Raw genomic sequence first — 54,081 nt, 5'->3', positions numbered from 1 at the left:
GGGCGCGGGCATCGCCGACGACATGAGCAAGGGCCTCGTCGACCGGTTCCGCTCGCTGCCGATGGCCCGCGGCGCGGTCCTCACCGGCCGCACCCTCGCCGACCTCGTCCAGACGGCCCTGACCCTCGTCGTCCTCGCGGCCGTCGGCCTCATGGTCGGCTGGCGCATCAACAACGGCTTCCCGAAGGCCCTCGCCGCCTTCGGCCTGCTGCTGCTCCTCGGGTACGCGTTCTCCTGGATCGGCGCGCTCATCGGCCTCTCGGTCCGCACCCCGGAGGCGGCGACCTCGGGCGGTCTGATCTGGCTCTTCCCGGTGACGTTCGTGTCGAACGCCTTCGTCGACCCGAGCATGATGGCCGACTGGCTCCGCCCGATCGCCGAGTGGAACCCGTTCAGCGCGACCGTCCAGGCCTGCCGCGAGCTGTTCGGCAACCCGGGCGTGGTGCAGTCGGACGCGTGGCCGATGCAGCACTCGGTGTGGGCGTCGATCCTCTGGTCGGCCCTGATCATCGTGGTCTTCCGGACGCTGTCGGTCCGCAAGTACCGCTCGGCGACGCTGTAGGAACGCCGAAGGGCCGGATCCCGGGTTCTCCCGGGATCCGGCCCTTCGTGTGCGCGCGGGGATCGACTCAGCCGGTGTACGGCTTGGCGCTGAGGATCTTCACGGAGGCCTTCTTGCCGTTCGGCAGCTCGTACTCCGCGTCGTCACCGGCCTTCTTGCCGTTGACGCCGACGCCGAGCGGCGACTGCGGCGAGTACGTCTCGATGTCGTCGCTCGCGTACTCGCGGGAGGCGAGCAGGAAGGTCATCGTGTCGTTCTCGTCGCCGTCGAAGGCGATGGTGACGACCATGCCGGGCTCCACGACGCCGTCGTCGGCCGGCGCCTCGCCGACCTTGGCGTGCTGGAGCAGCTGGGTGAGCTGGCGGACGCGGAGCTCCTGCTTGCCCTGCTCCTCCTTGGCCGCGTGGTACCCGCCGTTCTCGCGCAGGTCGCCCTCTTCGCGCGCGGCGGCGATCTTCGTCGCGATCTCGGTACGCGCGGGACCAGACAGGTACTCAAGCTCGTCCTTGAGCTTGTTGTACGCCTCCTGGGTGAGCCAGGTGACGTTGTCGCTGGTCTGGGTCACAGGTGCTCCTCGTAGGTACTGGGAATACAAAGCATCGCCCTACACGGACAGCGGGTGCTCTCCGGGTGGGCGAAACCACGAGCCTAACAATGAGTGGCGGAAAGCGGGAGGACATAAACCATCAAGATGGCGTCTCCCCAGGTCACACCGGTGACCCGCCAGGACTCGTCACCGGCTCCCTACCCACCGCTACGAGGCCGTACACCCCACGAGCTCGGCGCTCGTCGCACGGGCGGTGGTCCGCAGCGAGAAGACGCTGTCGACACGGGCGGCGGGATCGTCGATCCGCACATCCTTGCGAGCGACCTCGGTGCCGTCCTCGGCGCGCGAGCGGAGCGTGCAGACGCCCTTGAGCCCCTCGTCCTTGCGGATCTCCAGGTGCACCTGCACCTCACTGGCGCTCACCACGTCGAACTTGATCATCTCGGCGCTGATCTTGTTGTCGACCACGTAGTACCAGCCGAACCAGCCCATGAGGCACAGCCCCACGACCCCCAGAACGGCTCCGACGATCCGGAGCTTGCGGTCGGCCCGCTCGTCCGCGGAGCGTCCGTAACGCCCCTCGGGCAGCTGCTCGCGCACCGCGTCCATGGTGGTTCCTCTCGAAGCCGGGGGTGGCGGAATTTTCCCTCCCCCGATTCCGTCACTATAGAGACCACCCTCCGCGTCGAATCACTGAGGATCGAGTCTTGACTGACCAGCTGCGACTGATGGCCGTGCACGCCCACCCCGACGACGAGTCGAGCAAGGGTGCGGCCACGATGGCCAAGTACGTGTCCGAGGGGGTGGACGTCATGGTGGTGACGTGCACGGGCGGCGAGCGTGGCTCGGTCCTCAACCCCCGGCTTCAGGGTGACCCCTACATCGAGGCGAACATCCACGAGGTGCGCCGCAAGGAGATGGACGAGGCCCGCGAGATCCTCGGCGTCTCCCAGGAATGGCTGGGCTTCGTCGACTCGGGCCTGCCCGAGGGCGACCCGCTGCCCCCGCTCCCGGAGGGCTGCTTCGCCCTGGAGGACGTGGACACGGCGGCCGGTGCCCTGGTCCGCAAGATCCGCTCCTTCCGTCCGCAGGTCATCACGACCTACGACGAGAACGGCGGCTACCCGCACCCCGACCACATCATGACCCACAAGATCACGATGGTGGCCTTCGAGGGCGCGACCGACGCCGAGAAGTACCCCGAGGCCGAGTTCGGCCCGGTCTGGGAGCCCCAGAAGCTCTACTACAACCAGGGCTTCAACCGCCCCCGCACGGTCGCCCTCCACGAGGCGCTCATCGCCCGCGGCATGGAGTCCCCCTACGGCGAGTGGCTGGAGCGCTGGAAGGAGTTCCAGCGCAAGGAGCGGACGCTGACCACCTACGTCCCCTGCGGCGACTTCTTCGAGATCCGCGACAAGGCCCTGATCGCGCACGCCACGCAGATCGACCCCGACGGCGGCTGGTTCCGGGTCCCGCTGGACATCCAGAGGGAGATCTGGCCGACGGAGGAGTACGAGCTCAGCAAGTCCCTCGTCGCCACCTCCCTCCCCGAGGAAGATCTCTTCGCGGGCATCCGCGAGAATGCATGACATGAGCGCACACCTGGCACTGACCCAGCTTGTCCCCTTCGCCGCCGAAGAGCTGGACAAGAACAAGGTGACCCCCGGCGTCCTCGGCTTCGTCGTCTTCGCGGTCCTGGCCCTCGCGGTCTGGTTCCTGATGAAGTCGATGAACCGCCACATGGGCAGGGTCTCCTTCGAGGAGGCCCCCGACCCGGCGGCGACGGACTCCCCGGTCACCTCCTCCTCCACCAAGTAGCCGGGACCACACCCGCGACGGCCCGTACCCACCCGGTCACGGGCCGTCTGCGGCAGGATGGTCCCCATGGCGAACCGACTGGCCCACGAGACCTCCCCGTACCTCCTGCAGCACGCCGACAACCCGGTCGACTGGTGGCCCTGGTCCGCCGAGGCCTTCGAGGAGGCCAGGCGCCGCGACGTCCCCGTCCTGCTGAGCGTCGGCTATTCGAGCTGCCACTGGTGTCACGTGATGGCCCACGAGTCCTTCGAGGACGAGGCCGTCGCCGCCCTGGTCAACGAGCACTTCGTCGCCGTCAAGGTCGACCGCGAGGAGCGGCCCGACGTCGACGCGGTCTACATGGAGGCCGTGCAGGCGGCGACCGGGCAGGGCGGCTGGCCCATGACCGTCTTCCTCACCCCGGACGCCGCCCCCTTCTACTTCGGCACGTACTTCCCGCCGGAGCCCCGCCACGGCATGCCCTCCTTCCCCGACGTCCTCGAAGGCGTCCGGGACGCCTGGGCCGGGCGGCGTGAGGAGGTCGCCGAGGTGGCCGAGCGGATCGTGAAGGACCTCGCCGGGCGCTCCCTCGCGTACGGCGGCGACGGCACGCCCGGTGAGGAGGAGCTCGCGCAGGCGCTCCTCGGGCTCGTCCGGGAGTACGACGCCACCCGCGGCGGCTTCGGCGGGGCGCCCAAGTTCCCGCCGTCGATGGTCCTGGAGTTCCTGCTCCGCCACCACGCCCGTACGGGAGCCGAGGGCGCCCTCCAGATGGCCGCCGACACCTGCGAGGCCATGGCCCGCGGCGGCATCTACGACCAGCTCGGCGGCGGCTTCGCCCGCTACGCCGTCGACCGGGAGTGGGTCGTGCCCCACTTCGAGAAGATGCTCTACGACAACGCCCTGCTGTGCCGGGTGTACGCGCACCTCTGGCGGGCCACCGGCAGCGACCTCGCCCGCCGGGTCGCCCTGGAGACCGCCGACTTCATGGTCCGCGAACTGCGCACCCCCGAGGGCGGCTTCGCGTCCGCGCTCGACGCGGACAGTGACGACGGCACGGGCAAGCACGTCGAGGGCGCCTACTACGCCTGGACGCCCGAGCAGCTGACGGCCGTCCTCGGCCCCGAGGACGCCGCCCTCGCCGCCGCCCACTACGGCGTCACCGAGGACGGCACCTTCGAGCACGGCAGTTCCGTTCTCCAGCTCCCGCAGAGCGGCGGCGTGGCCGACGCCGAGCGGATCGCCTCGATCGCCGCCCGCCTCCTCGCCGCCCGCGAGGAGCGCGAGCGCCCCGGCCGCGACGACAAGGTCGTCGCCGCCTGGAACGGCCTGGCCATCGCCGCCCTCGCCGAGACCGGAGCGCTCCTCGACCGCCCCGACCTCGTCGAGCGCGCCACCGAGGCCGCCGACCTGCTCGTCCGGGTGCACATGGACGAGACCGCCCGCCTGTCCCGTACGTCCAAGGACGGCCGGGCCGGCACCAACGCGGGGGTCCTGGAGGACTACGCCGACGTCGCCGAGGGCTTCCTCGCCCTCGCCGCCGTCACCGGCGAGGGCGCCTGGCTCGAGTTCGCCGGCTTCCTCCTGGACATCGTCCTCGACCGCTTCACGGCCGAGGGCGGGGCGCTGTACGACACGGCCCACGACGCCGAGACCCTCATCCGGCGCCCGCAGGACCCCACGGACAACGCCACCCCCTCCGGCTGGACCGCCGCCGCCGGAGCACTGCTCTCGTACGCGGCCCACACCGGCTCCGAGGCCCACCGCACCGCCGCCGAGGGTGCCCTCGGCGTGGTCAAGGCCCTCGGCCCCCGCGCCCCCCGCTTCATCGGCTGGGGCCTCGCGGTCGCCGAGGCCCTCCTCGACGGCCCCCGCGAGGTCGCCGTCGTCGGTTCACCCGACGACGAGGCCTTCCGCGAGCTGCGCCGTACGGCCCTGGGGGCCACCGCCCCCGGCGCCGTCCTCGCCTGGGGCGCTCCCGGCGGCGGGGAGTTCCCGCTCCTCGCGGACCGGCCGCTCGTCGCGGGCGGGGCCGCCGCGTACGTCTGCCGTCACTTCGTGTGCGAGGCCCCGGTCACCGAGCCGGCGGCCCTGGCCGGGAAGCTCGGCACGGTCTAGAACGGGTACGGCCCCGCCGCCCCTCGTCGGAGGGATGGCGGGGCCGCACCGTAGCCGAGCGGCGTTGCTCAGCTGTTGCCGGCGCCGTTGCCGGACAGCACGGGGATGTCGCTGAGGATGTGCGACAGCGGCTCGTCACCCTTGGCCTGGGTGGAGTTCTCGGTGCACTGCTGGTTCTGCGGGGAGGACAGGACGTTGATGTCCTGGACCGTGATCGGGATGAGGCCGATCAGCGAACCGGCGTTGACCTTGGCCGGGAGGCCGACACACGGCTTGTTCAGGGAGCCCTGGACGAGCGCGAACTGCGGGCTCATGTCGCCGTGGGTGGCGGAGTTGCCGAACTCCTGGTGGGCGCCGTTGCCGCTGAACGAGGTGGTGCCACCGTCGTCGGCGATCGCGAGCGCCTGCCCGGCACCCGCCGCCGTCGCGCCGAGGACCGACGCAGCCACAGCAGCCGTAGCCAACAGCTTCTTCATGAGATAAGGCCTTTCGGATACTGGCCCGCTGAGTGCCGAGCCGCACTGATCAACTGGTCAACGGTGCGGAAGTTCCGGGAAGTCCACCGGACGGCCTACGGGCAGATGAGCGAAGAACCCTTCGCCGGCTTGTACGCGCCCACGGCGATGGTGCTGGGCGCGACCTCGGAGGCCCTGGGCAGCGGCCGGTCCTCGCGCAGCCGCAGGAAGACCTCGGCGGCCCCCTCCTCGTCCCAGGCGAGGGTGGAGCCGACCCCCGCGATGGTCGGGTTGAAGCCCACGACGGGAACGGTCGCGAACTCCATCCGCTCCGGCGGCAGCTCCCGCAGCCGGTCGGCGAGTTCGAGGAGCTCCTCCGGCGAGATCCCGCGCTCGGCCTCCGCCGTCCCGCGCAGGCTCGCGGCGAACGCCACCAGCCACTCGGGGTCGTCGAAGGGGCCGTCGTGGAGGCGCTGGAGGGTGTTCATGACGAACTTCTGCTGCTTCTGGATCCGGCCGAAGTCCATCTGCCCGTCCGCCTTCCGCGAGCGGACGTACTGGAGCCCCTCGCCGCCCCCGACCCGCCTGGTGGCCCCCGCCGCCAGGTCGAGCCCGGTGGACGGGTCCTTGAGCGGGACCTCCGTGCAGATGGGCACCCCGTCCTCGACGCGGTCGACGGTGTCCATGAACCGCCGGAAGTCGATCTCCAGGTAGCGGTCGACGGACAGTCCGGTCATCGTCTCGACGGTCTCCACCGCGTACGAAGAACCGCCCTCCGCCCAGGCGCTGTTGATCTTCGCGGGGTGCGGGGCGTGCAGCTTCCCGGTCCGCCGGTCGCGGTGCTCGGCGGGGAACTCGGTGAGCGAGTCGCGGGGCAGGGCCACGACGTCGACGCGGTCGTTCGCCGCCGAGACGTGGACGAGCATCATCACGTCCGTGCAGTCGCACGCCTGCCCGCCGAGCCGGAAACGTTCCTTCTCCTCCTCGGTGACGCCCTTCCGGGTGTCGAGCCCGACCAGGAGGATGTTCAGTCCCTTCTCCGGTGCGGGGAGTTCGGCCGGGGCGGCGGCGAGGGCGCCGGGCACGAGGGCGGTGAGCGCGGCGAGCGCCGCCGGCGCGAGCAGCAGTCGCCGGGGCCGCTTCAGCTTCAGGCGCGGGGCATTCATGGCCGCACGCTAATTCCGCTCCTCCGGCGCGAAGCCGCACGACGCGACATGGGCGGAACGAATCACTCTCCTGCGGCGCCTGTGTAATGATGCGTGAATCGCAGCGGAAGGAGCCGAGATGACGCCGGATCCCGGAAAATGGGAGCGGATGGCCTTCATTCCGAAGAGCCGATACGTAAGCGATCCCACCCCCGTCGACCGCACGCCGTTCCCCGTCTATTCCTCGTTGGTGACCCAGTGGGTGCAGGCGGGCCGCACGGTCCCGGGAATGCCCGACCGCGAGTGGGAACGCCTGATGTCCACTCCCGTCTGGCCGTACAGATAACGGAACCGCACGGACAACGGAACGGCGCAGACAACGGAAAGGGGCCGCCTGGCAGGCGGCCCCTTTCATGCTTCCCGGAGGGAAGGGGAACGTCAGTTGTTGCCGACGCCGTTGCCCGACAGAACCGGGATGTCGTCCAGGATGTGCGACAGCGGCTCGTCACCCTTGGCCTGGGTGGAGTTCTCGACGCACTGCTGGTTCTGCGGGGAGGACAGGACGTTGACGTCCTGGACCGTGATCGGGATGAGGCCGATCAGCGAACCGGCGTTGAGCTTGGCCGGCAGGCCGACGCACGGCTTGTTCAGCGAGCCCTGGACCAGCGCGAACTGCGGGCTCATGTTGCCGTACGTGTAGGAGTTGCCGTACTCCTGGTGAGCGTGGTTGCCGCTCTTGGAGGTGGTGCCGCCGTCGTTGGCGATGGCGAGCGCCGGGGTCGCCGCCGCGGCGGAGACGCCGACGATGGAGGCGGCTGCGGCCGCGGTGGCCATGACCTTCTTGATCACGGGAGTTCCCTTCTAGAACCGGCTCCGTGCAGGGAGCTCCCTGATCAACTGCCCCCGGACCTCGGGGTTCCGCCCTGTCACTCCCTTGGCCGAGCGTGCGCGGCAGCGCGAAACGGGCCTCCAGTCGAACGAGTGAAGCGCCGGAACCAAACCCCTGCCACGCAGTTGATCCCGTCGCATCAATCAGGTCGATTGGTGGGAACAGGAACGGAATCACCGTGATCAAGAAGATTATGGCGGCCGCTGCCGTCACGGCCTCTGTTGTCGGCGCTTCCGCCGCCGCGGCCTCTCCGGCGCTCGCCATCGCCGACGACGGCGGCACCACCTCGTTCAGCGGCAACCACGCGTCCCAGTCCTTCGGCAACTCGAAGACCAAGGGTCACATGAGCCCGCAGTTCTCGGCCGTCCAGGGCTCCCTGAACAAGCTCTGCCTCGGTGTTCCCGTCAAGGGCAACCTCGGTTCGCTGATCGGCGCCATCCCGATCACCGCCCAGGACATCAACGTCCTGTCCTCCCCGCAGAACCAGCAGTGCGCGGAGAACTCCACCCAGGCCAAGGGTGACGGTCCGCTGTCGCACATCGTGGAGGACATCCCGGTCCTCTCCGGGAACGGCGCCTTCAACAGCTGAACCGCCGCACTCGCACCAGGGCCGGAGGAATTCCCTTCCTCCGGCCCTGTGTTGTGAGCATTCGCGTGGTGAGCATTCGGGTGAATGGTGATCCCTCGCGGAATTCCCGGTTTCTTTTCCGTGGCGTGTTCGTTGTGCTGGTGTGCAGCGGAGGACGATCTTCCGCCGAGGAAAGGATCCAGGCAAAATGAACTGTAAGAAGGTCGCGGCCGTCGTCGCCGGAATCGTCATGGCCATGGGTGCGGCCTCGCCCGCCTTCGCGGACGCGGACGCGCACGGCGCGGCCATCGGTTCGCCGGGCGTCCTGTCGGGCAACGTCGTCCAGGTCCCGATCCACATCCCGGTCAACGTCTGCGGCAACAGCATCAACGTCATCGGTGCGCTGAACCCCGCCTTCGGCAACACCTGCATCAACGCCTGACACCCGCCGCGCCCGCGTCCACCGGGCGCGCAGGTGACAGGGGGCCGGTCCCGGAGGGTGGACGCTCTCCGGGACCGGCCCTTCGTCATGCCCGGACGGCCGCCGCCCGCTCGCCCGACCGCGGCCGCCCCACGGCCCCGCCCCGCGCACCCGCGCGCAGCCGCTGCCGTACGCCCTTCACCAGCCTGCCCGCCGTGTACTCGGCGCCGAACACGAACCGCATCGACGGCCCGTACGAAGGCGCCGTGAGCAGCCCGGCGAGGAAGAGGCCCGGCCACGAGGACTCGAAGAGGCCGCCGACCTCCGGCGCGCCGACCGTGCCGACCGTCCGCAGCGCCCCGCGCAGCACCGGGTCGAGCACCTCGGCCCGCTCCAGGCTCGGCGTGAAGCCGGTGGCCGCCACGACGTGGTCCGTCTCCAGGACCGAAGGCCCCTCGGGGCCCGTCACCTCCAGGCGCAGCCGCTCGTCCCCGGTCACCGTCGCGTGGGTGATCCGCTGCCCGAGCCGTACGTCCCCGACCGCCGCGAACCGCTCCCGCAGCCACCAGGCGCCCGCCGGGCCGAGCGCCGAGTCGAAGATCCGCTCGCGGGTCGTGGCCGGCAGCCGCCGGAAGATGCCCGGCGTGTCCGCGTACAGCTTGTTGTGCCAGCCGCAGCCGAGACCCGTGTGCGGGGCGCGCACCGACGGCCACAGGCCCCGGTCGAGCGCCGGGGGAAGGGTGTTCCAGTTCAGCCGGTCCGCGCGGGCGACGATCCGTACGGTCGCGGCGCCCCGCTCGACGAGGAGCGCGGCCGTCTCCAGGGCGGCCTGCCCGGCGCCGACGACGGTCACGTCCTGCCCGGCGAAGCGGTCGAGTTCGCCGTGGTGGCTGGAGTGCGTCACGTACCGGCGGGGCAGACCCCGCAGCGGGCCCGGGATCTCCATGAACGGCAGGACGCCGACCGCGAGCGCCACCGTCCGCGCCCGCAGTGTCTCCCCGTCCTCCGTCCGCAGCTCGAAGCCCTCGGCGGCGGGCGCGACCGAGGCGATCAGCCGCGAGTCGAGGCCGGGGACGGTCTGCCGGGCGAACCAGTCGCCGTACGCGGCGAAGAAGTCGACCGGCAGGGGGACGCCGTGCTCGGCGCGCACGCCCCGCGTCTCCGCGTACGCGTCGAGTCCGTACGCCCCCCGGGGGTCGGAGAGGTGGGAGGCCCACGGCTCCGACTTCAGGAACATGCCCGAGGGCATCGCGTGCCAGGACTCCATCGAGCGGCCGAAGGTCCGCAGGTCAAGGCCGTGGGCCGCCGCGTGTGCGGCTACGGACAGACCGTAGGGACCGGCCCCGACGACCACCAGGTCGTCCATGGACTTCGACTTCGCCATCGTGCCTTCCGCCTTCTTCGTGTACTGCGCTGTCATCGGTGCTGTCACCGGTGCTGTCATCGGTGGGGGAGCTGGTCGGAGGAGCCGCGGGCCGGGGCCGGCAGCGTCGCGGGGTGCCGCGCACGGCCGGGTCCGAGCCGCCGGGCGAGCGCGCCGGTGGCCTTCCGCAGGAGGTGCGCGAGCCAGGCGCGGCCCATCGCGAGCGCCGGCGCCGGGTCGTCGGCCGCGAACCAGGCCCGCTCGGTGCGCCGCCGCCCGGGCGCGTCGGACGCGGCCGCGTACCGGCGGCGCGGGGAGGCGAGGAGCGAGAGCGCCGCGTAGTTCTCGACGACGAACCGGCGGCCGTACGCGGGGGAGTGCGGCGGCACGGCGCGACCGGTCAGGTCCAGGTGCGCCGCCCGCACCACGTCCAGGCCCTCGGCGTCGGTGAAGAGCCGGAACTGCGCGCCGGGCCGGGGGTTGAAGTCGAGCAGGTGGTACGCGCCCGTCGACCGGTCGAGCCGGAAGTCCAGGTCGCACACGCCCCGGTAGCCGAGCGCGTCGAGCAGCTCGCGCGCCGCCCGGTCCACCGCGGGGTTCGCCGTCCAGCGCCCCACCGCGGTCAGCCCCGCCCCGTCGGGCCAGGACCGCTCCTTGCGCCCGGTCGCCCCCGTCACGCAGCGGCCCGCGGAGTCCACGTACCCGTGGAAGAACCAGTCGAGGTCCCGCCCCGCGGGCAGGAGTTCCTGGAGGAGCAGCCGGCTGCCGGCCTCCGGCGTCCGGTCGTACAGCTCCCGCGCCTCCGCGAGCGAGCGCACGATCGTCGTGGACCGCAGCCCCCGCCCGGCCGGCAGCAGCCACGGCCTGCTCCACTTCGCGATCACCGGCAGTCCGAGCGACCAGGCCATCGAGGCGGCCTCGTCGGCGTCGCCGGGCAGTTCGGTACGGGGATGGGGGAGGCCCAGGGACGCGCAGGTCGTGGCGAGCGCGGCCTTGTCCGCGACCCGCAGCAACTGCTCCTCGGTCTGCTCGGGCAGCAGGAAACGGGGCGCGAGCTCGGCGCGTCGCCGGGCGAGCGCGAGCGCGCTCACGTCGTCCAGCGGCATGACCAGTACGGAAGGTGACGAAATGTCAGGCGCTGTCATCTCCTCGGCGATCCGCGTGAGCAGATCCGCGAGGTCGGTCGAGCGGTTCGTCGGCGGGCGGGTGTGCACCGCGTGGAGATAGCGCGAACGTGCGACCGGACTGGTGCTCGATTCGACCACGGCGTGCACCGGAATTCCGGCACGCCCGAGCGAACGCGCGGCCCCGAGCGTGCCGTGATGGAAGGGATTCCTGTCGAGCCGCACGAGCACGGTGGGGACGCTGGTGTCGAAACTCTGGCGGCGCGGCACGGTATGTCCTTCATCTCGGGTGCCCCAACTGGGCGATGAAATCCTCTAATGGACTACTGATCAGACCGAAGCCGAGTTCACGGTCGGCTCATTAGGAATACTTTCGGAGCATCGGATTGACAGATCATCAAAAGGCGTAAAGTCGCTAAGGAGTGGCCATGGCAGCTGCGTACCGGAGAACACCGAGAACCTGGCTGGGGGTGTTCACCGCCGCTCTCCTCGCCTCGGGGTCAGTCGTCCTGTCCTCCCCGGCCCACGCCACCGACTCCGTAACGACGCGGGACCCCGCACCGACTCTCTCCAGCGCCATGGGAGCCTTCCTCGACTCGGGCGCGCTCGGGGTCGCCCGCATCGAGCAGCTCCAGCGCTGGCTCGGCGGCCGGGAGCTCCGTGTCGGCCACACCTACCTGCCCGGCGACCTCTGGTCGAACATCGAGGGCCCGCCCGGCTTCCTCGACGCCTGGGCGAACTGGCGCAACGAGAAGACCGACCGGCTCTTCGTCCTCAACGTCCCCATGCTGGAGCGGAACGAGGCCGGCGTCTCCGACTACGAGGTCCGCCGCCAGCTCCAGCTCGGCGCCGCGGGCTACTACGACCACCACTTCACCAAGCTCGCCGAACGGCTCGTCGCGCTCCAGGCCACGGACACCGTCATCGTCCTCGGCTGGGAGATGAACGGGACGACGTACACCCACCGGTGCGCGCCGGACCCCACGGCCTGGAAGAAGTACTGGACGCGCATCGTCACGGCGATGCGCTCCGTCCCCGGCCAGAAGTTCCGCTTCGACTTCAACCCGAGCCGCGGGCGCGACGCCGTGCCGTGGACCGAGTGCTACCCCGGTGACGACGTCGTCGACATCATCGGCATGGACTCGTACGACCAGCCGCCGGGAATGAGTTTCGACCAGCACATCAGCGAGCCCTACGGGCTCCAGAAGCAGGTCGATTTCGCGGCCGAGCACGGAAAGCAGATCTCCTATCCGGAATGGGGGCTCTTCCGTAACGGCGACAACCCCGTCTACATGCGGCGCATGCTGGAGTGGATGAAGCAGCACAAGCCGCTGTACCACACGATCACCGACTACTGTCCGCACGGTGTCTGGCAGTGCGACGACAATCCGAAGTCGTCGCGGGTGTTCAGGGAGATGCTGTTCGGGGTGGAGCCGGAAGTCCCGGAGATCCCCGAAGTCCCGGAGATTCCCGAGGTGCCCGAGATTCCCGAGGTGCCGGAGGTCCCGGAGATCCCCGAAGTCCCGGAGATTCCCGAGGTCCCCGAAGTTCCCGAGGTCCCGGAGATCCCCGAGGTGCCGGGAATCCCGGTCGACCCGACGGTCCCGGTGCCGAAGCCGGAACCGAAGCCCGAGCCCAAGCCGGAACCCAAGCCCGAGCCCAAGCCGGAACCGAAGCCGGAACCGAAGCCCGAGCCGAAGCCGGAACCGAAGCCGGAACCGAAGCCGGAACCGAAGCCGGAACCGAAGCCCGAGCCCAAGCCGGAACCCAAGCCCGAGCCCAAGCCGGAACCGAAGCCGGAACCCAAGCCCGAGCCGAAGCCGGAACCGAAGCCGGAACCGAAGCCGGAACCCAAGCCCGAGCCGAAGCCGGAACCGAAGCCGGAACCGAAGCCGGAACCCAAGCCCGAGCCCGCCAAGCCCGACTGCTGGAACCTGAACCTCGGTTCGTGGGTCGAGAGTTGGATCGGCGGTCCGGTCTGTGTCCCGAAGGGAACCTGGAAGGACGCGGTGAAGGAGGACGTGAAGGACGAGGCCGGTCTCGATCTCGGCCTCGACCTGGACCTCGACTGGAAGAACACCCTGGAGGGCGTCTGGCCCTTCTGACCCCCCGGGCGGCGGCGGAGGTCATCCGCCGCCGCCCCCGGGCGTCCGTCCGGGCAGCCGGGCGAGCGCACGCCCCACCCAGGGACGTTCGCGCGCCTGGGCGGCCGCCCACCGGCGGCCGTCGGCGGCGCCCGCGCGGAGCCAGAGCAGCGGGGCCGTACCGCGCGCGGCCAGCATCAGCCGCTGGTTGCGGACGGTCTCGGGCCGCCAGTGCTGCTTGTACGACTCCGTGCCCCGCAGCATGCTCAGGGTGGCCCGCCCTCCGGCGCTGGTCTCCCGGGCCCCGTGGCGCAGGAGCATCGTGGCCACGTCGACCTTGCGGGCGCGGAGGGCCGGATCGGCGCCGTACAGGTACCCGCCGGCGAGCCGGGGGGACATCAGGGTCAGGTCGGCGGCGACCACGTCCCCGGCGAGCCGGAACTCGGTGACCATCGCGTCCCCGCGCTCCACCATGGGCCGTACGGCCCGCGTGAGGTGCTGCGCGAACCGGCTGCTCGTGTGCTCGGCGGTCACGCCCCGGCCCCGCCACTGGAGCTGGTGGAGCCGGAGGAGGCGGTCCAGGGCGGCCGGGACCTCGTCGCCGGTGACGATCCGCGAGTCGATCCCGAGCGCGTCCATCTTGCGGAGCTTGGCGCGGACCCGCTGGGCCTTCCCCGAGGGGATCCGTTCGAGCAGCCCCTCCATGGGGACCGCCGGCAGCTCCAGGCAGAGTGAGTCGGGCAGGCGGCGGCGCGGGCCGCGCCACTGGGCGAAGACCCGTTCGGTCGCCGCCCCCGGCCGTACCTCCCGCAGGTCGATCACCGCGCCCTGCGCGGCCTGGGCGAGCGCGTGGGCCAGGGCGGGGGCCGCCTCGGGGCACTCGTCGTCGAGGAGGACGTCGGTGAAGTCGGTGATGGCGCCGCCGAGCTGGGTGAGGACGGGCAGCGGTCCGCCCGCCCGCATCAGGGGCGCGGCGGCGACCAGCGCGCCGCCGTCGTCCCGTACGAGCACCACCCGCAGCGCGCCGTCCCGGCCGTACGAGAGCCACCAGGAGTGCAGCCAGGAGTGGGACTGGAAGGGGGTCGCCGAGGAGCAGCGCCCGTACAGCTCCGTCCACTCGGCCGCCAGGCGTCCGAACCGCTCCTCGTCACGGCAGATCTCGGTCCGCAGGTGTCGCGCGCTGCGCAGGTTTCCGGGGTTTCTCGGGGTCACACCGCCTCCGGTTCCGGCTGGTGGGTGGCGGTGGCCGGGGCGGGCACGGCCGCGGAGGCACCCGCGCCGACGGTCGGGGTCTGCCGGGAGTGGCGCGCCTCGCCGCGCGCGGCGGCGGGCCGCTTCGGCCGGACGAGGAGGACGAGTCCGCCGAGCAGCCCGCCCGCACAGCCTCCGACGAGCGCGGAGAGCCCGGCGGACGGGGACACGGGGGCGACCGGCTTGGTGGCGCGGGAGAACTGGACGACCTTGACGCCCGTGCTCCCGGCGACGTGCGTGCTGTTGAGGACGAGCGCGCGGGCCACCCCGTCGGCCATCGAGACCGCCTTCGCGGGCGCCTCCGCCCGGGCGGTGATGGAGATCATCGGCGCGTCGGGCGAGGTCGCGGCCTGCACGCTCCTGCGGAGCGTGTCGGCGGTGACCCCCGCCCACACCTGGGCGTCGCCGGTCACCGCGATGTCGGTGGCGACCCGCCCGTACGCCTGGGCGAAGCCGAGCGCGGCCGCCGGGTCGGACTTTTCGGCCGGGACGACGATGACGTAGCTGATCGCCGCGTACTGCGGGGCCTTGAGCGCCCCGTACCCGCCGCCGAGGACCGCCCCGGCGAGGACGGCGGCGGGGATCACCGCCCAGCGGCCGGGGCGGCGGAGGCGGGCGAGCGGGAGGGAACGGGGTGGGGTGGGCTGCGTGGGACGGGTGCTCATGGGGCGGGCTCTCTCACTTCGCGGGGGAGGGGGTGCCGTGGACGGCCTGGTCGTAGAGGGACATCAGCTGATCCGCGCTGTGCGCGATGTCGTAGCGGCGGGCCGCCGCGGGCTGCGGGAGCCGGACGAGCCGGGCGTCCCTGATGCCGCGCAGCGCGGAGATCAGCTCGGGCACGGACTCGCCGATCCGGCGCGCGCCCGGGGCCGCGTCCGGCGTCAGGTCGTCGATCGCGGGGCAGGCCACGTACAGCACGGGGAGTCCCGCGGCGAGCGCCTCGACGACGGCGAGTCCGAAGGTCTCGTCGGGGGAGGTGGAGACGAAGACGTCCATGGCGGCGAGGAGTTCGGGCAGCGAGGGGCCGAGCGAGGCGACCGTCGGCGGGTCCTCGCAGGCCCCGGCGAGCAGCACCCGGTCGGCGGCCCCGCACTCCTCGGCGACCCGCAGCAGCGCGGCGCGCTGGTCGCCCTCGCCGACGAGGAGCAGCCGCGCCTCCGGGACGGAGGCGACGGCCCGGACGAGCCGGTCGAACCGCTTGCCGGGCGTGAGCCGCCCGACGCCCCCGACGACGTACGCGTCCTCGGGGATGCCGAGCACGCCCCGGGTGAGGCGGCGGGCGCGGGCGTCGAAGGCGAAGCGGTCGGTCTCGATGCCGTTCGGTACGACCCTGATACGGGCCGGGGGCACCCCCCAGTCCGCGAGCCGCCGGGCCACGCTGGGCGACACGGCGACGGTCGACGTGCCGAGCCGCTCGGACGCCAGGTAGAGGGCGCGGGTGCCGGCCGACAGCGGGCGGCCCTCGATCTGGGCCTCGCCGAGCGAGTGCTCGGTGGCGATGACCCGGCGGACCCCGGCGAGCCGGGCCGCGAGCCTGCCGTAGACGCAGGCCCGGTAGAGGTGGGTGTGGACGAGGTCGTACCCGCCCTGCCGGACGAGCCGGGTCAGGCGGGGGAGCGCGCCGAGGTCGCGGTTGCCGGTCATCCCGAGGTGGGTGACGGGGCTGCCGTCGGCCTGGATGCCGGCGGCGACCGCGCCGGGGTTGGTGAGGGTCACGACCTCGTGGCGGCCGGGCAGGTGCCGGAGCAGCAGCCGCAGCTGCTGCTCGGCGCCGCCGATGCCGAGACCGGTGATGACGTGCAGGACCTTCACGGCGCACCGACCACGACGGGTGCGTCCTGCGGCGGGAAGAGGTCCACGGGGTGGCGGCGGCGCAGCGGGTGCAGGACGCGCTTGGCGGTGAGCCGCCAGGAGGTGTCGTCCTCGCCGATGTGGACCCGGGGCAGGGCGTACGCGCCGGTCAGCGGGCCGGGGTTGATCGCGCTCGCGTACTGGTAGCCGGCCTTGCGCACGGCGTGGACGACGCGCCCGTCGACGTCCCCGTACGGGTAGCAGAAGCCGTCCACGGGGTCGCCGGTCAGCTCCTGGAGGAGCTCGCGGCTGCGCCGGGTCTCGGCCGCGAGCTCGGCGTCGTCGGCCTCGGTGAGCCTCACGTGGGTGAGGCCGTGGGAGCCGATCTCCATCCCGGCCTCGGCGATCCGCAGGATGCCGTCCTCGTCGAGGAGCCGCTTGCGCGGCCCCTCCGCGTCCCAGGCGTTCTCGCCGCCGAGCCGTCCCGGCAGGACGTACACGGTGGCGGTGAAGCCGTGGCGGCGGAGCAGCGGCAGCGCCGAGTCGAGGAAGTCGGCGTACCCGTCGTCGAAGGTGAGGCCGACGAGCCCCTTGGCGCGCCCGGCGGCGGTGGCGGCGAGCAGCTCCCGCACGGAGACCCCGCGCAGCCCCCGGTCGCCGAGCCAGTGCAGCTGCCGGGCGAAGCGGACCGGGGAGACGGTCACGCGGTACGGATCGTCAGCGGGGTCCGCGATCGGCGTGATCGAGTGGTACATCGCCACCCACAGGGGAGGCTTCACCCACAGGGGCGGCTTCGGCAGCAGACGGCGCAGCGCGGTGGGGGCGGGCATGGTCGGTCCTTCGGGAGGCGGTGCGGGGCAGGGGCGGAATCTCCGGCGCGTTGGCCGCGCAGGCGATGAAGAGCAGGAAGACGCCGATGACGACGAGGCCGGCGACGGCGACGGCGAGGACGGCGGAGTCGATCGCGACCGAGCAGAGCCACCCGGCGCCGGTGGCCCAGGCCCCGGCGGTGGCGAGCCGCAGGAGGCCCTCGCCGAGCCGGTCGACCCGGACGGGCACGGTCTGCCGGTGCGCGCCGCGCAGCAGCAGGACGGCGGTGCAGGTGATGCCGAGAGCGTTGGCGGCGGCGATGCCGACGGCGCCCCAGTGCTGGGCGCCGGGGATGCCGGCGAGGGTGGTCGTGGCGAGGCCGGCGCCCATGGCGGCGGCCGGGTACCAGAGGGGGCGGGCGGCGGAGAAGTAGCAGCGGACGAGGGCGCCGACCATGGTCTGGCCGAGGAGCCCGAGCGCGTACACCCGCATGACGGCGGCGGTGGCGACCGTGTCCGAACGGTCGAACTCGCCGCGCTGGAAGAGCAGTTCGACGATCTTGGGGGCGGCGGCGATCACCGTCGACGCGCCGACGAGGACGACCACGGCGGCGAGCAGCAGGTCCCGCTCGACCCGGCGGCGGGCCGCCTCTGTCTCGCCCGACGCGAGGAGCCGGGCGACGACGGGGAAGCTGACCGTGCACAGCATCAGGGAGAGGATCATCGGCATCTGCGCGACCTTCTGCGCGTAGTTCAGATGCGAGATCGCCCCCGCGGGCAGCGGCGAGGCGAGGAAACGCTCGATGAGGGTCTGCGACTGGCGGCAGAGCGAGAAGGCCACGACGGGCGCGATGAGCCCGAGGACGAGGATGCGGCCCTCGGCCCCGCCCGCTCCGTCGCCCGGCGCGAGGGCGGTCGGCTCGGCCTTCGGGACCGGCCGCGCGCCCAGCTCGCGGAGCAGCGAGGGGGCCTGGACGAGGACCATCAGGACCCCGCCGACCGCGACCCCGGCCGCCGCCGAGCGCACCCCCCACGGCTCGCGGAGCACGAGGACGGTGCCGATGATGCCGACGTTGTACGCCACGTAGATCGCGGCCGGCGGCAGGAAGCAGCCGTGCGCGCGGAGCGCCGCCGAGCAGTAGCCGACGAGCGCGAACGACAGCACGCAGGTCGCGGTGAGCCGCGTGCAGTCGACGGCGAGCGCCGGGTCCGGCAGGCCGGGGGCGAGGACGTCGACGAGCAGCGGCGCGCCGAGCACGAGGAGGGTGGCGAGGACGGCGACGGTGAGCGTGAGACGGGGGAGCGTGCCGCGCACGAGTGCCCGCACCGGATCCCCGAACAGCGCGCCCGAACGGCGGGCCAGGGCGCGCGAGAACGCCGGTACGAGGATGAGCGCGAGCGCGTCCTCGATGAGCAGGGTCGACGCGAACTCCGGCACCGTCCACGCCACCAGGAACGCGTCCGTCTCGGCACCCGCGCCGAAGTACCCGGCCAGGATCTGGTCCCGGACGAGTCCGAGCAGGGCCCCGAGGGCGGTGAGCACGGCGGTGACGGCGGCGGCCTTCGCGAGGAAGCCGCGGGCCTGGACGCGGTTCTCCGCGCGGTCGGGGGTACGGCCCTGGGCTCGGTCGGTCGTACGGCCCTGGGCGTGACCCGGCGTACGGCCCTGGGCGCGGGCCGGCCCGGCGGCGGTTTGGGCGGGGCCCCGCGCCGCGTCCGCGGCGGCCTCCCCGCGCGCCCGGGGCCGCATCCGCGCCCGTACCCGCGCCTTCGCGTGCGCCCGGCGCCGGGTCGTGCGGGCGGGTCCCGGCAGCGCGGCGGCCCCCGGGGCCCACGGGGAGTCCGTGGGCGCCGGAGGCGCGGTCGGCCAGGGGTCCGTCAGCGGGGCGCCGCACGGCGGCCGGGACGGCGGGCGGGGGGCGTGCGGCTCGGGGGCCCAGGTGGTGTCGGGGCTCCAGGGGGCCTCCGGGGTCCACATGACATCCGGGGCGCGTGTGGCGTCCGGGACTCGCGTGACGTCCGGGGCTCGGGTGACGTCCGGGACTCGCGTGACGTCCGGGGCCAGCAGGGACTCCTGGGCCCGCATGGCCTCCTGGGCCCGCGTGGTGCCCGGGGCCCACGTGTCCGCGGGCTCCGGCCCCCCGGCCCACGGGTCACGCACGCCGCACCTCCGCCAGCGACCACCAGGCCGCGAGCCCGAAGACGACGGACATCAGGACCGTCGAAGGGCCGCCGATGTCCGCGTAGAAGAAGTCGATGAGCTGCCAGGCGAGCAGGCCCGTGGCGACGAGCGCGCACTCCGCGCCGTACCGCCGCCTGCGCAGCGCGCCGACGAGCAGCGCCACCCAGCTGCCCGCGAGGGCGAGAAGCCCGAACAGGCCCTGCTCGCTGAGGACCAGCAGGTACATGTTGTGCGGGGACAGCAGCGGCTGGCGGGCGAACGCGGCGCCCGCGCCCGCGGTGTCGCTGCCCGAGGAGAGCGCGAGCGAGGCGTTCGAGTCGCGGTACGCGGGGAAGCCCTTCAGGCCGACGCCCGTCACCGGCTCCGTGCTCCACATCCGCCCGGCCGCCGCCCACATCGTGTACCGGTCGGTCACCGACTGGTCCGGGGCCGCCGCCACCTGCGTGATGCTGGTGACCCGCTCCTTCACCATCTCCGAGCCGATCCCGAGACCGCCGACGAGGACGACCCCGAGCGCGCCGGCGGCGAGCGCCACCCGCGCCGCCCGGCGAGGCCCCGAGATCAGCAGCTGGATCCCGCAGGCGAGGACGGTCGCGATCCACGCGCCCCGGCTGAACGACAGCACGAGCGGCACGAAGAGGAGCCCCGCGCAGACCAGCGCCGCCGTCCGGGTCCGGCCCGGCGCGCTGCCGAGCGCGATCCCGACGACGATCACCAGCCCGTACGCGACGACGGTGGCCATGCCCATCACGTCCGTCGGCCCGAAGGTGCCGACGGCCCGGATGTCCTCGCCCATGTACGAGGCGCCCGTCTTCGTCAGGTACTGGACCACGCCGACCGCGCCCTGGAGCAGCGCGAGCGCGACGAGACCCCAGGCGACGACGGCGAAGTCCCGCCGGTCGCGGATCATCAGGAGCACGGCCGCCGGGACGAGGACGAAGATCTGCACGTAGCGGGCGACGCCCGGCAGGCTCGCCCCCGGGTCGTTCGAGGTGATCGCGGCCAGGCAGATCCCGAGGACGGGCAGGCCGAGGACGAAGGCCGCCGTCCGGGTCAGTGGCCGGGCACCGCCGCGCACCACCCGCACCAGACAGATCAGGACGAGCAGCCCGGAGGCCGCGTCCGCGATCGTGCCCGTGCCGCCGGTGCCGCCCTGCGTACCGCCGCCGCCCGGGACGAGCAGCAGCGCGATCACCGCGAGGACGGGCGAGAGCGCCCCGGCCCGGCGGACCAGGTCCCGCGCGTCGGGGGGGAGCAGGCCCTCCCGCACGTCGGGAGCGGTCTTCCGGTCCTGTACCGCCGTCGTCACGGCCGTGGCCATCCGTCAGCTCCCCTGGGGTCGCACGAGCCCGGCCGCCGTCCGCAGCAGGATGCAGACGTCCTGCCAGAGCGACCAGTGGTCGATGTAGTGGTTGTCGAAGCGGCAGCGGTCCTCGATCGAGGTGTCGCCGCGCAGTCCGTGCACCTGCGCCAGGCCGGTCAGCCCGACCGGCATCCGGTGGCGGGCCGCGTACCCCGTGTGGATCTTGCTGAACTGGGCGACGAAGTAAGGCCGTTCGGGCCGGGGCCCGACCAGGCTCATGTCCCCGCGCAGCACGTTCCACAGCTGCGGCAGCTCGTCCAGGGACGACTTCCGCAGGAAGTTCCCGGCCGCGCTCATCCGCCGGTCGCCCGCCACGTTCCAGCGCGTCGCCGACTCGTTGTCGTCGGACGGCCGCAGCGTACGGAACTTCAGGAGCGTGAAGTGCCGGCCGTGCTGGCCCACCCGCTCCTGCCGGAACAGGACACCGGGACCGTCCGAGAGCCGCACCGCGAGCGCGCACAGCAGCAGCACCGGCAGCGCGCACGCGAGCGCCGGAGCGGCGAGCGCGATGTCCAGCGCCCGCTTCGCGGTCAGCCCGCGCCGCTCGCCCAGCGGCACGATCCGGTGCCAGGCGTGGCCCCACAGGTGCTCGCCCATCGGCCCGTTCCGCCGCTCGCCGCCGACCCGCCAGGTGGCGCAGCCGTACTGCTGGAAGAGGGTGACCAGGGCCGGGTCGTCGTCGAGGAACACCGCGTCGCGCACGCTGTTCTGGATGACGGCCCGGTGGATCTCCTCCGTCGTGGACAGCACGGGAAGCACCGGCATCCCGGCCTCCCCGCCCTGCCGCGGGGCGCCGCCCTGCTCGGGCACGCCGACGATGCCGACCGGCCGCATCCCGTACTCCGGGTGCTGGACGGCCGCCGAGGCGAACCGGCGCGCGGCCCCCGCCCCGCCGACGACGAGCGCCGAGCGCGGACGCTCCCGCGCCACCCGCCGCCTGCGCGCCAGGACCACCGAACGGACCAGGCAGGCCACGGCGAGATGCGATCCGTACGCGGCGCACAGCCGCAGCGGCCCGATCGCGAGCGCGGGCGTGAACGCGGCGACACCGGCCGCCGCGAGGCACCAGGCGAACCCGGCCCGCGAGGCGAGCGCGGGCAGCTCGTCGAGCGCCCTGACGTGCGCGGCCGGCCGGTAGAGGCCCCCGTGCCCGTCGAGTACGAGGACGAGCGCGGCGACCGGCAGCAGCAGCCGGGCGTCGTGGTGCGCCGCGCTCAGGAAGGAGGCCGCCGCGAGCACGGCGAGGCAGTCGGCCGCGACGAACGGCAGGACGCCGGAGCGCCGCCGCTCGGGACGGCGCCGCACCGCCAGCCGGCCGGACGTGCCGCGGCGCGGCGCGAGGGAGGCGAGCCCGAAGGTCTGGCCCGCCGTGGGCCAGGGGCCCGGCGAGGAGGGAACGCTGGTACTTTCCGTGGTCACTGCGCAATCGGCTCTCTGTGCTCGGCCCCCCGCACGCCGGCAAGCTCGCGGTAGACGTCCGCGACCGCCGCGCCGGTGCGCCGGACATCGAAACTGCTGAGTACGTGGTCGTGGGCCTCGCGGCCCAGACGGTGCCGCAGCTCCGGCCTGCCGAGGAGGCGGCCGAGAGCGGCGGCGAGCGCGGCCGGGTCCTCGGAGGGGACCAGGCACAGGGGCTCGTGGGCGGGCGGCAGGCTCTCGCGTGCCCCGTCCACGTCGGTGACGACGACCGGCCGGCCGGCCGCCATGGCTTCGAGCGGCGCGAGCGCCATGCCCTCCCAGCGGGACGGCAGGACGACCACGTCCGCGGCCCGGTACCAGGGGGCGGTGTCCTCGACGGCGCCGGTGAAACGCACCGAGGGCCCGGCGGCCGCCCGCAGGCGCTCGCCGTCCGGGCCGTCGCCGACCAGGACGAGCCGGGCCGTCGGCACCTCGGCGAGGACGGCCGGCCAGGCGGCGAGCAGCACGTCCTGGCCCTTCTGACGGCAGAGCCGGCCGACGCAGACGACGGTGGGTACGGGATTGCCCGGCGGCCCGTCGGTCGCGAACCGGTCCACGTCCACGCCGTTGCGGACGACGGACCAGCGTCCCGCGACCCCGGCCTCCTCGCCCGTACGGCGCTCGGCCTCGCTCACGCAGAGGATCCGGTCCGCCCATCGGGCGCCGAACCGCTCCCAGCGGCGGGCCAGCGAGGCGGTCGTCCCGGTGACCGCCTCGAAGGACCAGGCATGCGGCTGATACACCGTCGGAATCCGTCCCCGCACGGAGAGTCGGGCGCACAGACCGGCCTTCGCGCTGTGCGCGTGCACGAGTCCGGGACCGACGGCGCGGATCAGCGCCGCCAACTCCCGCGTCTCGCGCACCAACCGGGGACCGGGGTCCCGGCCGGCCCGCCAGTCGTACGTCTCCGCTCCCTCTGCGCGGACGGCGGCGGAGAGCGACGTGTGGGGCGGGCAGGCGACCGCGACCCGGAGACCGGCGGCGCGCTGCGCGCGGACCAGGTCGACGACGACACGGGCGACCCCGCCGTCACCGGGCTGGACCGCGTGCAGGACGGTGAAGGACTGTGGAAGCCGCACGTCAGCGCCGGACGTCGGCCTGGAGGAAGAGCGCGCCGAGCCAGACGGTGTCCTTCGGGCTGCCGATTCGGATGTGGACACGATCGGCCCCCTCGCTCAGTGCCTCCCGCAGGTCGAACACGTCGGAGTCGTATCCAAGAGTGTTCGTACCATCAGGAAAACGCACCGTCTGACCCGCACCGAATTCCGTGATGCTGGAGTTCATGACGTCGTCCGCGGAATTTGCGGAATCGGCGAGTCGAGTGCTCGTCGACTTGCCCGTCTCGACCGCGAGGAAATCACCGTAAGTTCCCCGGTCGCCGTCATAGGCGACCACGCCGAGCTGTCCGCCCGTCCCCTTCGGATAACGCTTTCCGTCGAGGGCGACGCGGAGTTCACCGTTCCCGGGGCCGACCGTTTCGAAACCGTCCCAGACACTCATTCGGCGCAAGGGCTCCGAAGCCTTCTCGTACGCGGCGACGAGCGTCCAGCCGCCCCAGCCGCCGACCTTCGAGGCCCCCATGGCCACATTGACCTGGGCCACGGTCCACTGCCCCGCGCCCGCCGAACGGACCAGCTCGGTGACGTCGGCGGAGGCCTGGAAGGCGTCGGCGCCGTCGGCCGTACGGTGGCCGATGACGCTGTCCGCGAGCAGCGCCTTGTACTGCCCGCCGGGCTCGGCGATCAGGACGCGGCCGTTGTCCTTGGGCGGCTTCTGCTCGCCGACCCGCAGGTTCCCGCCCCAGTACAGGCGGGCCCATGTCACCCGCGCGCCCGCGGGAACGGGCAGCTCGGCACGGCTGGAGTTGTACGTGTTGGGGTCGCTGTCCACGTCGACGTAGGCGATCGAGGCGGAGTCATTCACCGACTCGGTGCCCTTCGCGCCCTTCGCCGAGGTGTTCGCCGCCCGCACGATCCCCCCGTGCTGCTCGGCCTGGTGGCGCGGGGCGAAGGGGACGCGGGCGGCCTCGCGGGGCTGGGGCGGCGCGGCGGCGGAGGCGGCCGGCAGCGCGACGGACAGCGCCGCACACGACAGGGCGCACAACACACCGCGACGCACAGCAGGAAACGCTGAATTCCGCATACAGGTTCTCCGCTTTGACGAGGGGAGGAAGGGAAGACCCGAGAAGACCGGGAGAGGGGAAGGTGTCGTCCGCACGAAATGGGTGAACGCGTGGACGCCCCGGAAGCAACGTTCGGGAACGTTATAACCCCGATGCGGGGCGATAGTAAGCATTAGATGCCTGGAAACGCTAACTCCCGTATCTGCACGGCAGGTTCCTCGTTGAGCGTGTTGCGCCATTCCACGCCCATTCGCTCGAATGGCCCTCCTATGGCCCAAAGATCGGTTGAACGTCACCCGTTCGGGAGAGCAACCGATGAAACTCCGGGGCGTTGTTGAGGGAGCCGGGCCGAACAGTCCGCGCAGTCCGAGTTGGAATTCGATCGAGGAGAGCTTCTCCATGTCCCGTATCGCCAAGGCCGTCGTCCTGACCGTGGGTGCCGCCGCCGCGGTCGCCGGTGCCGCCGGTGCCGCTGCCGCCGACTCCCTCGCCGAGGGCGCTGCCGTGAAGTCCCCCGGTGTCGGCTCCGGCAACGTCGTCCAGGTTCCGGTGCACGTCCCGGTCAACCTCTGCGGCAACACCGTCAGCGTCATCGGCGCGCTGAACCCGGCCTTTGGCAACACCTGCGTCAACGCCTGATCTCGCACGACGGATCAGTCCTTCCGAAGCCGGTGCGCCCATCCCTCCGGGGGTGGGCGCACCGGCTTTTTCCTTGCTGGGACGGGAGCGGTACTCGTTCGGCCGCACCCTCGTGCGCCGCCCGGTGCAACGGCGTACGCCCCTTCGGGGGGCAGGTGGGGAGGGCGGATTCACTCGAACGGAGACGTGGCGCTCAGTAGTTCTGCGGTTGCGGAGGGCTATACCCGCAGGCACGGTGAGAGGGAAGTTGTCCGACGCATAAGAAAAGGAACACATATGCGTCCCCTGGCCACACGCCGTCTCACCGCTCTGGCGATATCCGCCGCCATCACCCTCGGCGCGGCGGGACCCGCCGCCGCCGGCGAACACCACCCGTCCACCACGGCCGACCGGGCCGCCCGCGCGCCGCTCCCCGAGGCCGCCACCCTGCTGCCGCAGGCCGAGGCCCTCGGCGGGCTCGGCTCCGTGACGAGCCCCGTCGTCGAACTCGTCACCACCGCGCTCAAGGCCGACGCGGGTCAGGTCCCCGACGCCGACGCCGACGCGCTCAAGGCGAAGATCGCGGCGGCGGTCGAGAAGGCGAAGGAAACGGCCCCGGCCCCCGTACCGGACACCCCAGCCCCGGACCTCCCCGCTCCGGACCTCCCCGCTCCGGACCTTCCGGCTCCGGACCTTCCGGCCCCGGACCTTCCGGCTCCTGACCTCCCCGCGCCGGACCTCCCGGCCCCGGATCTCCCCGCGCCCGACCTTCCGGCCCCGGACCTTCCGGCCCCGGATCTTCCGGCCCCGGATCTCCCCGCGCCCGAGCTCCCCGTCCCCGCGCCCGCGCTTCCCGTGAAGCCGCCGGTGTCCCTGCCGGTCACCGCCGGCGCGAAGGCGGCGCCCACCGACCTCGTCGACGACGCGCTCGCCACCGTGGAGAAGGCGGTCGCGGGTCTGCTCGCCGCCGTCACCTCGGGTGACGCCACCGCGGTCGTGCCGCAGGTCACCTCGACGCTGACCTCGCTGGTCAACCTCGCCCTCGCCACCGTCCTCGGCAGCGGCCTGCCCGCGCCCGACCTGGCCGGGCTCCCCGCGGTCCCGTCGCTGCCGGCCGCGCCGGACCTGCCCGTCGACGCGCCCGTGAAGCCCCCGGCCGACCTGCCGGTGAAGCCCCCGCTCCCCGTCAGGTAAGTCCGAGCAACGAAGGCCCGTACCGCACCCGGTACGGGCCTTCGCTCGTTGGAGAAGGCGTAGGAACCAGCCATTCCGAAAACCCCAGAGGAAGGATTCTCCCCATGAAGTCCAGCAAGGTCGCCGCGGTCGTCGCCGGTTCGCTCGTGGCGCTCGGCGCCGCCACCCCCGCCATGGCCGCGCAGGGGATGCCCGCGACCAGCCTGAACGGCGGTCTGGAGGCCATCGCCGCCAACGGACTCAAGACCGACATGCTCAGCAGCACGACGCCCGGCTCCCCGGTGCAGACCGCCACGCAGACGGTCGAGCAGCTCAACGAGGTCGGCAAGTCCGGATCCTCCCTGCTCGGCGGTCTTCCCCTCGCCGGTCCGGTCGGCAGCCCGCTCGGCGGCTGATCGTGTGATTTTCTGATCGGCCGCCGTGTGGCCCCCGTTCGCAGCGGGGCCCGGCTCCCTACTCTCTGGGCAATCCCACGCGAACGTCGACGTGGACTGGCCGGCCGGAGCGAGGGGGGATCCTCGCCGGTCTCTCCCTTTCTCCAGAGGAAGAGCCGAATGCGGTCCATCATCAGCAGGAAAGTACTCACCGCCGCGGCAGCGACCGGCATTCTGTCGCTGACCGGCGGATTCGCCGTTGCCGCGAACTCCCCGGCGGGGAACGGTGATTCCCCCGGGCCCGGTACGTCGGGTCATGTCCAGCCCCTGGTGCCGGCGGGGGTCTGCGGCGGGGACGGTTTCGTCGCGTCGGCCGTCGGCGACCTCTGCGCGGAGGCGGAGGAACCCGACGGCTACGGCGACGACGAGCCGCCCACGAATCCGGACGAGCCGCCCACGAATCCGGATGAGCCGCACGAGCCGCCCACCAATCCGGACGAGCCGCACGAGCCTCCTACCAATCCGGATGAGCCGCACGAGCCCCCTACCAATCCGGACGAGCCTCCGACGAATCCCGACGAGCCTCCGACGAACCCGGACGAGCCGCCCACCAACCCGGACGAGCCGCCCACCAACCCGGACGAGCCGCCCACGAACCCCGATGAGCCTCCGACCAATCCGGACGAGCCCGGTGAGTGTGAGGCTCCGGCGCCGGGCCAGCCGCCGCAGCCCGGTTGCGAGCCCGACGAGCCGCCCACGAATCCGGACGAGCCCCCGACCAACCCGGACGAGCCGGGAGAGTGTGAGGCGCCTGCGCCGGGTCAGCCGCCGGAGCCCGGCTGCGAGCCGGACGAGCCTCCGACCAACCCGGACGAGCCTCCGACGAACCCGGACGAGCCGCCCACCAACCCCGACGAGCCTCCGACGAACCCGGATGAGCCGCCCACGAACCCGGACGAGCCTCCGACGAACCCGGACGAGCCCCCCACCAACCCCGACGAGCCCCCCACCAACCCCGACGAGCCCCCCACCAACCCGCCGCACCAGCCGCCGACCGAGCCCGAGCTGCCCGACACCGGCAGTGACCCCGCGCTCATGGGCGCGGCCGCGATCAGTGCCGCGCTGATCATCGGCGGCAGCGTCGTCTACCTGAGGGGCGGTCGCCTCTCGCGCCGCGTTGCCCCCAGAAGCTGACAGCGCGTCAACCAGGGCCCTCGCCTTCACCGGTGAGGGCCCTGCGCGTTGCTGCACACGGGGGTATCCCGCCACGGTTTGGCGCAGAACTCGTTCTTCAGGGCATGACTCTGCGCTCTCACGCCGGCATGGGAATCCTCATGACCGCACTCGCCTCCGCCGCCCTGGCCGCCCCGGCCTCCGCCGTCGAGGCACCGGTGATCGTCCCCCTCCAGGGCCTGGAGCCGGTGCTCCCGATGGACGCCCCGACGGTGGCCACCGGGGTGCCCGTCCCCATGCCCGGCGCGCCCACCGGGTTCACGAAGGGCCTGGGCTCGCTGCCGGACGTCGCCCTGCCCAGCATCCCGCTCACCGGCACCATTCCCGGCACCGTGGTGGACGCGCCGCTGCCCGAGGTGATCAAGGGCAGCGACCTCGGCCGGGCCCTGCTCACCAACCCGCACTCGGAGATGAAGGCGGCCACCCCCGGGGCCGTCGTCGGCAACCCGGTGAAGGCCCCGAGCGGCGACGGGCTCGCCGGGCTGCCGGACCTGGCCAAGCCCCAGCTCGGTCTGCTGACCCCGGTCCTCAGCGGAGCCCTCGACCCGCAGCTCGGTCTGGTGCCGGACGGGAAGTAGGAGCGGCAGGCCCCCCGGGAGGGTGAAGGGACGATTCTTCCCCGCCACCCCCGGGGGCGACGATCGTTGCACCAGAAGGCTTGTCGCATGGCCGCGGCCCGTGGACCCGAGGCCCGTCCCGTCGTATCCGGCGGCGGGCGCCTCCGGTCCGCGGGCCATTCTTTCGGCCCAATGCCCGTGACCGGTCGCTGTGACCGGCGTTGAAGGGGAGTCGGCCGTGATTCCTGCGGTCGTTTCCACGTCCAAGGAGTTCTTGATGTCTCGCATCGCGAAGGCTGCCGCTGTTCTCGCCGGCACGGGTGCCGTGGCCCTCAGCGGAGCCGGCCTGGCCGTCGCCGACTCGGGCGCCGAGGCCGTCGCCGCCCACTCGCCCGGTGTCGCCTCCGGCAACGTCGTCCAGGTCCCGATCCACGTCCCGGTCAACGTCTGCGGCAACACCGTCAACGTGATCGGCCTGCTCAACCCGGCGTTCGGCAACAGCTGCGCCAACGTCGACGCCCCGAAGCACGACGGTGGCTACGGCGGCTGATCGTCCCCGCTGAACGCGTGTGTCCCCCCGGCCCGACGGGCCGGGGGGACACACGCGTGTCGGGTGCTCAGGCGTAGGTGTAGACCCGGCTGTGGTCGAAGAGCTCCGCCGGGGCGATCCCCCACGGGGACATCGGCTCGTGCCGGGCGACGACCTTGCGGTACTGGACGTCCCCGAGCGGCGGCGGCTCCGCCGGCAGGTACGCGGCGCCGGGGTTCTGCCGCTGCCAGCGCGACCAGACCAGGTCGACGAAGGAGTGGTGCAGCCAGAAGACCGGGTCGTTGACCGAGCCGCCGCCGAGCATCATCCCGCCGACCCAGCGGTGGACCCGGTTGTGGATCCGGAACCGCTCGTTGCCCCGCCCGGACGCCCAGCCCTCCAGCCGGTTCCGGAAGCCGGACGCGCTCGTCGAGTTCCAGGGCGCCACGTCGTACACCCGCTCCCGCATCACCTCGTCGAGCTCGACCCGCGTGGGCAGGGCGATCGGGTCGCGGGGGCGGCCGAAGTCCCGTGTCAGGAAGCGGGTCTCGGTCATCGCGTACGTGATGTCCCAGTGCCCCGACGACTGGGCGAAGGGGCCCGTCATGACCTGGAAGTCGGCGCGGCGGCCGTTGCCTCCCATGAAGTCCTCGCCCCAGATCGACGAGGCCGGGCTGTTGTCCCGGGTCCAGTCCCAGTACGGCACCGAGACCGTCGGGTCGACCCGGCGCAGGGCCTGTTCGAAGTCGAGCAGGAACCGGCGGTGCCAGGGCAGGAAGCTCGGCGCCATGTGGGCGGTCCGCAGCCGGCCCTCCCCGTCGGCCGTGTAGTGCTCGATGTGGGTGCGGACGAACTCGTCGTACACGCCGGTCCGTTTGAGTTCCAGGACGGCGGCGACGAACTTCCGGCGCTCGGCGCCGGTCAGGTCGCGCTGGTTCTTACGCGTGTACACCACGCGGACTCCCTCCCGTCGGGTCGGTGTGGTCCCCGTGCGCGGCGGCGAACCGGGACAGGCGGGCCGTCCCCACCTCGTCCACGGCGGCGCGGGTGGCCGCGAGGGGCGTCGGGCTCGACGCGTAGTGGTCGACCGGCGAGACGTACCCGCCGTCGGCGCACCGCATCAGGTGCAGCGGGCGCCCGTCGACGAGGGCCACGGGCCGCCCGTCGGGCCCGCTGAACCCCCGGATGCGGCGGCCCCGGTACAGCTCGTCGAAGGCGTGGACGTCACGGACGGGGTCGGACGCGGCCGGTGGGCGGTGCGCGATGCGGACCAGCGCACCGCCCGTGACGGCGGTGACGGCCAGAGCGAAGAGGGAGCGCAGTGCGGCACGGCGCGGGACGATCATGAGTGATCTCCTCGGGTCGGCGATTGCCCTCAGGGCACAACGAGGGAATCCCGCGTTCGTTGCGGCGAAAACGGCAGCGGCGTGAATGTCGGCCGATCGAGTGAAAGCGGCGCGGGGGATGGGTGGTTGGAGCACTAGCATCCGATTCATGACCACTTCCAACGTCGTTTCCTCGGCGCGCAGCGCCTCTCCGCTGGGAACTCTCACGGTGATCCCGTGGTCCAGCGAACCCACCGCCGAATCGGCGGGCACGCCGTTCCTCATGGCGTACTCGCTCGGCGACGGCCGGGACGGCCCGGAGGCCGGTCAGCAGGCGATGCGGGCGGCGCTGGAGGCCATGAACCTCTCCGTCGGCGACCGGCTGTTCGACCTGGAGAAGGACGCCGGGATCAACGCGACGCTGCTCGTCGAGGGCGGCTCCGTCGTCCTCACCCTGCCCTTCCTGAAGGTGCAGTGCCCGGTGCCGGCCGAGTGGCAGGCCGCCGCCCAGGAGCGCGGGCAGGTCTACCTGATCTGCTCGGTGCGCCCGTGGCCCGTGGCCGTCCCGGGGCAGCCGGTCGACGAGGCGCAGCTGCGCGCCTTCGTCTCCGACGAGGCGATGCTCGCCGAGAGCGCGCACGTCCTGATGCCGGTCCGGCGTCTCCAGGGCTGAGCCCGAGAGCGGAAGAAGGGTCGCGCCATGGCGACGGTGGACGTACGGGGCGGGGTGCCGGGGCAGCGGCGTGAGGAGTCCGCGCGGGCGACCGCGGGGGCGGGGACCGGCGCGAGCCGGGCCTTCGCGTGGATGCTGGTGGTCACCGGGGCGGCGGGTGTGCTCGCCGGCTGGGTGATCACGATCGACAAGTTCAAGCTCCTGGAGGACCCGGGGTTCACGCCCGGGTGCAGCCTGAACCCCGTCGTCTCCTGCGGCAGCATCATGAAGAGCGAGCAGGCGGCCGTCTTCGGCTTCCCGAACCCGATGCTCGGTCTCGTCACGTACGCCGTGGTCGTCGCCGTCGGTGCCGGGCTCCTCGCCGGGGCCCGCTACCGGGGCTGGTTCTGGCTCGGCCTCAACGCCGGGACGCTCTTCGGCGTCGGCTTCTGCACCTGGCTCATGTACCAGTCGCTGTACGAGATCAACGCGCTGTGCCTGTGGTGCTGCCTGGCCTGGACCGCGACGATCGTCATGTTCTGGTACGTGACCGCGCACAACGTCCGGGAGGGGCTGCTGCCCGCGCCGGCCGGGGTGCGGGGCTTCCTCGGCGAGTTCGCCTTCGCCCTGCCCGTCCTGCACGTCGGGATCATCGGGATGCTGATCCTGACCCGCTGGTGGGACTTCTGGACCAGCTGACGTGACCTCTCTCCTCTCCTGGCCGCGGGCCGCACTCACGGTGCTGCTCGCGGCCGTTCTCGTCCTCCTCGTCCCGTACGAGCGGCTGGCGCCCGGCGAGCGGCATGCCGGGAGCCGGGCGCCGGTGGAGCCCGAGCCGCTGCCCGGGGTGCCGTCGGGGTTCTTCACCGGCTCCGACGAGGCCGGGGTGCGGCGGATCGCCCAGGTCGAGGAGTGGCTCGGCGGCGGGACGCTGACCGTCGGGCACACGTACCTGCCCGGCGACCGCTGGTCCAACATCGAGGGGCACACGGCGCTCTTCGGGCCCTGGGCGCGGTGGAAGGCGGAGCGGCCCGGGCGGCTCTTCGTCCTGAACGTGCCGCTCATGGACCGCAACGAGGCGGGGCTGCCGGACGCGGAGGTGCGGGCGGGGCTGCGGCGGGGGGCGGGCGGCGCGTTCGACGCGCACTTCGCGGTCCTCGGGGAGCGGCTCGTCGCGCACGGGCTCGGGGACGCGGTGCTCGTCCTCGGCTGGGAGATGAACGGGACGACGTACAGCCACCGCTGCGGACCGGACCCGACGGCCTGGAAGGCGTACTGGCGGCGGGTGGTGTCGGTGCTCAGGGGGGTGGCGGGGCAGCGGTTCCGGTTCGACTTCACGCCGAGCCGCGGGCTGGACGCCGTCGCGTGGCCGCTCTGCTATCCCGGCGACGACGTCGTCGACATCATCGGGATGGACGCCTACGACCAGCCCGCCGGGGTCTCCTTCGAGGAGCAGGTGACGGAGGAGTACGGGCTCGAACACCACGTGCGGTTCGCGGCGGCGCACGGGAAGCCCGTCTCGTACCCGGAGTGGGGGCTGTTCCGGAACGGGGACAACCCGGTGTACGTGCGGGGGATGCTCGACTGGTTCGCGACGCACCGGCCCGTCTACCAGACGGTGACGGACTACTGCCCGCACGGCGTGTGGGAGTGCGCGGCCAATCCGGAGTCGGCGCGGGTCGTCAGGGGTGCGCTGGGGGCTTCGCCAGGCCGGCCTTGAGGGTGTCGACCGTGCGGTGCAGGAGCGGGAGCAGGCCGTCGGAGGTGCCCTGCTCGGCCCAGTAGAGGGTGGCCTCGCGGAGGGCGCCGAGGACCGCCGCCGTGAAGATCCGTACCTCCAGGTCGTCGGCGTCGCGGCCGGTGCGGTCGGCGAGCGCGCGGGCGAGACGGCGGCCGGTCTCGGCGGTGGTCTCGGTGAAGCGGGCCCGTACCGACGGGGTCTCGACCATGAGGCGGGCGCGGAGCCGGGTCTCCTCGGGCTCGTGGTCGAGGGCGGTGCCGACGGCTTCGAGGACGACGGCGCGGAGCGATTCGAGGGGTTCCTCGCCGGCCGGGCGGGCGCGGAGCCGGGCTTCGAGGGCGTCGTCGTTCTCGTCGGTGAGGACGATGTCCTCCCGGACCGGGAAGTAGCGCACGACGGTGGAGGGGGAGACGTCGGCCTCCGCCGCTATCCGCTCGGTCGTGGCGGCGTCCCAGCCCTCCGCGGCGGCGAGCCGGTAGGTGGCCTTCCGGATCGCCGCGCGGGTCTTGAGCTTCTTGCGTTCGCGGAGGCTGGGGCGGTCGCACATGGCCCTATTGTCCCTGGTCAGCGCCGTCAGGCCTGGTAGGCGACCAGGGAGATGCCGACGTAGTGGACGATGAAGGCGGCCAGCGTCAGCGAGTGGAAGACCTCGTGGAAGCCGAACCAGCGCGGGGACGGGTTCGGGCGCTTGATGCCGTAGATGACCCCGCCCGCGCTGTAGAGCAGTCCGCCGACGACGACGAGGACGAGGACGGCGATGCCGCCCGCGCGCATGAAGTCCGGCAGGAAGAAGACCGCGGCCCAGCCCATCGCGATGTAGCAGGGCGTGTAGAGCCAGCGGGGCGCGCCGACCCAGAAGACGCGGAAGGCGATGCCCGCCGCCGCTGCCGCCCAGACCGCCCACATGAGCGGCTTGGCCGTCGAGTCCGGGAGGAGGAGCAGTGTGAGCGGGGTGTAGGTGCCCGCGATGATCAGGAAGATGTTGGCGTGGTCGAGGCGCCGGAGGATCGCCTCGCCGCGCGGGCCCCAGTCGCCGCGGTGGTAGAGCGCGCTGATGCCGAAGAGCAGGCAGGCCGTGAGGACGTAGACCCCGCAGGCGATCCGGGCGCGGGGGGAGTCGGCGAGGGCGACGAGGACCAGGCCCGCGACGATCACGGCGGGGAACATGCCGGCGTGCAGCCAGCCTCTGAGCCGCGGTTTCGCGGGGAGCGGGCTCGTGGTCGGGATGGCTTCCGGCGTGGCAGCGGTCATGGCACCAAATCGTACCTACGCAGTCGTAGGTACCGGATATGAGTGGCGCTGCTCACGTGTGCACCCCCCTGGACATATGGGCGAATCCGTCGGATGATCAAATGAGTATGGTCGGCACCGGATGAGCAGCTACGAAGCGTCCGGGTCGCGGCCCCCACGGGGCACACATGCGGAACACACCCCTCAACAAGGAGCAATCGTGGCGCGCGACAACGCGGCTCCCCTTCCCACCCAGCACCAGGGGCTCGTCTCCTGGGTGAACGAGATCGCCGAGATCACCCAGCCGGACAACATCGTCTGGTGCGACGGATCCGAGGCCGAGTACGAGCGCCTGTGCGAGGAGCTCGTCGCCAAGGGCACCTTCACCAAGCTCGACGAGGCCAAGCGCCCCAACTCGTACTACGCGGCCTCCGACCCCTCCGACGTCGCGCGCGTCGAGGACCGGACGTACATCTGCTCCGAGAAGGAGGAGGACGCGGGCCCGACCAACCACTGGAAGGCCCCGGCCGAGATGAAGGAGCTCTTCGCGGGCTCCGAGGGCATCTTCCGCGGCTCCATGCGCGGCCGCACCATGTACGTCGTGCCCTTCTGTATGGGCCCCGTCGGCTCCCCGCTCTCCGCCATCGGCGTCGAGATCACGGACTCCGCCTACGTCGCCGTCTCCATGCGCACCATGACCCGCATGGGACAGGCCGTCCTCGACGAGCTCGGCACCGACGGCTTCTTCGTCAAGGCCGTGCACACGCTGGGCGCGCCGCTCGCCGAGGGCGAGGCCGACGTGCCGTGGCCCTGCAACACCACCAAGTACATCTCGCACTTCCCCGAGAGCCGCGAGATCTGGTCGTACGGCTCCGGCTACGGCGGCAACGCCCTGCTCGGCAAGAAGTGCTACGCGCTCCGCATCGCCTCCGTCATGGCGCGCGACGAGGGCTGGCTCGCCGAGCACATGCTCATCCTCAAGCTCACCCCGCCGCAGGGCGAGGCCAAGTACGTCGCCGCCGCCTTCCCGTCGGCCTGCGGCAAGACCAACCTCGCCATGCTGGAGCCCACGATCTCCGGCTGGACGGTCGAGACCATCGGCGACGACATCGCCTGGATGCGCTTCGGCGAGGACGGCCGCCTCTACGCGATCAACCCCGAGGCCGGCTTCTTCGGCGTCGCGCCCGGCACCGGCGAGCACACCAACGCCAACGCCATGAAGACCATGTGGGGCAACTCCGTCTTCACGAACGTCGCCCTCACGGACGACGGCGACGTGTGGTGGGAGGGGATGACCGAGACGGCCCCCGCGCACCTCACGGACTGGAAGGGCAACGACTGGACGCCCGCGTCCGAGACGCCCGCCGCCCACCCCAACGCCCGCTTCACCGTGCCGGCCGGGCAGTGCCCGATCATCGCGCCGGAGTGGGAGGACCCGAAGGGCGTGCCGATCTCGGCGATCCTCTTCGGCGGCCGCCGCGCCTCCGCCGTCCCGCTGGTCACCGAGTCCTTCGACTGGAACCACGGCGTCTTCCTCGGCGCGAACGTCGCCTCCGAGAAGACCGCCGCCGCCGAGGGCAAGGTCGGCGAGCTGCGCCGCGACCCCTTCGCCATGCTGCCGTTCTGCGGCTACAACATGGGCGACTACATGGCCCACTGGGTCAAGGTCGGCGCGACCGCGGACGCCGCGAAGCTCCCGAAGATCTACTACGTGAACTGGTTCCGCAAGAACGACGCGGGCAAGTTCGTGTGGCCCGGCTTCGGCGAGAACAGCCGCGTCCTCAAGTGGATCGTCGAGCGCCTCGACGGCAAGGCCGAGGGCGTCGAGACCCCCATCGGCATCCTGCCGACCCCGGAGTCCCTCGACACCGACGGCCTGGACCTCCCGGCCGAGGACCTGGAGTTCCTCCTCAAGGTCGACCGTGACGTGTGGCGCGAGGAAGCCGCCCTCGTCCCGGACCACCTGAACACCTTCGGCGACCACACGCCGAAGGAGCTGTGGGACGAGTACAACGCCCTCGTGGAGCGCCTCGGCTAGTCCCACCCCGAGACTCGTGGTGGGTTGCCCCGAAACACCGCCCTGACCAGTGGGGTCACGACGGCCCATCACGACGCATCCGGCCCCCGGAACCCCCTCAGGTTCCGGGGGCCGGCGCATGCCCGGGGGCCGTCCCGCCGGCCTTCAGGAGCCGCGCTCCTCGACGTACCGCGTGTGGGTCTCCTGGCGGATCGCCTCCGCGTCGCGCAGCGCCGTCGCGATCGCCGTCGCCTCCTCGTGGAGCGCCGACAGCTGGCGGTCGAGGTGCTCCTCCGGCGGCTCGGACCCGGGGGAGAAGCGGGTCCACCACCGCGTCCGTACGAAGGTGTCGACGGCCTCCGGGACGTCCTGGCGGACCGCGCGGGCCAGGGTGTGGAGGTGGTCGGGGTCGCTCACCCAGCCCGGTTCGAGGAGGGCCTCGACGAGCTCTTCGAGGGCCGTGACGCGCTCGCGGGACGCCGCGGGCAGCTCCACTTCCGTCAGGTACGCGCGCAGGGTCGTGAAGTCGGCCCGCAGTGATTCGAGCTGCTCGCTCGCCGTCGGGAAGCGCGGGGTGCCGGGGCGCTCGGGCGGGGCGATCAGCGCGCCCGCCGCGTACAGCCCGCCGACGACCAGCGGCCAGAGCGTGCCCGCGGCGCCGGTGAGGGCGACGCCGAGACCGGCCAGGCCGCAGACGCAGCCCGTCAGGTTCTTGCGGGACTCGGCGAAGCGGAGGAGGCGGCCGCCGGTCCGGTCACTGGTAGCCACGGATCTCCTCGAAGGCGCCGTCGAGCGAGCCCGTGGTGGCGTCGAAGAGCCTGCCGCCGGTGAGGCTCGCGATGTGGTCGAGCTCGCCGCGGTCGGAGTCCCCGAAGAGGATCGGGAAGACCGGGGTGCGCTGCCGCGCGGCCGGCAGCGCGCGGTAGAAGGTGTCGAAGGCGGAGGCCGGGTCCCCGTCGGTGTTCTGGCCGTCCGTCATCAGGACGACCGAGGTGAAGGTGTCACCGGCGGTCGGCGAGTTCTCCAGGAAGCGGTACGCCTCCTGGAGGCTGGAGTAGACGGCGGTGCCGCCGTCCGCCGTGAGCCTCCGCGCGTCGGCGCGGATCGCGTCGAGGGACGCCGTCGGCGACGCCGGGTCGACCGTGTGCGTACGGATCTCGTCCCGCTTCACCGAGGAGCCGAAGGGCATCAGGGTGACCTCCTCGCGGTCCCGGAAGTCGCCGGTCAGCTCGGCGAGGGCCGCCTTGAGGCGTTCGAGGCGCTCGCCCGCCATGGAGCCCGAGGTGTCGAGGACGTAGACCGTGCGGGAAGGCCTGCGCAAGGTGTTGTCGTACGCGTCGAGCAGGCCGTCGGCGACCGCCCGGCTGCCGGGGAACGGCAGCTCGCGGCGCGGGTCGCGGGTCAGCGCGGAGGCGGGCCGGACGCCCGGGACGACCGGGCGGCGGAGGGTCGTCTCCGTGATGTGCCGCTGGGCCTCGGGGGAGCGGAGGTACGTGGTGAGCCGGCTCGCCGCCTCCTTCGCCTCGGGGCGGGCCGCCGTGAGGAGGGTGAGGGGGTAGTCGGCGGTGACGACGCCGTCGGACGGGCGGATCACCGTCAGGTCCCCGGGTGTGGAGAGGAGCACCGACTCGTAGTTGACGAGGGCGTCGAGGTCGGTGCGGCGGGCGTACGCGTCGGCCAGCCAGCCGGAGGAGCCCGAGGTCAGCTTCTGGCCGGTGAAGAACTCCTTGAGCTTCGGCGTGGCGCGCCGTACGTCGTCCTGGGTCAGGGCGGACTGCGCGCCGGAGAGCCCCGAGGCGATCGAGACGAGCGCGGAGAAGCCGGAGTTGGAGCGCTTCGGGTCCGTCATGCCGTACGTCAGCCGGCCGGCGGCGACGGCCTGGTGCAGCTGCGACCAGGTGACCTTCGCCGGGTCCCAGCCGAGCCGCTTGAGGGCGGCGGGGCGGACGCCGAGGGCCACGGGCGAGGTCATGATCGGGGTCTCGCCGGTGATCCGGGCGGAGGTGTCCGGGCGGAGCCGGAGGTAGTCGTTGGAGGAGAGCCAGACGGCGTCGTAGGACCGCTCGGCCTTCCCCGAGGCGATCTGCTCGACGGCGTCGAGCGTGCCGGCGTAGGTGGGGCGGACGGTGACGCCGGTCGCCTTGCGGGCCGCCTCCAGGACGGGGGTCATGTCGGCCAGCTCGGAGGAGGCGAGGACGCGGAGGGTGCCGGGGGCGTAGTCCTTGCCGTGGGGGTCGGTGGGGCCGGTGGTGTCGGTGGGATCCGTGGGATCGGTAGGGGCGGCCGTGGGGGAGGCGGTGGGGCCCTGGGGGCCGGCCTCGTCGGTGAGTCCGCAGGACGTGGCCGTGCCCGTGAGGAGGAGGGCGAGGGCCAGGGCGGCCAGGGCGCGGAGGGAGCGGGTCACGCGTCGCCCTCCAGCGCGTTCGTGCGGTGGCTGCGCTCCAAGTGGGCGCTCGCCTCCCGCAGTTCGGCCGAAAGGGACTCGACCGTCGCCGCCATCGACTCGGTCGCTTGGACCTTGTACGTGTCGATCGCGTCGAGCGTCCGGTAGATCTGCTGGAACGCCGTCCTGAGCGTCTCCGCGCCCACCGCCGGGTCCGCCGCGATCCGCTGGATCTCGCCGGTCTGGGTGTCCAGCATGGCGGCGTTGCCGCCGATCAGGGTCTCCGTGGTCTCCCGCAGGGCCTTCACCTGCTGGGTGACGTTCGCCTGGTGTTCGAGCGCGGTGGCGAGCATGACGGCGATCCGCAGCGCCGACAGGGTGGTGGTCGCGGCCCGGTCGACGCCCTTGATGAGCTCCTCGTTGTTCCGGCGTACGACGTCCATCGCCATGTACCCCTGGGCGGAGACGGCGAGTTGGGTCAGCAGGTCCTGGCGCTTCTGCCGGACCGGGAAGAGGACTTCGGCGCGGAGCGCGTCCGCCTGTGCCGGGTCGGCGGTGGCCGCGACGCGCTCCTCCACGGCCGCGTCGAGCGCCTCGGTGAGGAGCGCGTACTCCTGGAGCTTGCCCATGGTCTCCCAGAGCCTGGCCCGCTCGGTCTGCAACGCGGCGTTGTCGCGCCGCAGTTCGTCCTGGCCGCCGCGCAGAGCGCCGACGATCCGGTTCAGCGTGTCCTGCGAGGAGGCGTACTTGGCGACGTGGTCGCGGAACCTGTTGCCGCCGGGCAGCTTGGAGAAGAACTTCTTCACGCCCTTGGCGGGCGTCTCGCGGGGGTCCAGGTCCTCGACCGTGCGCCGGAGTTCGACGAGCGAGGAGCCGACCCGGGTCTGGGCGTCGCCGCCGGGGCCGTTGCCGCCGGCGCCCCTGTCGAGGGAGCGGACCGTGCGGTCGAGCATGCGGTTCGACTGCGAGGCCGCGGCGCGGATCTCGCCCGAACCGAGCCCGGCGATCTCGCCGATGCGGCCCGAGAACTCGGGGGAGCGCGGGTCGAGGCCGGCGAGCGACCCGACGTACTCGGCGGCCCGCCGGGCCATCTCCGTGTGGGTCGCCTCGTCCAGCGGGACCACGGCGGCGACCTGCTCGGCGCGGACGGGCGCGACGGGCTCCGGCGGGGTGAGGACGAGGGGCGCGTCGTGCTCGGGGGGAGCGAGGGTGAGGGGCAGGGTCGCGGGTGCGGCCGCTGGTGCGGCCCCGGGGGCGGAGGTGTGCGCGGGCGGGTTCGCGGGCGGGTTCGCGCGCGGGTCCCTCGGTGCGGTGGTCATGCGGTGTCCCCCTGGTCGCGGGCCCGCAGCGCCATCGCGTGCAGCACCTGGCTGGTGGGCACGGGCGCCTGGCGGACGCCGTTCAGTGTCTGGTTGAGGTAGTCGGAATGGCCCTGGGTGGCGGTGGTGAACTCGTCCGCCGCGCCCTGCGGGCGGAAGCCGTGGTGGACCGCGAGCTTGCGCAACTCGGGGTCGGTGGAGAGGAGTTCGCCGAACGCCCGGCCGTTCTCGCTGAGCGGTACGAGGGTGTGGTCGCTGTTCACGGTGGTGTCCGGGTACAGGACGACGAGGTCGCCCATGGGGCGGCCGGCGAGGAGCTGGGCGGCTACCTGGGACTCGTACACGAGGACCAGCGGGTTGCCGACGCCGCTGATGAAGTCCCTGAACGGGGCGTCGGAGCTGGTCTGCTGGGCGCCCTGGACCTGGATCAGCTTGCGCAGCAGCGGCGCGGTGCGGGTCACGGCCGCCTTGTCGCCCGCCACCCGTCCGCCGTCGGCGACGTAGCTCGCGGCGGCCAGGTAGAGCGCGCCGGAGTTGGAGGCGACCGGGTCGGTCGAGGTGATGAAGAGGGTGCCGCTCAGCTCGGCGTGCCCGGCGGAACCCTTCAGCTGCTGCCAGGTCCGGTCGGCGCGGGCGGCGGCCAGATAGGCGTCCATCTTGAGGGTGCCGCTCGTCCCGCGTGGGCCGAGGGCCGCGAGGCCGTTGCCCGCGAGGACCCGGGCGGCGGCGCTGTGGGCGACGACGACGAGAGGCGAGTAGAAGGGGCGGAGGGGGGTGGAGGCCACCTTGTCCGCCGTCCCGCTCTTCGCCCGCGCCTTGGCGCGCAGTTCGTCGGCCGGCCCCTTCGAGGACGGGAAGGCGAAGTCGTAGCCGTCGAGGGGGAGATCCTCCATGTCCCAGGACCCGGAGGTCTCGGCGGTCACGGTGAACCCCTTGGCGGCGAGCGCCTTCACCACGCGCGGATCGGCGAAGAACTCGGCCTTCTCCGACCCGATGACTCCTCGTACCGTGCGCACGGTCTTCGTTGCCGTGCCCGTGCCGGTGTCCTTGTCGCCGCCCGTCACGAGGACGGCGGCCACGCCGCCGAGGAGCAGGACGGCCAGGATGATTCCCAGGATGCGTCTCACGCGGGCAGCGTGCTCGCGGAAACCCACATTCCAGGGGGAGTTGGGTGGACGGCGGGTGAAGTGCCGATCCCGGTAGGGAACCGGAACGGGGGATACCCGAGGGGGAGTTGGGTGGCTCCCGGTCCGCGCGGTTCGTGGCGCGCGGACCGGGGCCGTCAGGGGGCGCCGGCCGCCGTCAGGGAGGGTCCCCCGGCCAGCGCGGCGGTGTGCGCGTCCATGCGCTCGGCGGCGAGGATCGCGGCGGCGGTGTCGGCGCGGGAGGCGGCGACGACGAGGGCGCGGCCCGCGAGGGCGTGCGCCTTCTGGTGCAGGGAGCGCGCCGGTGAGCGGGTCAGGCCGGCGTGGCGCGCGGGCGGGGCGCCGCGCAGCCGGGCCACCTGGCGGGCGATGAGCTCGCCCGCCTCCGTGTCGCCGAGCTCGTCGGTGACGGCGAGCAGGGCGGCGAGGTGGCCGGAGAGCTGGATGTCCAGCTCCTCCTCGCGGGAGCGGTGGGGGTACGAGGTCGGGGCGTCGTCGGCCATCCGGTGGACCGACTTGGTGCGGATCGGTTCGTACATGGGATGGCCTCCTCGGTGCAGTGGAGCCATCCTAGCTTAGATTCGGTCTAAAGTTGAGGGTTGTCCGAACGGTGGGAGTGTCCGCTCCCTCAGTGCTGGCTGTAGCCGTCCAGGAAACGGCCGATCCGCGTCACCGCGTCCGCGAGGTCCGCCGCCGCAGGCAGCGTGACGATCCGGAAGTGGTCCGGCTCGTTCCAGTTGAAGCCCGTCCCGTGCACGACCATGATCTTCTCGGCCCGCAGCAGGTCGAGGACCATCTGCCGGTCGTCCTTGATCTTGTAGACGTTCGGGTCGAGACGCGGGAACAGGTACAGCGCGCCCTTCGGCTTCACGCACGTCACGCCCGGGATCTGCGTCAGCAGCTCGTACGCCGTGTCCCGCTGCTCCAGGAGCCGCCCGCCCGGCAGGACCAGGTCCTCGATCGACTGCCGGCCCTGGAGCGCGGCGGCCACCGCGTGCTGCGCGGGCATGTTCGCGCAGAGGCGCATGTTGGCGAGGATCGTCAGGCCCTCGATGTACGAGGTGGCGTGGTGCTTCGGACCGCAGACCGCGAGCCAGCCGGAGCGGAAGCCCGCCACCCGGTAGTTCTTGCTCATCCCGTTGAACGTGAGGACGAGGAGGTCCGGGGCGATGGCGGCGGTCGGGGTGTGCGTCGTGCCGTCGTACAGGATCTTGTCGTAGATCTCGTCCGAGCAGACGACCAGGTTGTGGCGGCGGGCGATCTCCGTCAGCCCGCGGAGCATCTCGTCGTCGTAGACGGCACCCGTCGGGTTGTTCGGGTTGATGATCACGATCGCCTTGGTGCGGTCCGTGATCTTCCGCTCGATGTCCGCGAGGTCCGGCATCCAGTCGGCCTGCTCGTCGCAGCGGTAGTGCACCGCCGTACCGCCCGCGAGGGAGACCGAGGCCGTCCACAGCGGGTAGTCGGGGGCCGGGACGAGGACCTCGTCGCCGTCGTCCAGCAGCGCCTGCATCGACATCTGGATCAGCTCCGAGACGCCGTTGCCGAGGTAGATGTCCTCGACGGAGAGCGGGATGCCCTTCGTCTCGTAATGGCTCATCACCGCGCGGCGGGCGGAGAGCAGGCCCTTCGCGTCGCCGTAGCCGTGCGCCTCGGAGAGGTTGCGCAGGACGTCTTCGAGGATGGCCGGCGGGCACTCGAAGCCGAAGGCGGCGGGGTTGCCCGTGTTGAGCTTGAGGATGCGATGACCCGCAGCCTCAAGCCGCATCGCCTCTTCGAGCACCGGACCCCGGATTTCGTAACAGACGTTGGCGAGCTTCGTGGACTGGATCACCTGCATGACGAGAGCTTACGGCCGGGCCGGTCGGGACGCCTCGTGTTTTGGGACACGTCGGACACGGGGCCCGCGCGCAGGGGGTGGGCGCGGGTGTGACCCGGATCGCATCCGGGGTGTCGTGCTCCCTACAATGCGGGCCCATGAGCAAGCACGACCCCCAGCCCCCCGGCACCCGGCGCACCCGCCGCCGTCACGCCCCCGCGCGGCGGGGGCCGGGCCCGGTGTGGCTGCTCGCGGCCGGGAGCGTGGCCGTCCTCGGGGTCGCGGCGGTGGTCCTCTCGGGCGGCTCCGGTACGAAGGGCGGCGGCGGGGCCACGGGGGACGGCGGGTCCGACGGGCCGCCCGCGCTGATCCAGGCGGACCCGTCCGCCGCGTCGGAACCGTCGGCGGATCCCTCCGCCACGGCGGGCGCCGCCGATCCGTCCGACCCGTCCGACCCGTCCGGCTCAGGGTCCGCCGGCTCCGCCGGCGCGTCGGCGACCGCCTCCGCCGCGCTGAGCGCGCGCCCCTCCGCGACGGCCGGGGGACCGGCCGCGACCGTTGCTCCGTCCGGGGCCGCGACGACCGGCCCGGCGACGGAGCCGTCCGGCGCCGCGTCCGCGACCGCCACGGCCACCGCGACCGCCACCGCCACCGGACCGAGCCATCCCGGGAAGGGACGCGGGGCGACCAAGCGACCCCGGTAGGGCGGTCGGGCCCGGCCGGACCGTGACGTAGGTTGGCACGTCATGTGGGTTTTCAGTGCCTCCGGATGCCGGTGGCTGGGTGCTGCCGGATCGCTCGCCGTCGCCGTGGGCGGGTGGGCCGCCGGGACGCTGCCCGTACGCGGCGGCTGGGGCCTCTGGGAGCCGCGCGGCTCCGCGCTCACCGTCGCCGGCGCCCTCCTCGCGTACCTCGGACTGACCCTGCTCGTCGCCGCGTGGTGGCGGTACGGGGTGCTCCTCGCGCGCGGCCCGCGCGACGGTGTCGTCGGAACCCTGGCCTCGTGGACCGCGCCGCTGCTCCTCGCCCCGCCGCTCTACAGCGCCGACGTCTACAGCTACATCGCGCAGGGCGCGATGGTCCTCGAAGGCCACGACGTGTACGGGGGCGGGCCCTCCGTCCTCGGCCCCGGCGACCTCGGCGCGGACGCGGCGGCGAGCGTCGGCGGGCACTGGACCGACACCCCCGCCCCGTACGGCCCCGCCTTCCTCCTCCTCGCGGCGGGCGTGGTCAAACTGACCGGCGGGGCGGTCGTGCCCTCCGTCCTCCTGATGCGGCTGATCGCGCTCGGCGCGCTCGCGCTGGTGGTGTGGGCGGTACGGGGGATCGGCGGCGGGCCCGGCGGGCGGGCGGGGGCCGTGTGGCTGGCCGCGCTCAACCCCCTCTTCCTCATCCACGTCGTCGGCGGCCTCCACAACGACGGCCTGATGATCGGGCTCATGCTGAGCGGCGTGCTGCTCGCGGTGCGCGGGCGGTGGGTGCTCGGGTGCGTGCTCGTCGGCCTCGCGATGATGGTGAAGTCGCCGGCGGCGGTGGCGCTCCTCTTCATCGGCGTGATGGTCGCGCGGGCCGCCGGAGGCGGGGTACGGGGCGTGGCGAAGGGACTGCTGCTGCCGGGGCTCGTCGCGGGCGCGGTGGCGGCGGGGGCGACGGTGGTCGCCGGGACCGGGTTCGGCTGGCTGCGGACGCAGAGCGTGGCCGCCGAGATCCACACGGCGCTGTCCCTGAGCAGCGACCTCGGGCTCGCGCTCGGCACGGTCCTCGGGGACGGGTCGGGGACGGTGAAGGGCGTCGTGCAGCAGCTCGGGCTGGTGGTGGCCCTGGTGATCATCGCGGTGCTCGCGTGGCGGTCCTGGAAGGGGCTGCTCGACCCGGTCGTCGGGCTGGGACTTGCGCTCGTCGCGCTCGTCGCGCTGTCACCGATGGTCCAGCCCTGGTACCTCCTGTGGGGGACGGCGGCCGTCGCGGCGGGGGCGTGGCGGAGCCGGGCGGGGCAGGTACTGGCGGTGTTCTCGGCGGCGCTGGTGTACGAGACGGCGCCGTCCGGGCGCACGCCCTGGTACGGGTTCGTGGTGGCGGGGGTGGTGCTGGGGCTGGGCGTGGTGTGGCTGCGGCGGGAGTCCTGGGCGGCCAGGAGATAGCGGGCGGCGCCCCTGCGTTTCGTTGTGCCCGCTCCGCGCTGTGGGCCGCGCCCCGCTGTTCCGGTGCGGGCCGAGCCCGGGCCCGCGTGTGGGCCGCGCCCGCCGTTTCGTTGTGGGCATTCGTTCCGCTGGGGCGGAACGGGTGGGCACAACGGAACGGCGCCCTTGCCGGCGCCCGAGGCTTCCGCGCCTTGACCCGCACCACGGGTGCGCCGCGCATCGGGTGCGGGTCCAGGCACAGGGTGCGGAGGCGCCGCTGAGGGCGCCGTCCCGTGTGCCCACCCGTCCCGCCCTGCGGGACGATTGCCCACACGGCAGTGGGCGACGGCCACTCAGGGGGGGGGCACCGCCCAGCGGGCGCGAGCCCACACGGCAGTGGGTGACGGCCCACGGGGCGACTGCCCACACGGGGGGTGCGGCGGGCACCGGCCCCCCCGGGCGCCGGGTGTCCTTTGGTGGGGGCGCGTCGGTAGCCTCCCCGCATGGGTCGTGTGTGGGGTGTGCCTGGGTTGTTTCTGGTGTGTGGGGGGATCGTTGCCGTCGCGCGGGGGTCCCTTGGTGCGGGGGTGCTCGGGATGCTGCCGTTCGTCGTGCTCGCCGTCCTCACCTCGCCGCTCGTCTTTCCCCGGGCCTCCGCCGACGACGGGCGGCCCGTCGTCTACTGGCGGCCGGGGTGCGTGTTCTGTCTGCGGCTGCGGCTTCGGTTGGGCTTGCGGGCCCGGCGGGCGCGGTGGGTGAACATCTGGCGGGACGCCGAGGGGGCGGCCGCCGTGCGGGCGGCCGCCGGGGGGAACGAGACCGTGCCGACCGTCGTCGTGGCGGGGGAGGCGCGGGTGAATCCGGATCCCGGCTGGGTCAGGGAGCGGCTGGGGTCCTCCTGATCGTGCGGCCCGGCAGGGAAGGGGTGCGGCGGCCGTCTTCCAGGACGAACGTGCCGTCGATCAGGACGTGGGGGATGCCCTTCGGGAGCGTGCGGGGGGAGGCGTAGGTCGAGCCCTCGGCCACGGTCTCAGGGTTGAAGAGGACGAGGTCCGCTGCGTAACCCTCGCGGACCACGCCCCGGTCCGGCAGGCGGAGGCGGGCCGCCGGGCGCGAGGTCAGGTGGGCCACGCACTCCTCCAGGGACAGGACGCCGAGCTCGCGCACGTACCGTCCGAGGTACCTCGGGAACGTGCCGTACGCGCGCGGGTGCGGCTTCAGCCCCTGGAGGATGCCGTCCGAGCCGCCGGTGTGGACGCGGTGCCGCATGATCGCGCGGACGTTCTCCTCGTGGCCCACGTGCTGGAGGATCGTGGGGCCCAGGCGGTCCTCGACCAGGAGGCGGCGGGCCGTCGGCCAGTCGGGGAGTCTCGTGCCGACGTACGAGGACAGGGACGGGGACGGGGTCGTCACGCCCGCGATCTCGATCGTGCTCCAGTCCATCGGCACGCCGTGGCAGCCGTCCGAGCCCACCACCTCCAGGTCGTGGCGGATGCGCTCGGACGTCGGCTCGTCGCGGAGGCGCGCGAGCGTCGCCTCCGGGCCGCCCTCGGTCGCCCAGCTCGGCAGGACCGCCACCAGGGTCGTACTCCCCGGCGTGTACGGGTACGTGTCGAGGCTGATGTCCGCGCCCCCGGCCAGGGCCTCGTCCAGGAGCGCCAGGAGCTCCGGCGCCCTGCCCTCGTTCACGCCGAAGTTCATCGTCGCGTGCGCCAGGTGCAGCGCGCAGCCGGCCTCGCGGGTGAGGGCGATCATCTCCTCGTACGCCCGGAGCGCCCCCGCCCCGTACGAGCGGTGGTGCGGGCAGTAGTAGCCGCCGTAGTGCGCCACCACCCGGCAGAGTTCGGTGAGTTCGGCGTCGGGGGCGTACATGCCGGGGGTGTAGGTGAGGCCCGAGGACATGCCCACCGCGCCCTGCTCCAGGCCCTCCGCCACCAGCTGCTTCATCCGCGTCAGTTCGGACTCCGTCGCCGGACGGTCCTCCCAGCCCATCGCGTGCATCCGGACCGTGCCCTGCGGGACGAGGTAGGCGGCGTTCACCGGGATGCCGCCCTCGTCCAGGCGGTCCAGGTACTCGCCCACCGTGCGCCAGGTGAAGTCGACCGAGTCGTCCCCGGGGCCGCCGCCGTTCCAGCCCGCGATCGTCCGCCGTACCTCCGCGAGCGTGCGGTCGTCCACCGGCGCGTACGACAGGCCGTCCTGGCCCAGGACTTCGAGCGTCACGCCCTGCGCGACCTTCGCGCTGTGGTCGGGGTCGCGCAGGAGCGCGAGGTCGCTGTGGGCGTGCATGTCGATGAACCCGGGGGAGAGGACGAGGCCCTCCGCGTCCATCACCCGCCGGGCGGTGGGGCGTTGGCAGCCGGCCGCCGCGCCCTCCCGCACGATCGCGGAGATCCTGCCCCCGTCGATCGCCACGTCCGCGCGGTAGGAGGGCGCGCCGGTGCCGTCGACGACCTCCGCGTCCCGGAAGACGAGGTCCGTCATCGCAGGTCCTCTCTCAGAAGTACGTGCGGATGTAGTCGACGACCGTGCCGTCCGCCTCCACCAGCGGGATCAGCTGCCACTTGTCGAACGACGTGCAGGGGTGCGACAGGCCCATCCCCACCCAGTCGCCGACCTCCACGTCCGCGCCGGGCTCCGTGGCCAGCCAGGCGTGCTGGTCGGAGAGGCCGGTGACGGTGATGCCGTCCGCCGCGCGGATCTCGCCCGTACGGGCGTCACGGACGACCTGGGCCTCGGGGAGGTGCAGGTCGTGGGCCGCGTCCCGCTTGCCGGCGTTCGTGAAGGCCTGCGCGGGCGTCGGGCGCGACACGACCTGCGACCACAGGCGGAAGGCCGGCTGGAGCGCACCCTCCTCGGGGATCCGGTTGAAGGGGGTCCGCTCGCGGTACTGGCCGTCGTCGTGGGACACGTACGCGCCCGAGCGCAGCAACTTGAGGACGGAGAGGGAGAGTTCGGGGATCGTGGCGAACGCGTCGGCCACCGCGTCGAACCATTCGCTGCCGCCCGCGCTGACCACGATCTCGCCGATCCCGGGGGCGAAGCGGCCGTCCTTGTCGAAGTCCGCGGCCAGGGCGATCAGACGGTCCAGCCATGCCCGTACGAGCTCCGCGTCCGCCCCCGGCATCGTGCCCTCGTACCCGGCGACGCCGACCAGGCGCAGGGTCGTCGTCGCGGCGACCGCGTCCGCGACGGCCGCGCACTCGGCCTCCGTCCGGACGCCCGTACGTCCCCGCTCGCCGGCCGCCAGCTCGACGACCACGTCCACCGGGCGGCGGGCGCCGGCCGCGCGCAGGGCCTCGTCCATCAGCTCGACGCCACGGACCGAGTCGACGTAACAGACGAACCGGAACTCCGGGTCCGCGTCGAGCTCGGCCGCCAGCCAGCGCAGCGCGGGGGCGTCGACGAGCTCGTTGGCCAGGAAGATCCTGGCGATGCCGTGGGCGCGGTAGACGCGGGCCTGGTGCGGCATGGCGGCGGTGATGCCCCACGCGCCGTGCTCCAGCTGCCGGTCGAACAGCTGCGGGGCCATGGAGGTCTTGCCGTGCGGGGCGAAGAGGAGGCCGTGGCGTTCGGCGTACTCCTCCAGGAGGCGGAGGTTGTGCGCGAGGGACTCGGCGGAGAGGGCGAGGACGGGGGTGAGGAACCCGCCGGTGAAGAGGTTGCGGCGCTGGGCGGCGAGCTCGCCGACGGTGAGGCCTTCGGCGTCCGGGGGGAGGGCCTTGAAGCGGTGGTCGACGCGCTCGGTGGCGAGGGGGTCGGGCACGGGGCTCCTCCTGGGTTTCGCGTACGCGTGTGTTGCGTGTCTGCTGCGTAGGTGTTGCGTATGCTGCAACGCTCGTTGCATGGGTTGTTCTTGCTGTCTAGCATCCGGGCTGAGGCCGGGTCAATGGAGCAGGGAGCGGGGGCTGTCGTGGATACGGACGTGGACATCGTCTGCCTTGGGGAGTCCATGGTGACCTTCCTGCCCTCGCGCGGCGGGCGCCTCGCCGACGTCCCCTCCTTCACACGGACCATCGGCGGCGCCGAGTCCAACGTCGCCTGCGCGCTCGCCGCCGCCGGACACCGGGTGCGGTGGGTCGGGCGGGTCGGGCGGGACGGCTTCGGGGACCACCTCGTCGAGGCGATCGGGGGGTACGGGGTCGACGTATCGGGCGTCGGCCGGGACGCGGGCCGGCCCACCGGGGTGTACTTCCGCACGGACGGGGAGCGGGGGGAGGACGGGTACGAGGTCGCGTACTACCGGGCCGGTTCGGCCGCCTCCGCGATGTCGGTCGCGAACGTGCCGTACGAGGCCGTGGGCGGCGCGCGGATCCTCCACCTGAGCGGGATCACCGCTGCGCTGTCCGCCGACTGCCTCGAACTGACGCGAGACCTCGTGCGGGCCCGGGACGGACGGCCGCTGGTGTCCTTCGACGTCAACTACCGGCCGGGGCTGTGGCGCGACGCGGAGACGGCGGGGGAGGTGCTGCTCGAACTTGCCCGGGGGGCGGATGTGGTGTTCGTGGGGGCGGATGAGGCGGGGGCGTTGTGGGGGGTGCGGGACGCGATCGGTGTTCGGGCGCTGCTGCCCGAGCCGGGGGTCGTCGTGGTGAAGGGGGGTGGGGAGGGGGCGGTGTCGTTCGAGCGCTGCGTGGAGCCGTTCGAGCGCTGCGCGGAGCAGTTCCCCACCCCGCCCCTTCCCGAAACCGGGGGCGCTGCCCCCGGACCCCCGCGCCTCAAGCGCCGGCGGGGCTGGATTTTCCGCCCTGCGGGCGGAAACTCAGCCCGCCCGGCGTTTGAGGGCACGGCCGCCAGGCCGTACGGGGGTCCGGGGCGGAGCCCCGACACCCCAGCCACGCCGGCGTTTGAGGCGCGGGGTCCGGGGCAGAGCCCCGGTTCGGGAAGGGGCGGGGTGGGGGAAGAGGCCCCGCGCAGCGGCCCCGGCGGTCCCGGCGGGCTCGGCGGTCCCGGCGCGCCCACCCGTCAGGGGCACCGCCCCGACACCGTCACCCCCTCCCCCTCCCCCCGCGTCGACGTCCTCGCCCCCACCGGCGCCGGTGACGCCTTCGCCGCCGGGTTTCTTCACGGCGTCCTCCGCGGGCTCGGGCCGGGCGAGCGGCTGCGGCACGGGCATCTCATGGCCGCCGCCGTCCTCACCGTGCCCGGCGACCTCGCCGAGCCGCCCCCGCGTGCCCTCGCCGACCGGCTCGTCGCGCTCGACGACGGTGCCTGGGGGAGACTTCACCTCGGCCCCGGGTGGACGGGGCGCGGTCCGCACGGGCCCGACCAGGAGGTACGTACGCCATGAGCCAGACCGTCGACCGGGCGCTCAGCATCCTGCCGCTGCTCGCTCAGGGTCCCGCCGACCTCGGGCAGGTCGCCGAGCGGCTCGGCGTGCACAAGTCGACCGCGCTGCGGCTGCTCCGTACCCTCCACGAGCACGGGCTCGTCCACCGGCAGCAGGACCAGCGCTACCGCCTCGGCGCGCGTCTCTTCGCCCTCGCCCAGGAGGCCGTCGAGAACCTCGACGTCCGCGAGATCGCGCACCCGTACCTCGCCGCCCTCAATGACGAGACCGGCCACACCGTCCACCTCGCCGTGTACGAGGAGGGCGAGGTCGTCTACATCGACAAGGTCGACAGCCGCTACCCCGTTCGGATGTACTCGCGCATCGGCAAGCCCGTCGCCATCACCGTCGCCGCCGTCGCGAAGCTCCTCCTCGCGGACCTGCCCGAGCCAGAGCGCCGCGCCGTCGCCGCGCGCCTCGACTACCCCCCGTACACCCCCCGTTCGACCCCGAACGCCGCCGCGTTCCTGACGGAGCTCGCGCTCGTACGCGAACAGGGCTGGGCCACCGACCTCGGCGGCCACGAGGAGTCCATCAATTGCGTCGCCGCCCCGATCCGCGGGCCCGGCGGCCGGGTCGTCGCCGCCCTGTCCGTCTCCGCGCCCAACGTGGTCGTCACGGCCGAGGAACTTCTCGGCCTGCTTCCGCTGGTGCGCCGTACCGCCGAAGCCGTCAGCCGGGAATACTCCGGCTCCGGTACCCCTCAGGGCCTGCAAGGCCCTCACTCACAGGAACAGGAAGACGAGTTCGCATGACCGAGAAGATCGCGCTGACGCCCGCCACGCACACCGCCCCGCCCGCCAAGTTCTCCCACGGCGTCCGCAAGGGCAACATCCTCCAGACCGCCGGCCAGGTCGGCTTCCTGCCCGCCGTCGACGGGCAGGAGCCGCGGGTCGCCGGGCCGACCCTGCGCGAGCAGACCCTTCAGACGTTCGCCAACGTCAAGGCGATCCTGGAGGAGGGCGGGGCGAGCTGGGACGACGTCATGATGATGCGCGTCTACCTCACGGACGTGGACCACTTCGCCGAGATGAACGAGATCTACAACGCGTACTTCGAGGAGCAGGGTCTCAAGGCCCCGGCCGCCGCCCGCACCACCGTGTACGTGGGTCTTCCCGACGGCCTGCTCATCGAGATCGACGCGCTCGCCGTCATCGACTGAGCCGGTCAGTCGACGGGGGCCTTGGCCTCCGAGGGCACGTCCGGCACCGCCGGGTACGGCCTCGGGTACGGGGCGCCGATCCCGAAGCGGGAGGCCAGCGCGTCCGCGAAGGCCGCCGCGATGCGGAGTTCGCCGTGGGCGTTGGGATGCGTGCCGTCCCACGTGTGGTCCGCCGCGACGAACTCCGCCGCCGTCTCCGCCACCACGACCGGTGCCTCCGGGCTGTCGAGGTCCTTCGCGACCGCCCGGATCCGGTCGTTCGTCGCCGCGATCCGCGCCCCGAAGTCCGGCTCGTCCACGCCCTTCTGACACTGCAGGACCGTTCCGAGGACGATCCGGACGTCCGGCCGCGCCCTGCGCGCGTTCGCGACGAACTCCCGCAGGTTCTCCTCGAACCGCGGCGGCTCGACCCCGTACCAGAACAGGTCGTTGATGCCGAGGAGCACGAGCAGGTACGCCGGGTCGTGCTCGCGGACCTTCGCCTCGATCTCCTCCTTCTCGGAGACGTACGGGCGGCCCCACTGGGCGTCGTGGTCCGGGTCGAACTCCGGGTCCGCGTACGTGTCGTCGTCGTCGCCGACCTCCGCCGTGCGGATGTTGTCGAGCGTCGCCTTCGGCCCGACCAGGTCGAGGTTGACCTCGTGCTCGCGCAGGTGCTTCCAGAAGCGGTAGCGCCAGGTCCAGTCACCGCTGCTGCCGTGGCTGATCGAGTCGCCGACGATCATGATGTCGATCATGTCGGGGGTGCGTTCGGGGTGGGCGAGGGACATGCTTCCTCCCAGGTCGGGGGCGTGTGCCGGGCGGTGGGCCGGGACGTGGGCCGGGACGTGGGCCGGGGCGCGGTCCAGGTGTCGTGCTCGGGGTCGTACCGCCGCAGCACACGCGCGGGTACGCCCCCCACCAGGCAGTGGTCGGGGAACTCCCCGCGGACGACCGAGCCGCCCGCCACCGCCACGTTCCGGCCCAGCCGGGTGCCGGGCAGGACGACCGCCCCCGCGCCGATCCAGCAGCCGTCGCCGATCACCACCGGGCGGTTCACGGGGGGCTGGACGCCGATCGGCAGGTGGAGGTCGGTGTAGGCGTGGTTCTGGTCGGTGACGTACGCGTACGGGGCGATGAAGACGTGGTCGCCGATCGTCACGGACTCGTGCGCCACGACATGGCTGCCCCGCCCGATCAGACAGCCCGCCCCGATCCGCAGGACGGGGTCAGGGCCCAGGTCCATGCCGGGGAGCAGGCCCGCGCTGAGGGTCACGTGGCTCGCGACCAGGGTGCCGTCGCCGATCTCCATCCACGGCTCCCCGTAGAGCGAGGCCACGGGGAAGCCGATGCAGACGCCGCGGCCCAGGCGGCCGAACCGCCGGCCTCCCGGGTCCTCGGAGGTGATCCGCCCGTGCCGCTCCGCCCACGACCACAGGTCGCGGGCCGCGGCGGCGCGGAGGCGGCGCGCCCGCAGGGTCAGCCGTTCCTTGAGGTGAGCCACTGTTCCCGGCATGACAGTGACTTTATGTACGCGTCCCGTTACTGGCCCGCCAGGAGGGCTGCGCGGGTGAGGGCCCCCGGCGTGCGTCCACCGGGGGCCCTCATGTCGTACGGGGTGGGGCTACGCGCAGTACTGCGCCTGCTTGCCGATCGAGCGGTACATGCAGTCCGCGTTCTCCAGGAGCTGGAGCACCGCGTCGCGGTTGCGGCTGGTCTCGCGCTCGATCACCTCGTCGGGCGGGTAGAAACCGCCGCCGCCGGAGGACGTCGGGTACATCTCGAAGGTGTACCCGAAGATCCGGTGGGTGCCCCACAGGTAGTCGTCGATCGAGCCGTCCGTGATGTAGAGGTCACTGGACTGCTCGGGGGTGTAGCCGTTGCTCGCCGCCATCTTCCCGCCGACGGTCGCGAACGCGTCGCGGTCGTCCTGGGTCATGCCGGTCGCGGTGTTCGCCGTCGTCCAGCCGAAGGGCCAGAGGACCAGCTCGCTGTACGTGTGGAAGTCGATGGCCGCGGTGATCTGCTGCTTGCCGCCGACCACGCGCGAGCGGACGAAGTCCGCGACGACCTTCACCTCGGGGGCCGACTCGGGGGCGGCGCCGCGGTACGTCTCCGAGCTCTTCGTGCCCGAGGAGCCGCCGCAGCAGCCCCACTTGTAGTCCCAGTTCCGGTTCATGTCCGTACCGATGTACGAGGAGCCGGAGTTGGGCTGCCGGTTCTTGCGCCAGCTGCGGTACGAGCCGGAGGCGATGTCGTACTCGCCGCCGTCCGGGTTGAGGTCCGGCACGATCCAGATCTCGCGGCCGTTGACGGCGTTGGTGATCCGGCTGTCCGTGCCGTAGCCCGCGCCCAGCTCGCGGAGCAGGTAGAGCGCCATCTCGACGGTGAGGTGCTCGCGGGCGTGCTGGTGGTGGGTGAAGAGGACCTCGGGCTCGTTCTCGTCGGTGGCGACGTTGTCGCTGATCTTGATGGCGACGATGTCCCGGCCCTGGTACGTCTTCCCGATCACCTGCTTGCGCATGATGGACGGGTACGCGGCGAGGCGCTGGTCGATCTCCGCGTTCATCTCGGCGAAGTTGTGGTACTTCGCGTCGGCGGACGGGAAGTCGAGCGGGGCGAGGGCCTGGTCCTGGGCGGTGGCCCGGTTCGGAGGGGCGGCGAGCGCGACCGGCTTGTAGCCGAGCGCCTTGAGGTTCTTCAGCTGCTCGCCGTTGGCGCTGACGACGACCGAGCGGGCGTCGACCTCGTCGATCGAGACGCCGGTGGCGGTCAGCGCGGAGCGCTCGGCGGTGGTGGACGGGCCGGCGATCTCGTACTGCCGGATCACCTCGTCCGCCCCGACGGCGATCCGGGCGGCGGTCGTCGCCGGGTCGGCCCCGGCGGGCGAGGAGAGAGCGGAGACGGGCGCCGCGAGGGCGAGCGCCACGAGGGCCGCGAGGGTGGCGGACCTTCTGCCGCGGGTGGGACGTCGCATGCTGGCTCCTGGGTGGGGAGTGTGGGGGAGTGCGACTAGCTCGTGCGGGTTGCGGGTGTCCGGGGCACATGGTGGGGCTGTGTCATGGACGGGTCAAGGAGTGGAATTCGGCCATATCCCTGCGGGGCGGGGCGGGGGTGGGGGTGGGGCGGGTACGAGCTCGACGAGCTCAAGCTAAGGGAGGGGGTGGCGGCTTGTCGGTGGCGACGCGGGGTGGGGGGCTCGGATCACTGGGACGCCTGGGGGGTGGGGGCGCCGGAGGGGCGCCTGCGGCGGGCCTCCACCCCACCCCGCCCCTTCCCGAAACCGGGGCGCTGCCCCGGACCCCG

53 protein-coding genes and 1 pseudogene (1 of these 54 only partly in view) are annotated in these 54,081 nt (G+C 72.8%); 23 read left to right on the top strand and 31 right to left on the bottom strand.

Annotated elements, in window-relative coordinates:
- Positions 1-562, top strand: partial view of an ABC transporter permease gene (locus ACFC0Z_RS26405; RefSeq protein ID WP_376442658.1) — the 3' portion only. The gene continues 287 nt to the left of window position 1, outside the view; only the last 562 of its 849 coding nucleotides appear in the window; the start codon falls outside the window, past its left edge; it ends in the stop codon at positions 560-562.
- Positions 563-629: 67 nt separating this feature from the next.
- On the opposite strand, the gene greA is transcribed toward ACFC0Z_RS26405, so the two are convergent.
- Positions 630-1,127 (bottom strand): transcription elongation factor GreA, encoded by a 498-nt coding sequence (greA, locus tag ACFC0Z_RS26400; RefSeq protein ID WP_376442656.1) that lies wholly within the window; start codon positions 1,125-1,127, stop codon positions 630-632.
- 189 nt (positions 1,128-1,316) lie between these two features.
- Positions 1,317-1,718, bottom strand: coding sequence for a DUF4307 domain-containing protein (locus tag ACFC0Z_RS26395; protein ID WP_376442653.1), 402 nt, complete (start codon positions 1,716-1,718; stop codon positions 1,317-1,319).
- A gap of 98 nt (positions 1,719-1,816) precedes the next feature.
- On the opposite strand from ACFC0Z_RS26395, the gene mca reads away from it, so the two are divergent.
- From mca to ACFC0Z_RS26380, 3 genes are all read left to right on the top strand, one after another.
- Entirely contained in the window at positions 1,817-2,698 is an 882-nt protein-coding gene (gene mca / locus ACFC0Z_RS26390) for a mycothiol conjugate amidase Mca (protein WP_376442651.1), read from the top strand.
- 1 nt (position 2,699) lies between these two features.
- Positions 2,700-2,927, top strand: coding sequence for a hypothetical protein (locus ACFC0Z_RS26385; protein ID WP_376442649.1), 228 nt, complete (start codon positions 2,700-2,702; stop codon positions 2,925-2,927).
- Positions 2,928-2,993: 66 nt separating this feature from the next.
- A complete protein-coding gene (locus ACFC0Z_RS26380; RefSeq protein WP_376442646.1) occupies positions 2,994-5,024 on the top strand; it encodes a thioredoxin domain-containing protein in 2,031 nt (676 codons plus the stop codon).
- A 68-nt stretch (positions 5,025-5,092) separates the two neighbouring features.
- Here the strand turns inward: ACFC0Z_RS26380 and ACFC0Z_RS26375 are convergent, their stop codons facing one another.
- From ACFC0Z_RS26375 to ACFC0Z_RS26365, 3 genes are all read right to left on the bottom strand, one after another.
- On the bottom strand, positions 5,093-5,500 hold the full coding sequence (locus tag ACFC0Z_RS26375; protein WP_376442643.1) for a rodlin: 408 nt from the start codon (positions 5,498-5,500) through the stop codon (positions 5,093-5,095).
- 95 nt (positions 5,501-5,595) lie between these two features.
- Positions 5,596-6,645 (bottom strand): LCP family protein, encoded by a 1,050-nt coding sequence (locus ACFC0Z_RS26370; RefSeq protein WP_376442640.1) that lies wholly within the window; start codon positions 6,643-6,645, stop codon positions 5,596-5,598.
- 417 nt (positions 6,646-7,062) lie between these two features.
- Positions 7,063-7,473, bottom strand: coding sequence for a rodlin (locus ACFC0Z_RS26365; protein WP_376442638.1), 411 nt, complete (start codon positions 7,471-7,473; stop codon positions 7,063-7,065).
- Positions 7,474-7,691: 218 nt separating this feature from the next.
- Between ACFC0Z_RS26365 and ACFC0Z_RS26360 the strand changes: the two genes are divergently transcribed.
- Together ACFC0Z_RS26360 and ACFC0Z_RS26355 are read left to right on the top strand one after the other, a co-directional pair.
- Entirely contained in the window at positions 7,692-8,102 is a 411-nt protein-coding gene (locus tag ACFC0Z_RS26360; RefSeq protein ID WP_376442635.1) for a rodlin, read from the top strand.
- Positions 8,103-8,289: 187 nt separating this feature from the next.
- A complete protein-coding gene (locus ACFC0Z_RS26355; protein ID WP_376442633.1) occupies positions 8,290-8,523 on the top strand; it encodes a chaplin in 234 nt (77 codons plus the stop codon).
- A gap of 85 nt (positions 8,524-8,608) precedes the next feature.
- Here the strand turns inward: ACFC0Z_RS26355 and ACFC0Z_RS26350 are convergent, their stop codons facing one another.
- On the bottom strand, positions 8,609-9,868 hold the full coding sequence (locus ACFC0Z_RS26350) for an FAD-dependent oxidoreductase (protein ID WP_376443125.1): 1,260 nt from the start codon (positions 9,866-9,868) through the stop codon (positions 8,609-8,611).
- A gap of 74 nt (positions 9,869-9,942) precedes the next feature.
- Positions 9,943-11,259, bottom strand: coding sequence for an ATP-grasp domain-containing protein (locus ACFC0Z_RS26345; RefSeq protein WP_376442630.1), 1,317 nt, complete (start codon positions 11,257-11,259; stop codon positions 9,943-9,945).
- A gap of 158 nt (positions 11,260-11,417) precedes the next feature.
- Between ACFC0Z_RS26345 and ACFC0Z_RS26340 the strand changes: the two are divergent.
- Positions 11,418-12,438 (top strand): annotated as a pseudogene (locus ACFC0Z_RS26340) (glycoside hydrolase family 26 protein); the annotation flags it as partial.
- Between the two features lie 677 nt (positions 12,439-13,115).
- On the opposite strand, the gene ACFC0Z_RS26335 reads toward ACFC0Z_RS26340, so the two are convergent.
- The 9 genes from ACFC0Z_RS26335 to ACFC0Z_RS26295 all read right to left on the bottom strand — a co-directional run bounded on the left by ACFC0Z_RS26335 (position 13,116) and on the right by ACFC0Z_RS26295 (position 24,069).
- Positions 13,116-14,285 carry a GNAT family N-acetyltransferase gene (locus ACFC0Z_RS26335; RefSeq protein WP_376442628.1) on the bottom strand — a complete coding sequence of 390 codons (1,170 nt, stop codon included), beginning with the start codon at positions 14,283-14,285 and terminating at the stop codon, positions 13,116-13,118.
- Entirely contained in the window at positions 14,282-14,989 is a 708-nt protein-coding gene (locus ACFC0Z_RS26330; RefSeq protein WP_376442625.1) for a lipopolysaccharide biosynthesis protein, read from the bottom strand. The genes ACFC0Z_RS26335 and ACFC0Z_RS26330 overlap by 4 nt, the downstream gene beginning before the upstream one ends.
- Positions 14,990-15,002: 13 nt before the next feature.
- Positions 15,003-16,136: a glycosyltransferase gene (locus ACFC0Z_RS26325; protein WP_376442623.1), complete on the bottom strand. Its 1,134-nt coding sequence runs from the start codon at positions 16,134-16,136 to the stop codon at positions 15,003-15,005.
- The gene (locus ACFC0Z_RS26320; protein WP_376442620.1) at positions 16,133-16,945 is read right to left on the bottom strand and encodes a polysaccharide deacetylase family protein; all 813 of its coding nucleotides are present in this window, start codon (positions 16,943-16,945) and stop codon (positions 16,133-16,135) included. Before ACFC0Z_RS26320 ends, ACFC0Z_RS26325 begins: the two co-directional genes overlap by 4 nt.
- Complete coding sequence (locus tag ACFC0Z_RS26315; protein WP_376443123.1) at positions 16,833-18,674, bottom strand: lipid II flippase MurJ; 1,842 nt, start codon at positions 18,672-18,674, stop codon at positions 16,833-16,835. The genes ACFC0Z_RS26320 and ACFC0Z_RS26315 overlap by 113 nt, the downstream gene beginning before the upstream one ends.
- 403 nt (positions 18,675-19,077) lie before the next feature.
- The gene (locus tag ACFC0Z_RS26310; RefSeq protein ID WP_376442618.1) at positions 19,078-20,427 is read right to left on the bottom strand and encodes an O-antigen ligase family protein; all 1,350 of its coding nucleotides are present in this window, start codon (positions 20,425-20,427) and stop codon (positions 19,078-19,080) included.
- A 3-nt stretch (positions 20,428-20,430) separates the two neighbouring features.
- Positions 20,431-21,888 carry an exopolysaccharide biosynthesis polyprenyl glycosylphosphotransferase gene (locus ACFC0Z_RS26305; RefSeq protein ID WP_376442616.1) on the bottom strand — a complete coding sequence of 486 codons (1,458 nt, stop codon included), beginning with the start codon at positions 21,886-21,888 and terminating at the stop codon, positions 20,431-20,433.
- Positions 21,885-23,006 carry a glycosyltransferase gene (locus ACFC0Z_RS26300; RefSeq protein ID WP_376442613.1) on the bottom strand — a complete coding sequence of 374 codons (1,122 nt, stop codon included), beginning with the start codon at positions 23,004-23,006 and terminating at the stop codon, positions 21,885-21,887. The genes ACFC0Z_RS26305 and ACFC0Z_RS26300 overlap by 4 nt, the downstream gene beginning before the upstream one ends.
- Position 23,007: 1 nt before the next feature.
- Entirely contained in the window at positions 23,008-24,069 is a 1,062-nt protein-coding gene (locus ACFC0Z_RS26295; protein WP_376442610.1) for a DUF3344 domain-containing protein, read from the bottom strand.
- A gap of 379 nt (positions 24,070-24,448) precedes the next feature.
- Between ACFC0Z_RS26295 and ACFC0Z_RS26290 the strand changes: the two genes are divergently transcribed.
- The 6 genes from ACFC0Z_RS26290 to ACFC0Z_RS26265 all read left to right on the top strand — a co-directional run bounded on the left by ACFC0Z_RS26290 (position 24,449) and on the right by ACFC0Z_RS26265 (position 28,575).
- Positions 24,449-24,688: a chaplin gene (locus ACFC0Z_RS26290; RefSeq protein ID WP_376442607.1), complete on the top strand. Its 240-nt coding sequence runs from the start codon at positions 24,449-24,451 to the stop codon at positions 24,686-24,688.
- Between the two features lie 276 nt (positions 24,689-24,964).
- Positions 24,965-25,861 carry a hypothetical protein gene (locus ACFC0Z_RS26285; RefSeq protein WP_376442605.1) on the top strand — a complete coding sequence of 299 codons (897 nt, stop codon included), beginning with the start codon at positions 24,965-24,967 and terminating at the stop codon, positions 25,859-25,861.
- 104 nt (positions 25,862-25,965) lie between these two features.
- Positions 25,966-26,256 carry a hypothetical protein gene (locus ACFC0Z_RS26280; protein ID WP_376442602.1) on the top strand — a complete coding sequence of 97 codons (291 nt, stop codon included), beginning with the start codon at positions 25,966-25,968 and terminating at the stop codon, positions 26,254-26,256.
- Positions 26,257-26,415: 159 nt separating this feature from the next.
- Positions 26,416-27,429 (top strand): hypothetical protein, encoded by a 1,014-nt coding sequence (locus ACFC0Z_RS26275; RefSeq protein WP_376442599.1) that lies wholly within the window; start codon positions 26,416-26,418, stop codon positions 27,427-27,429.
- 140 nt (positions 27,430-27,569) lie between these two features.
- Entirely contained in the window at positions 27,570-28,046 is a 477-nt protein-coding gene (locus ACFC0Z_RS26270) for a hypothetical protein (RefSeq protein WP_376442596.1), read from the top strand.
- A 256-nt stretch (positions 28,047-28,302) separates the two neighbouring features.
- Positions 28,303-28,575 (top strand): chaplin, encoded by a 273-nt coding sequence (locus ACFC0Z_RS26265; protein WP_376442591.1) that lies wholly within the window; start codon positions 28,303-28,305, stop codon positions 28,573-28,575.
- Positions 28,576-28,642: 67 nt separating this feature from the next.
- On the opposite strand, the gene ACFC0Z_RS26260 is transcribed toward ACFC0Z_RS26265, so the two are convergent.
- On the bottom strand, positions 28,643-29,509 hold the full coding sequence (locus tag ACFC0Z_RS26260) for a tyrosinase family protein (RefSeq protein ID WP_376442588.1): 867 nt from the start codon (positions 29,507-29,509) through the stop codon (positions 28,643-28,645).
- Positions 29,493-29,900, bottom strand: coding sequence for a tyrosinase family oxidase copper chaperone (locus ACFC0Z_RS26255; RefSeq protein WP_376442585.1), 408 nt, complete (start codon positions 29,898-29,900; stop codon positions 29,493-29,495). Before ACFC0Z_RS26255 ends, ACFC0Z_RS26260 begins: the two co-directional genes overlap by 17 nt.
- Before the next feature lie 148 nt (positions 29,901-30,048).
- Between ACFC0Z_RS26255 and ACFC0Z_RS26250 the strand changes: the two genes are divergently transcribed.
- Genes ACFC0Z_RS26250 through ACFC0Z_RS26240 form a run of 3 tightly spaced genes read left to right on the top strand, consistent with a single transcriptional unit; the run spans position 30,049 to position 32,251 of the window.
- Positions 30,049-30,552, top strand: coding sequence for a DUF5949 family protein (locus ACFC0Z_RS26250; RefSeq protein ID WP_376442582.1), 504 nt, complete (start codon positions 30,049-30,051; stop codon positions 30,550-30,552).
- A gap of 27 nt (positions 30,553-30,579) precedes the next feature.
- Positions 30,580-31,230 (top strand): vitamin K epoxide reductase family protein, encoded by a 651-nt coding sequence (locus ACFC0Z_RS26245; protein ID WP_376442579.1) that lies wholly within the window; start codon positions 30,580-30,582, stop codon positions 31,228-31,230.
- A gap of 1 nt (position 31,231) precedes the next feature.
- Positions 31,232-32,251 carry a glycoside hydrolase family 26 protein gene (locus ACFC0Z_RS26240; RefSeq protein WP_376442576.1) on the top strand — a complete coding sequence of 340 codons (1,020 nt, stop codon included), beginning with the start codon at positions 31,232-31,234 and terminating at the stop codon, positions 32,249-32,251.
- Here the strand turns inward: ACFC0Z_RS26240 and ACFC0Z_RS26235 are convergent.
- Both ACFC0Z_RS26235 and ACFC0Z_RS26230 read right to left on the bottom strand, forming a co-directional pair.
- Entirely contained in the window at positions 32,214-32,819 is a 606-nt protein-coding gene (locus tag ACFC0Z_RS26235) for a TetR/AcrR family transcriptional regulator (protein WP_376442574.1), read from the bottom strand. The two genes, ACFC0Z_RS26240 and ACFC0Z_RS26235, sit on opposite strands and share 38 nt — an antisense overlap.
- Positions 32,820-32,845: 26 nt before the next feature.
- On the bottom strand, positions 32,846-33,523 hold the full coding sequence (locus ACFC0Z_RS26230; RefSeq protein ID WP_376442571.1) for a hemolysin III family protein: 678 nt from the start codon (positions 33,521-33,523) through the stop codon (positions 32,846-32,848).
- Between the two features lie 199 nt (positions 33,524-33,722).
- Here ACFC0Z_RS26230 and ACFC0Z_RS26225 point away from each other — a divergent pair, with 199 nt between their 5' ends.
- Positions 33,723-35,540 carry a phosphoenolpyruvate carboxykinase (GTP) gene (locus tag ACFC0Z_RS26225; RefSeq protein WP_376442568.1) on the top strand — a complete coding sequence of 606 codons (1,818 nt, stop codon included), beginning with the start codon at positions 33,723-33,725 and terminating at the stop codon, positions 35,538-35,540.
- A 144-nt stretch (positions 35,541-35,684) separates the two neighbouring features.
- On the opposite strand, the gene ACFC0Z_RS26220 is transcribed toward ACFC0Z_RS26225, so the two are convergent.
- The 6 genes from ACFC0Z_RS26220 to ACFC0Z_RS26195 all read right to left on the bottom strand — a co-directional run bounded on the left by ACFC0Z_RS26220 (position 35,685) and on the right by ACFC0Z_RS26195 (position 42,206).
- Positions 35,685-36,287 (bottom strand): hypothetical protein, encoded by a 603-nt coding sequence (locus ACFC0Z_RS26220; protein WP_376442565.1) that lies wholly within the window; start codon positions 36,285-36,287, stop codon positions 35,685-35,687.
- Complete coding sequence (locus tag ACFC0Z_RS26215) at positions 36,274-37,923, bottom strand: substrate-binding domain-containing protein (protein ID WP_376442562.1); 1,650 nt, start codon at positions 37,921-37,923, stop codon at positions 36,274-36,276. The genes ACFC0Z_RS26220 and ACFC0Z_RS26215 overlap by 14 nt, the downstream gene beginning before the upstream one ends.
- Positions 37,920-39,221, bottom strand: a complete 1,302-nt coding sequence (locus ACFC0Z_RS26210) for a toxic anion resistance protein (RefSeq protein ID WP_376442559.1) — start codon at positions 39,219-39,221, stop codon at positions 37,920-37,922. The genes ACFC0Z_RS26215 and ACFC0Z_RS26210 overlap by 4 nt, the downstream gene beginning before the upstream one ends.
- On the bottom strand, positions 39,218-40,375 hold the full coding sequence (locus ACFC0Z_RS26205) for a hypothetical protein (protein ID WP_376442556.1): 1,158 nt from the start codon (positions 40,373-40,375) through the stop codon (positions 39,218-39,220). Before ACFC0Z_RS26205 ends, ACFC0Z_RS26210 begins: the two co-directional genes overlap by 4 nt.
- Positions 40,376-40,503: 128 nt before the next feature.
- Positions 40,504-40,905 carry a hypothetical protein gene (locus tag ACFC0Z_RS26200; RefSeq protein WP_376442554.1) on the bottom strand — a complete coding sequence of 134 codons (402 nt, stop codon included), beginning with the start codon at positions 40,903-40,905 and terminating at the stop codon, positions 40,504-40,506.
- Between the two features lie 89 nt (positions 40,906-40,994).
- Complete coding sequence (locus ACFC0Z_RS26195; RefSeq protein ID WP_376442551.1) at positions 40,995-42,206, bottom strand: pyridoxal phosphate-dependent aminotransferase; 1,212 nt, start codon at positions 42,204-42,206, stop codon at positions 40,995-40,997.
- 137 nt (positions 42,207-42,343) lie between these two features.
- Here ACFC0Z_RS26195 and ACFC0Z_RS26190 point away from each other — a divergent pair, with 137 nt between their 5' ends.
- The 3 genes from ACFC0Z_RS26190 to ACFC0Z_RS26180 all read left to right on the top strand — a co-directional run bounded on the left by ACFC0Z_RS26190 (position 42,344) and on the right by ACFC0Z_RS26180 (position 45,207).
- Positions 42,344-42,889, top strand: a complete 546-nt coding sequence (locus tag ACFC0Z_RS26190) for a hypothetical protein (RefSeq protein WP_376442548.1) — start codon at positions 42,344-42,346, stop codon at positions 42,887-42,889.
- A 42-nt stretch (positions 42,890-42,931) separates the two neighbouring features.
- Complete coding sequence (gene mptB, locus ACFC0Z_RS26185; protein WP_376442545.1) at positions 42,932-44,326, top strand: polyprenol phosphomannose-dependent alpha 1,6 mannosyltransferase MptB; 1,395 nt, start codon at positions 42,932-42,934, stop codon at positions 44,324-44,326.
- A gap of 575 nt (positions 44,327-44,901) precedes the next feature.
- Positions 44,902-45,207 carry a glutaredoxin domain-containing protein gene (locus tag ACFC0Z_RS26180; RefSeq protein WP_376442542.1) on the top strand — a complete coding sequence of 102 codons (306 nt, stop codon included), beginning with the start codon at positions 44,902-44,904 and terminating at the stop codon, positions 45,205-45,207.
- Here ACFC0Z_RS26180 and ACFC0Z_RS26175 read toward each other — a convergent pair.
- The gene (locus ACFC0Z_RS26175) at positions 45,182-46,789 is read right to left on the bottom strand and encodes an amidohydrolase family protein (protein ID WP_376442539.1); all 1,608 of its coding nucleotides are present in this window, start codon (positions 46,787-46,789) and stop codon (positions 45,182-45,184) included. The genes ACFC0Z_RS26180 and ACFC0Z_RS26175 overlap by 26 nt on opposite strands.
- Positions 46,790-46,802: 13 nt before the next feature.
- Positions 46,803-48,071, bottom strand: coding sequence for an alanine racemase (locus ACFC0Z_RS26170; protein ID WP_376442536.1), 1,269 nt, complete (start codon positions 48,069-48,071; stop codon positions 46,803-46,805).
- A gap of 186 nt (positions 48,072-48,257) precedes the next feature.
- Between ACFC0Z_RS26170 and ACFC0Z_RS26165 the strand changes: the two genes are divergently transcribed.
- From ACFC0Z_RS26165 to ACFC0Z_RS26155, 3 genes are read left to right on the top strand one after another with little or no spacing between them, the layout of a single operon-like run.
- Positions 48,258-49,595 (top strand): sugar kinase, encoded by a 1,338-nt coding sequence (locus tag ACFC0Z_RS26165; protein ID WP_376443120.1) that lies wholly within the window; start codon positions 48,258-48,260, stop codon positions 49,593-49,595.
- Entirely contained in the window at positions 49,592-50,389 is a 798-nt protein-coding gene (locus ACFC0Z_RS26160) for an IclR family transcriptional regulator (protein ID WP_376442533.1), read from the top strand. Before ACFC0Z_RS26165 ends, ACFC0Z_RS26160 begins: the two co-directional genes overlap by 4 nt.
- Positions 50,386-50,796 carry a RidA family protein gene (locus ACFC0Z_RS26155; protein ID WP_376442530.1) on the top strand — a complete coding sequence of 137 codons (411 nt, stop codon included), beginning with the start codon at positions 50,386-50,388 and terminating at the stop codon, positions 50,794-50,796. Before ACFC0Z_RS26160 ends, ACFC0Z_RS26155 begins: the two co-directional genes overlap by 4 nt.
- A gap of 5 nt (positions 50,797-50,801) precedes the next feature.
- Here ACFC0Z_RS26155 and ACFC0Z_RS26150 read toward each other — a convergent pair whose 3' ends face one another.
- The 3 genes from ACFC0Z_RS26150 to ACFC0Z_RS26140 form a co-directional block, all read right to left on the bottom strand.
- Positions 50,802-51,566: a GDSL-type esterase/lipase family protein gene (locus ACFC0Z_RS26150; RefSeq protein WP_376442528.1), complete on the bottom strand. Its 765-nt coding sequence runs from the start codon at positions 51,564-51,566 to the stop codon at positions 50,802-50,804.
- Positions 51,530-52,291, bottom strand: a complete 762-nt coding sequence (locus ACFC0Z_RS26145) for an acyltransferase (protein ID WP_376442526.1) — start codon at positions 52,289-52,291, stop codon at positions 51,530-51,532. Before ACFC0Z_RS26145 ends, ACFC0Z_RS26150 begins: the two co-directional genes overlap by 37 nt.
- Before the next feature lie 108 nt (positions 52,292-52,399).
- Positions 52,400-53,752 (bottom strand): M14 family metallopeptidase, encoded by a 1,353-nt coding sequence (locus ACFC0Z_RS26140; RefSeq protein ID WP_376442523.1) that lies wholly within the window; start codon positions 53,750-53,752, stop codon positions 52,400-52,402.
- Positions 53,753-54,081 lie beyond the last annotated feature (329 nt).

The organism is Streptomyces sp. NPDC056144 (genome assembly GCF_042264145.1).
Taxonomy (GTDB): Bacteria; Actinomycetota; Actinomycetes; order Streptomycetales; family Streptomycetaceae; genus Streptomyces.
Note: the sequence above shows the minus strand (reverse complement) of the source record. Positions and strands in the feature narration are given on the sequence as shown.

Excerpts from the sequence above, each read along its gene's own strand:
- ACFC0Z_RS26380 (WP_376442646.1), top strand. The coding sequence starts at position 2,994 with ATGGCGAACCGACTGGCCCACGAGACCTCCCCGTACCTCCTGCAGCAC.
- ACFC0Z_RS26140 (WP_376442523.1), bottom strand. The coding sequence starts at position 53,752 with ATGCGACGTCCCACCCGCGGCAGAAGGTCCGCCACCCTCGCGGCCCTC.
- ACFC0Z_RS26310 (WP_376442618.1), bottom strand. The coding sequence starts at position 20,427 with ATGGCCACGGCCGTGACGACGGCGGTACAGGACCGGAAGACCGCTCCC.
- ACFC0Z_RS26290 (WP_376442607.1), top strand. The coding sequence starts at position 24,449 with ATGTCCCGTATCGCCAAGGCCGTCGTCCTGACCGTGGGTGCCGCCGCC.
- ACFC0Z_RS26275 (WP_376442599.1), top strand. The coding sequence starts at position 26,416 with ATGCGGTCCATCATCAGCAGGAAAGTACTCACCGCCGCGGCAGCGACC.
- ACFC0Z_RS26155 (WP_376442530.1), top strand. The coding sequence starts at position 50,386 with ATGACCGAGAAGATCGCGCTGACGCCCGCCACGCACACCGCCCCGCCC.
- ACFC0Z_RS26230 (WP_376442571.1), bottom strand. The coding sequence starts at position 33,523 with ATGACCGCTGCCACGCCGGAAGCCATCCCGACCACGAGCCCGCTCCCC.
- ACFC0Z_RS26195 (WP_376442551.1), bottom strand. The coding sequence starts at position 42,206 with ATGCAGGTGATCCAGTCCACGAAGCTCGCCAACGTCTGTTACGAAATC.
- ACFC0Z_RS26190 (WP_376442548.1), top strand. The coding sequence starts at position 42,344 with ATGAGCAAGCACGACCCCCAGCCCCCCGGCACCCGGCGCACCCGCCGC.
- ACFC0Z_RS26315 (WP_376443123.1), bottom strand. The coding sequence starts at position 18,674 with ATGCGGCCCCGGGCGCGCGGGGAGGCCGCCGCGGACGCGGCGCGGGGC.
- ACFC0Z_RS26265 (WP_376442591.1), top strand. The coding sequence starts at position 28,303 with ATGTCTCGCATCGCGAAGGCTGCCGCTGTTCTCGCCGGCACGGGTGCC.
- mptB (WP_376442545.1), top strand. The coding sequence starts at position 42,932 with ATGTGGGTTTTCAGTGCCTCCGGATGCCGGTGGCTGGGTGCTGCCGGA.
- ACFC0Z_RS26350 (WP_376443125.1), bottom strand. The coding sequence starts at position 9,868 with ATGGACGACCTGGTGGTCGTCGGGGCCGGTCCCTACGGTCTGTCCGTA.
- ACFC0Z_RS26255 (WP_376442585.1), bottom strand. The coding sequence starts at position 29,900 with ATGATCGTCCCGCGCCGTGCCGCACTGCGCTCCCTCTTCGCTCTGGCC.
- ACFC0Z_RS26235 (WP_376442574.1), bottom strand. The coding sequence starts at position 32,819 with ATGTGCGACCGCCCCAGCCTCCGCGAACGCAAGAAGCTCAAGACCCGC.
- ACFC0Z_RS26270 (WP_376442596.1), top strand. The coding sequence starts at position 27,570 with ATGACCGCACTCGCCTCCGCCGCCCTGGCCGCCCCGGCCTCCGCCGTC.
- ACFC0Z_RS26145 (WP_376442526.1), bottom strand. The coding sequence starts at position 52,291 with ATGCCGGGAACAGTGGCTCACCTCAAGGAACGGCTGACCCTGCGGGCG.
- ACFC0Z_RS26175 (WP_376442539.1), bottom strand. The coding sequence starts at position 46,789 with ATGACGGACCTCGTCTTCCGGGACGCGGAGGTCGTCGACGGCACCGGC.
- ACFC0Z_RS26375 (WP_376442643.1), bottom strand. The coding sequence starts at position 5,500 with ATGAAGAAGCTGTTGGCTACGGCTGCTGTGGCTGCGTCGGTCCTCGGC.
- ACFC0Z_RS26295 (WP_376442610.1), bottom strand. The coding sequence starts at position 24,069 with ATGCGGAATTCAGCGTTTCCTGCTGTGCGTCGCGGTGTGTTGTGCGCC.
- ACFC0Z_RS26165 (WP_376443120.1), top strand. The coding sequence starts at position 48,258 with ATGGTGACCTTCCTGCCCTCGCGCGGCGGGCGCCTCGCCGACGTCCCC.
- ACFC0Z_RS26200 (WP_376442554.1), bottom strand. The coding sequence starts at position 40,905 with ATGTACGAACCGATCCGCACCAAGTCGGTCCACCGGATGGCCGACGAC.
- ACFC0Z_RS26150 (WP_376442528.1), bottom strand. The coding sequence starts at position 51,566 with ATGTCCCTCGCCCACCCCGAACGCACCCCCGACATGATCGACATCATG.
- ACFC0Z_RS26320 (WP_376442620.1), bottom strand. The coding sequence starts at position 16,945 with ATGCCCGCCCCCACCGCGCTGCGCCGTCTGCTGCCGAAGCCGCCCCTG.
- ACFC0Z_RS26280 (WP_376442602.1), top strand. The coding sequence starts at position 25,966 with ATGAAGTCCAGCAAGGTCGCCGCGGTCGTCGCCGGTTCGCTCGTGGCG.
- ACFC0Z_RS26330 (WP_376442625.1), bottom strand. The coding sequence starts at position 14,989 with ATGAGCACCCGTCCCACGCAGCCCACCCCACCCCGTTCCCTCCCGCTC.
- ACFC0Z_RS26210 (WP_376442559.1), bottom strand. The coding sequence starts at position 39,221 with ATGACCACCGCACCGAGGGACCCGCGCGCGAACCCGCCCGCGAACCCG.
- ACFC0Z_RS26180 (WP_376442542.1), top strand. The coding sequence starts at position 44,902 with ATGCTGCCGTTCGTCGTGCTCGCCGTCCTCACCTCGCCGCTCGTCTTT.
- ACFC0Z_RS26370 (WP_376442640.1), bottom strand. The coding sequence starts at position 6,645 with ATGAATGCCCCGCGCCTGAAGCTGAAGCGGCCCCGGCGACTGCTGCTC.
- ACFC0Z_RS26285 (WP_376442605.1), top strand. The coding sequence starts at position 24,965 with ATGCGTCCCCTGGCCACACGCCGTCTCACCGCTCTGGCGATATCCGCC.
- ACFC0Z_RS26245 (WP_376442579.1), top strand. The coding sequence starts at position 30,580 with ATGGCGACGGTGGACGTACGGGGCGGGGTGCCGGGGCAGCGGCGTGAG.
- ACFC0Z_RS26385 (WP_376442649.1), top strand. The coding sequence starts at position 2,700 with ATGAGCGCACACCTGGCACTGACCCAGCTTGTCCCCTTCGCCGCCGAA.
- ACFC0Z_RS26355 (WP_376442633.1), top strand. The coding sequence starts at position 8,290 with ATGAACTGTAAGAAGGTCGCGGCCGTCGTCGCCGGAATCGTCATGGCC.
- ACFC0Z_RS26395 (WP_376442653.1), bottom strand. The coding sequence starts at position 1,718 with ATGGACGCGGTGCGCGAGCAGCTGCCCGAGGGGCGTTACGGACGCTCC.
- ACFC0Z_RS26250 (WP_376442582.1), top strand. The coding sequence starts at position 30,049 with ATGACCACTTCCAACGTCGTTTCCTCGGCGCGCAGCGCCTCTCCGCTG.
- ACFC0Z_RS26160 (WP_376442533.1), top strand. The coding sequence starts at position 49,592 with ATGAGCCAGACCGTCGACCGGGCGCTCAGCATCCTGCCGCTGCTCGCT.